The organism is Sphaerochaeta sp. UBA5849, assembly GCA_002432715.1.
Taxonomy (GTDB): Bacteria; Spirochaetota; Spirochaetia; order Sphaerochaetales; family Sphaerochaetaceae; genus Sphaerochaeta.
In genome coordinates this window covers 40,706-97,656 of the sequence record DJGJ01000018.1, presented here as the reverse complement: position 1 = coordinate 97,656, position 56,951 = coordinate 40,706, and the positions used below count along the sequence as shown (strand labels likewise).

The window sequence follows — 56,951 nt, the reverse complement described above, 5'->3', positions numbered from 1 at the left end:
GAAACCTTACCGTAAATCAGAAAAAAGGTAAAGATGCCTTGTTGAGAAACGTATTGGAACAGATACAATGGTGTTCCATTATATTTATACTTGCCTAATGGGAGAATAGTGAGTATACTCTATTTACCTAGTAAACAACTAGGAATAACAGTACTTGTTAGGAGGTACTCTCATGTTTACACAAGTTGCACTTCCCTATGGATATGCCGATCTTGAGCCCCATATCGATGAACTGACCATGGTGACACACTATACAAAACACCATGCAGCCTACACCAATAATCTGAATGCAGCCCTGGAAAAGGATGCAAGCCTGAAAGACCGCTCGATTGAGGATATCCTTTCCAACCTTGACTCTATCAAGGACGAGGCCCTGAGGACGACCGTACGAAACAACGGCGGCGGATATGCCAACCATAATCTGTATTTTGCCACGCTTTCACCGAAGGCCAGCAAGAGTCCCACAGGAATTCTCGAGAAGCGGATAGCAGAAGAATTTGGAAGCTTTGATGCCTTGAAGGACGAGCTCGGAAAGCAGGCAGCCGGGAGATTTGGCTCCGGTTGGGCTTTCTTGGTTGCTCATGCCGACGGCAGGCTCGCAGTGGTAAATACCCCGAACCAAGACTCTCCCTTGATGCAGAAGAATGGGGGAATACCGATTCTTGGAATTGATGTTTGGGAGCATGCCTACTATCTGAAGTACAAGAATCTGAGAGCCGACTACATAAAGGCTCTCTGGTCGGTGCTCGATTGGGCGGAAGTACAGAAGCGGTACGAACAGGTAATCAAATACCAGTAAGTACTCATGAGATGGATAGTCCCTCCTGCTGACATTCGGGGAGGGATTTTTTATGCATCAAAACTGTGTGAGGAATATACAAACTGTGGTTTTATATCAAAGAGAGGACAGAATAATCCAAATAGTGAGCGGAACAGTACAAATATATTAGTCTTTTAGTGCTTGCCTAAGCAGGCTATAACTTCTTACTATATCAGTGTAAACAGAAGAAAACGAAAAGGAGCAAATCATGCAGAACAATGATTTACACAAGAAAGAAAGTATTGAATTCCTGATCAAGAACACCGATATGTTCCTTGATTCGGACTATGATAAACTCGCCGCTCAGATTGAGGGCCATCGTTACTTTTTAGGAAAGAACCTGAATATGCCCATAACCTGGGATGAGGCAGTCTATTCCTGGATGAGCAACCTGTATGAACCCATCAGTCAGGTGATGGAAACCTGGACTACGCAGATGAGCTTCCCCGGCAAGAGGAAAGCAGACCTGTTCTTTGAGGTGTGCGACCACCTCTACTACATGAGTGTAGAGAAACAGACAGAAGTGAACGCATATGATGCAGTGCTTGATTACAATGCACAGTATGGAAAGGCCATCGGAAGGATCCTTGCCAAACTGCTGACGATCAAGGGTGCAGCGTAATTCGTTATATCTCCAGTTTATTCGTAACTCATAGGGTGGCATTGCCACCTTATGTTGATTAGAGACACCAAAGGCCGCGTTTTGCGGCCTTTCGGTAAGTTTGAAGTACTTTAGGCTTTTCGCTTTTTCTTGATTGCATCTCCAACAACCGGCCCAAGCAAGGTAATCAAGGTCAAGACAAGGAAGACCCAGGCAATCGGAGAGGCGATGAAGATTGAGTAGGAGCCTTCGCTCATCAGCAATGCCCTGCGGAAATTGGATTCAGCCATCGGTCCAAGAATCAAGCCAAGTACAGCCGGGGAGACGGAAACATCAGCTTTCTGCAGGAAGTACCCGAGAATTCCAAAAGGCTGTTTTTAACAGATGGTGACTACACGCCGTCTGTCCTGCTTCCCATCTCAATTCCTGTTGGCTGTACAACTATTCTTGTTTGGGCCTTTCAATTGTTACGAAGCTGTTGCCCTTGATTGGATCCATCCTGCCAACCTGGAACCTGACATTGAACAATGCCGCATACCTGTTGATGTACTTGGAGGTAACCACCGCCCAACTTCTTGTACCATCGCTCAATCAGGGAATGAAAACTGTTGACGTTGTTGAGATGATTGACCCTGTCGTAGTCCTTGTGGGTCGAGACCACCTTGCTGTCGCTTCCATGAACCACACATTCCAGGCTTGGTGCCCTGGTAGGAATAGAATATAATCCTCGGATGGATTGCTCTACATTTTGGGCAACACTCGAACAGGAATCCTTCAGAAACGGTGGTTTCCTTGTCATAGCAGTCGAGTATTTCGGCAATCTTGCTGAGTATGAACTCAGGAATCCCTTTCATCCGCTCGACAAGTGCATCTGCTGTCATGTATGGCATATTTGCTGCCTCCTGATGACAGTCTATTGCATCAGGTGTGACACAGAGTGTCATAATCAACAATTCTTACATACGCCTAATCATAATGGTTGCATTTGTCGATTTGTAACCAATTTGAGGTGAAAGCAGGTGCAAATAAAATTCGGCAACCTGTTTGTAATTATTACCCTACAAACAAATTGCCAAGTATTCAAAAAAAGTTGTCAAGAAAAAAAATACATCGGGGCGAAAGGACTCGAACCTTCGATATCCTGCTCCCAAAGCAGGTGCCCTAGCCACTGGGCTACGCCCCGAAACTTTCTGGAGTATACGCACTTGAGAAGCAAAGCGTCAAGGGGTACCATGGAAGGCCTATGGACAAGAAACAACGCATGCAAGAGATATATACCATCCTGGACACCCTGCTTCCCAAAGACATCCAGTTCTTGGACCAACGTGATCCCTTCCGCTTTTTGATCAGTGTCATCCTCTCGGCCCAGACGACCGACAGGATTGTGAATGTGGTGGTGAAGGACCTGTTTGCCAAGTACCCGGACAAGCAGGCCCTCTCCAATGCCGCCTTGGAGGATGTTGAAGCCATCATCCACCCAACCGGTTATTACCGCAATAAAGCCAAGAACATCGTTGCTTGTGCAAAGGCATTGCGTGATCGCGAGCTTTCCGACACCATGGAAGAGCTGATCAAGCTGCCCGGGGTGGGGCGCAAAACAGCCAGTTGCGTATTGGGGGATATCTATAAAAAGAGTGCCATCATCGTCGATACTCACTTCTCACGGGTTGTCAACCGATTGAATTTGGTTGACACCAAGGATCCTGAGAAAGTAGAGCGGGAAGTTGCATCGCTCTTGGAAGAGAGCAAGCACTACCGCTTCTCCATGACGGCAAACCTGTTTGGAAGAACCGTCTGCCACGCTAGGAAGCCTGAGTGTGAGGACTGCCCGCTCAGCTCTCTCTGTCCGAGTCGAGATGCCTTTCTGAAAACACGTTCCAAAGGGTGAGGTCCTGCTTTCGTTCGACTGAGAGGATTGCCAGGCTCACGCTCTTGATCACAAAGTTTTCTTCAGGCACAGAAACCTGCTGCGTCCCGAGGTAGATGCCTGAAATCGGGTAGTCGGTGGCTAGAGCGAGCCTTAGGGGTTTGAGGATCTCAGCCTCGATCGGGAGGAAAAGCTGGCCGTGTTCGTACTTGAGCCTCCCATCGACTGAAATCGGAAGCCTAGGGCAGGGCACGTAGGGGATTTCGGATGTCGGGTCGCAAGGACCGAGGATGATGCATGGCTCGAGACAGCAAAAACTGCTTTGGCCGCTTTTCTCGAACAACTGCGTCCTCATTTTCATTACCTTGGTTCTTAGATCCTTGCCCAATCGAAGGATGTAATAGCTATCCATACCATAAGGATAGTCAAGCAAGCAAAGCTCGACAAGGGAAAAAGTATAAAAGATGAAGCCTTTCTCTTTACACAAAAGCCGTTATCTGGTAATTTGGCTAAGGTTGAAGTCTCCAATGCGATAACCTTGTGGAACTGCTCACGGACAAGACGTTGCCCGTACAAGGATAGCCGTGACTTTAACAGGCCTCGGTTCGGCCAACTAATGAATTATTTGACAAGGTGGATATAGCTATGGCTCGTAGATGTGAGATTTGCGGAAAAGGAACGGTAGCCGGGAACAGTGTTCCGAGAAAAGGTCAGGCCAAGAAGCATGGTGGTGTCGGTCAGCACATCGGCGTAACCACGAAGCGCGTATTCCGCCCCAATCTCGTAACGATCAAGACTTTGGTCAACGGAGCTCCGCGCACCATTAAGATTTGCACTCGTTGCTTGAGGAGCGGAAAGGTCGAGAAGCTCGTATAACAGCACTTGTTACACCATCTCGATCGACAGAGAGCCCACTTTTGGGCTCTTTTTGTATATTCAGACAACACATTTGTTCAGTGAGTTGTTCATTATCTTGAAATGGGGGTCGTTGCAATGGGCAGTATTCGAGTACATGCGGTAGAGAGTTCCAACCTGGTATCGAAAGAGGGCTGTGAGAAGCTTGTTCGGATTTTCCGCCATGCCAAGGAAACGCATCAGGTTTTTGTGTTGGCGCCCCTTCGCGATACAGAGTTCGAACTTGCAAGCCTCCTGGCCTGTGCAAAGGAACATGATGAACGACTGTGGTCGATGCAGGAGCAACGCTTCTCCAGTTGGACGGAGCTGGTGGAAACCATCCTGACGGTCCCCGCTGGAAGAAACGTGCTGGAACGCATCAAGCATGGCTTTGCCGATATTGAGGATATCCTGCGCTCCGTATGGTTGGTGGAGGAGGTATCCTCGGGTGTGCAACGCTACCTTGAGAAACTCTGCGACAGCTGGATAGCTGACCTTCTCTGTCATTATGCAACCACACAAGGCATTGCTGCCGACTTGGTGGAATATTCGGCGCTTGTTGTCGGATCCGCACCATCGAAGCGGTTGCTTGTTGTATACGGCCAGCTCCCCCAGCCTGAAGGCAGCATGCAACGGGACGGCAGAAGCGAATATGCAGCATCGCAACTTGCCGGCATTCTCAAAGCAGAAGGGGTGACGTTCTGGAACAACACATCCCTGTTGAAAAATGCAGACAGCAACGAAGTTCCTTCGGCATTGGTGATTCGTTCACTGTCCTATTCCGAAGCGACCGAGCTCTCCTTCTTCGGTGCCCCGGTCATTCATCCACAGGCACTTCTGCCTGCCATCAATGAATCCATCAATGTACAGCTGCGTTGGTGGGGTGATGAAAACGATGAGGGAACCATCATCAGCAAGGATGGGAATGGTGAACAACTCAATAAGGTGAAAGGGTTTTCCATCATTCACGACATCGCCCTGATAAACGTGGAGGGGGCGGGCATGAGCGGAGTCATCGGCATCGCAAGCCGGTTGTTCACCGCCATGCGTGAAGCCTCCATCTCCGTTATCCTCATCAGCCAGGCGAGCAGTGAGTACTCCATCTGTTTTGCAGTACCTGCAAGCCAGATGGAAAGAGCCTGTACAGTTGCAAGAGAAGCCTTCTCCCACGAGCTGGACGAACATCTGATCCAAAGCATTGAAGGCGAGTCGGGCTTGGCCATCCTTGCCGCCGTCGGCAAGCAGATGACCGGCCAGGCAGGAATCGCCGGCAAGTTTTTCTCTTCTTTGGGAAGGGTATCCGTCAATGTGATAGCAATCGCACAAGGATCGAGCGAAACCAATATCAGTGCAGTAATCAAGGGAAGTGACTCCAAGAAAGCCCTGAGGGCCTTGCATGCACGTTTCTTCCTCTCCAAGCAGGCTCTCTCTGTTGGCTTGATCGGTCCCGGCAACATCGGCAGCACCCTGCTGGAGCAGATTGAATCTGAAAGCCAGCGGTTGAAAGAGCAATTCGGAGTCGACATCCATATCCGCGGGATTGCCAACTCCAAGAAAATGGTGCTCGATCAGGATGGAATCGATCCCGGTGAGTGGAAAACACGATTTGAGCAGGAAGCCGTGCCCTTGGATCTGGATCTCTTCGTCCGCCACATCGGGGCAACGTATTTCCCGCACTCCTTGATCATCGACTGCACAACCAGCAGCCAGCTTGCCCAGCAGTACGACAATTGGCTTGAGATGGGGATTCATGTCATCACACCCAACAAGAAAGCCGGCACAGCCCCCATGGCATATTACAACAAGCTCTTCGACACCTGCCTCAGGACAGGACGTCGTTTCTTGTACGAAACCACCGTCGGTGCAGGGCTTCCGGTAATCTGCACCCTCAAGGACCTTGTCCAGACAGGAGACAGGATTCACCGCATCGAAGGAATCGTCAGCGGAACCCTGGCTTGGTTGTTCTCAACCTATGACGGAACGGTCCCCTTCAGTACGCTGGTCCGGAAAGCCAAGGAGATGGGGTACACCGAACCCGATCCCCGTGACGACCTCTCGGGCATGGATGTCGGGCGGAAGACGGTCATTCTTGCCCGTGAGATGGGCTACGAGGTTGAGGTTCAGGACATCCCGATCCAAAGCCTGGTTCCCGCCGGTATGGATTCACTCTCCATCGAGGCTTTCATGCAGAACCTGGAAGTGCTGGATCCCCATATCGAACAGGCTTACCGCGACGCAGAGCGAAAAGGTGAGAAGTTGCGCTACGTAGGAATCGTCGATGAGAAGGGAGCCTGCAGTGCATCACTGGCCAGCTTCGGATCGGATCATCCCTTCGCCCAGGCCAGGGGAACCGATAATGTAATCTGCTTCACGACAGACCGGTATTTGAACCAGCCTTTGGTGATCAAGGGACCGGGAGCCGGCAGGGAAGTGACTGCCGGCGGTGTATTTTCAGATATGCTTCGTCTTGCAGCGTATCTCGGAGCAAGGATTTAGGAGGTAGGAACATGAAATTTGTATCAACTCGCGGCAAAGCGCCGGCAGTCAGTGCCAGCCAGGCGATTATGCAGGGGCTGGCTCCCGATGGTGGACTCTATGTTCCCGAGTCGTTTCCTTCCTTGGAAAACCTCGCAATACATGAGATCTCCAGCTACCCCGAACTTGCCTTCGAGGTTCTCGCACCCTTTTTCGAGGATGATCCCCTGAAGGAAGACCTTGCAGAAATCTGTATGGATGCTTTCAACTTTCCAGTCCCCTTGGTCACCCTCAAGGACCAGGATGCAGTACTTGAGCTTTTTCACGGACCTACTGCTGCGTTCAAGGACTTCGGTGCAAGATTTCTTGCAGCATGCATGGAACGCATGCTGGCCAAAGAGCAGCGCAAACTGACCATTTTGGTAGCAACCAGCGGTGATACCGGAGGTGCTGTGGCCGCAGCATTCGCCAACCGCAAAGGCATCGAAGTAAAAGTATTGTACCCCAAGGGGAGAGTGAGCGGCCGTCAACAGCAGCAGCTCACCTGCTGGGGGGCCAACATCCAAGCCTATGAAGTTGATGGATCTTTTGATGATTGCCAGAAAATGGTCAAGGATGCTTTCATGGACCAGACCGTTTCCCGGCAATGGGGACTGTCCAGTGCAAACTCCATCAACCTGGGACGGCTGCTGCCCCAAAGCGTGTACTACGTCTTTGCCTCCCATCTCTACACCCAAGCCTTCGGCAAGCGGCCGATCTTCATTATTCCCAGCGGGAATGTCGGCAACAGCTGCGCCGCCTTCTGGGCGCTTACAATGGGCTCTCCCATCGAGCGGATAGTACTTTCGGTGAATGAGAACAAGACAATTCCAGAATTCCTCACAAGTGGAATCTACCAAACCCGTCCTTCGGTGCAAACCCTTGCGAATGCCATGGATGTTGGGGCTCCCAGCAACATGGAACGGCTCTTCAACCTCTATCCCGATACGGATACTATTAAAAGCATGCTCAGTGCTTACTCTGTGGATGATCGGACCATACAGGCAACCATCAAGGAAGTATATGGGGAGCTTGGCTACATTCTCTGCCCCCATACCGCCACCGCAGAGCGGGTCAGACGCGACCACTTTGCCGGCCAGCCGACGATCGTGGTATCGACAGCCCACCCCGCCAAGTTTGAACAGGTGGTCGAACCATTGATAGGCACGACGGTGGAAGTTCCCCAAAACCTTGCAACGTTGCTCGATAAGCCATCAAGCTTCAAGGCGATTCCAAGCGATTATCGGCTCTTGTTCTCCTGAAAAAGAGCGAGGGCGGCTTTCGCTGCCCTGACTGCAATCCCCTCCATGCTACTTGTTGAACACCCCCTTGACCGTCAGGGTGGTGGCACGTGTATCATCTGCGTTGTCGACAAGCGAATCATAGAAACCGACATCGAGGTTTGCGGATGCCGTAATGAGGCCCAGTCGCTTCTCAAGGGCAAACAAACCCGTGACCTTATATGCCTCAAGTGAAGACCTGAACGCTTGATCGAACGAAGCAGTAAAGCTTATTGTGTCGAAGAACGTCTCTTTCATACCGAACTTGGCATCATATCCGAAGGAGGTGAGTGCATTGGATTCCGTACTCCATGCATGGTCGAACCCCAGGGAAACCCAAGGTTCGGTACTTTAACGTCAACACCGTAGCTGATACCCCAGAGGTCCTTGTCAACAATACCGGAAACCAATCCGTTTGAAGGAAGGAAGTAATCCAGAATCGGGAAGACCCCATGAACCGTGTCCAGATATCCAACATACGTACTCAAATCAGGGCAGGGCCGAAGAACGATATCTTGACCAGGAACTGGTTGTCGCTTTCTCTGTTACTCAGCAATGCAGCTGGAGGGTTTGCTCCTGACGGCAATGGGGGTGACGCTGCCCTTGCCGAAGACTGCCTCCATACCTTGGATGTAGTCTTCCAACTCGTTTTCCTGCACATAGGCTTGGATCGTACCTGCAAAACCCCCTCCATGGACTCGCACCGTTGCATCAGGGCCCAACATCGATTTCGTCATTGCAATGGCAAGGCTCAATCCCTGTTCTTCGGGAAAGAACGAGGGATAGAGATTCTGCAAAAAGCAGAAGGAGCTTTCACCGCTCTGCCTGACCAGTGACAGGTAGGCATTGATGTCATCGGCAGCGAGTGCTTTCAGCATGCTCTCCACTCTCGTATTCTCCTGGAAGAAGTGCATTGCACGTAGGATGCATCGATCGTTGTTCAACGTTTTTCTCAATTCAGGCAGGGCTTGCATGAATGTGTCCTGATCAACTTCCCTCAGGTGATTGGTACCAAAATATGCTGCTACCTTGCGCATTTCGGCAGGGACTGCGGCATACGCAGGAGTAAGGTCTGCATGGTTTCCGCCGGTATCGACGATGCACAGGTGATAGCCATGCTCCGAGAAGGAGTATTGGATCGGCTCGATGACCGGCTTTTGTTCATCGGCAAAGTCGATGCCGATGATCCCCCCGTAGGCGCAGGCCATCTGGTCCATCAAGCCTGAAGGCTTGCCGAAATATACGTTCTCACTGAACTTGCCGATGATGGCCAGCTCGACAGGGGAGAGGACATCGGTATTGTACAAGTGATTGAAAATTGTTCCGCACAACACCTCAACGGCAGCTGAAGAAGAGAGCCCCGAGCCTTTCAGCACCCGGCTGGTGGTGTTGGCCTGCCATCCTCCAATGTTCAGACCACGCTTGGAAAAGGCGCAGGCAATGCCACGGACCAATGCTTCGGTGGTGTTCTTTTCACTTTCAACCACTTTTAGAACATGCAAGTCAACCTCGACAGCCGGATATCCTTCACTGATGAGGACCACCTTGTCGTCAGTACGCTTTGTCACCGCTGCGATGGTATCGAGATTGATGGTTGCAGCGAGGACGCGGCCAAGGTTGTGGTCGGTATGGTTGCCCCCGAGTTCGGTCCTTCCAGCAGTGGAGAACACTGACGGGCTCATCTGGCCGAACAGGTTTTGATGGGTCTCGATGAGGTGCCCAAATCGTCGATCCATTTCCGATTCGTCATAGGTTTGACCATACAGAGAGGGGTAGTGCTGATGCAAAAGGCCTTGTTCAACAGCGTGTCTTGTAGCCATGGATATCTCCTAGTGTAGTGTGTTGCGATAGTGCACGTCGCTTTGAGAGCTGAGTTTTTGAGCAGCTTGCTCGGCCGTGATATCACGTTGGGGCATTGCCATCATCTCATATCCTACCATGAATTTCTTGACGGTGGCACTGCGAAGCAGGGGTGGAAAATAGTGCAGGTGCATGGTATGGGCGGGATAGGCCTGGCCATCGGTAGGCTTCTGATGCACACCCATGGAGTAGGGAAAGCTGGTTTGGAAGAGATTGTCGTAGCGAATGCCCAGCTGCTGCATCGTCCATGCCAAATCGGCTCTTTCTTCGCTTGCCAGATCGCTGAAGCTTTGAAGATTGCGCTTGTACCCTAGAATCATTGTCTCATACGGCCACACCGCCCAAAAGGGAACGACTGCGATGAAGTGCCTGCCCTTGATGACAACCCGCTCTCCTGTCTCCATTTCATACTGGGCATAATCGAGCAGCATATGGCTCTTGTGGGTTTGGAAGTACTTCTCTTCATTGGCAAGCTCTTTGGCCGGTATGTCGGGAATGATCTCTTCGCTCCAAATCTGTGCGTGGGGGTGTGGATTTGAACAACCCATGATCGCCCCGCGGTTCTCAAAGATTTGGACGTAGTTGATCATCTCGCTCTCTCCAAGCTTCTCGTACTCTTCGGTCCAAGCACTCAGAACCTTCTCAATATCGGCGGTGGACATGCGTGAGAGAGTGAGGTCGTGACGGGGTGAAAAACAGACCACCCTGCATCGTCCGCGTTCGCCGTAGGCTTTGAGGAGCCCGTTCGGCCCCGTTTGCATGCGGTCATTGGGGGTGGTCGGCAACAACGATGCGAAATCATTGTCAAACACATAGACATCCTTGTACTCAGGATTGCGTTCACCGCTTGAACGCTTGTTTCCCGGGCAGAGGTAGCAGGTGCTGTCATAGCGGCTCAGTTCTTCCAAATTTGGTTTTTCGACCTGCCCGTTCCATGGTCGCTTGGTTCGGTGTGGTGAGACTTTCACCCACTCGCCGAGTAACGGATTATAGCGGTTGTGCGTATCAAATTGAATGTCCATGTGGTTTTGAATCCCTCTTGCTTTCTGTAATGTACACGTGTACACTACACCTGTGCCAGCGCTTTGTCAATGAAAAATGGAGGTGCGGATGCGAAGTACCCGCGATAGTGTAGCGGCTCTAGCCAAGGTAAGCAGTGCAACGGTTTCCCGTGTCTACAACAATCCCGACGCCGTCTCAGAGGATTTGCGGCAACGAGTTTTTGAAGCTGCGAGAATCCTTGGGTATGCACCCAACCCGCTGGCAGCAAGCCTTCGACGAAAAGGGACCGGCACCCTTGCCTTTGTTGAATTCAATAAAACGGGCAGACCGTACTATTGGGGCAGCTTTTCCAGCTTTGATTGGTTTTTCGGCAGGGCTGTACGAGGAGTCCAGAAAGTCATCGGCCAAAGCTCCTGGCAACTGCGGTTTTACAGAGTAGGCAACCAGGAAGAGCTGAAGCTGCTTGAAAAGCAGTGTGATGGAATTCTTGCCTACGATGTCGATACACCCCAAGAGCTCTCCCTGTTCGATGGAATCACCATCCCCGCTGTGCTTTCTCACCACATCGGTGATGACGAGCAAGGCTGCATTGTACGAACAGACAACCTGTATGGAGGCGAGCTGCAAGGTCGGTATCTGAAGGAAATGGGGTGTGAAAAGCCGTTGTACATCACCGGATATGTGGAAAGTGTTGAGCCGCATGCCAAGCGACTGGAGGGCTTTTTACGTGTCTATCCACAAGCGAAGGTGATCAGCACAGCCATCGGCTCTCCTGCCGGCATTGCGTCGATACAGGACCAGGTGGAGCAGTTGCTTGCCGTCCGGAGCATCGATGCTCTTGCAGCGGTGAACGACCTCACCCTTTTCGATTTGTTGATGCGCTGTCCCATGGATCTTCCCGCGGTAGGATATGATGCCTCCCCATTTTCTTCCTTGCTTGGCAAGAGGGTGGCGAGTGTGGACATTCAAAGCGGCCGGCTCTACCAAAAGGCTACAGAGAAGCTGCTTTCCATGCTGGCAGGAAAGCAAGAAGCAAGTACCACCATCCTGCCACGGTTGGTTAGGGATGTTCAGTGAATGTGAGCAACAGCAGCAGCTTCTTCCATGATGGAACCGTCCTTTTTTCCACAGACTTGCCCTGCTCTTGCAGCGGTTTCACGGGAAGAAACTGGCGGGGAAGCGTAGGATAGAATTTCTGAGGTATCCTTTCCGGCTCTTTTCGTTCCATACTTCAGCATTTTGTACAAGTGAAGCGTTGTCAAGAGTTCACCATAGGTTTTCAGCCTGAGATATAAACGCCTGCGAGAGCTGAAGATTCCTACCTTGCCCTCGTCAAGCAGCAGGTGCAGAGCCGAGCGAATTTCCTTTTCACTCCAAGCAGACAAGACAGATGAGTAACTGTTGTACCCTTGCTTGGAGGAGAGCAACAATGCAAGCGAACTGGGACTGTAGCGAAACGGATGGCTTGCAATGCAGCCGAGCAGGGCCGCCTCTCCTTCGCGGCTTGCTTGGGCGGCATGGTTGCATACATCACAGCCGTTGCAAAAATCCACCTCCTCGCCGAGCTGTGCAAGCAGGTTCTGTCGATAACAGACGGTGGTGGAGGAGAAGAGCGAAACCAAGAACCCCGTTTGTGTGCCATCGAGCAGAACCACAGCCTTGCTCAGCCTGCCGTCACGACCGGCTCTTCCACTCTCCTGCAGGTAGGCAAGGGCATCGTCGGGCACCTCCCGATGAATGACCGTCCTGATGGTGCTTTTATCTACACCCATTCCGAATGCATTTGTCGAAAAAAGCACTCCTTCCTCCTGACTGTCGAACCACGCCTCCAAACTTTTTCTCTGCGTGGTATCCAAACCGGCATGATAATATCGGCAGGGAATGTCAGGGTGGGAACGAAGAAAGGCCTTGCAGGCGAAATAGGTACCCTCGCGGGTATTGCAAAAGACAATGGCAGGGCGTGCCGCCTTGTCGGCAAGCAGGGCGGAAACCGCATGGTCCTTGCTGAGGGTGCGAAAGACATGGTAGCTGATATTCGGTCGATTGCTGCTTCCCCGCACCAGGTGAGGCCTGCTTTTTATAAAGATACTCTTGTTGAGCCCTTCGATGACCGCCTGATCGGCTGTAGCGGTAAAGCAGAGGATCTGCTTGACCGGAAGGTAGGCCAAAAGCGGTCCGAGTGCGGCCAAAGCCGGCCTGAAGCCCTCTCCCCAACGTACGATGGTATGAGCTTCATCGATTACCAGCAGGCTGATTCGATGACGACAGAGCTCGCCGATCACCGAAGCCTGGCCCAGGCACTCTGCATTGGTGATGACCACCCTGCATGCATTTGCGCCGAGGGAGTCAAACAACGCTCTTCGCTGCTCTTTTGTCTGTCCGCCTTGGATCGCGACACAGGCGATGCCATTTCGGCTTAAGCGTCGTACCTGGTCGTTCATAAGTGAGAGAAGGGGATACACAATAACGGTGAGTCCTTCAACCAACAAGGAAGGGAGCATGAAGCACAAGCTCTTGCCGCTGCCTGTCGGCAAGGTAACCAACAATCCTTTGTGGTCGATTTTTCGGGCATCGAGTTCCAGGATCCGTTGTATGACAATCTGCTGAAACGGTCTGAGCATGTGGATGCCGAAGACCGTTTTGGCAAGTGTGTTGATGGTGTTTTCCAGCTCCATGCCCTATAAGACGAATCGCAGCCCGATCGCTTCAGCTTCTCTCCTCGGTGCGGTCGTGAGCAGGCGGCAAAGGAGGGCTGATCGTATCGAGGTGTTTCAGTACCTCCTCGCTCAAGCGATGAGCTGGTGCATCAAGGGCGGGCTTGAGCTGCTCTGGATCAGCAGCTCCCAGGATGGGGGCGGTGACAGCCTGGTTTGCCATCACCCAAGCGATGCCAAGTGTTGCCGGGTGCATGCCCAGCTGATCGGCATAGGCGGCGAAGGAGGAACCCACCTGGACATAGAAAGCACCCTCATACCGGGCCTTGTACTTTGGATTCTCGACCAGGCGCCCCGCTTTCTTGCCCTCCGCCTTGCTGTATCTGCCGGTGAGAAGCCCTCCTGCGAGGGGGCTGTAGGTGATTACCCCCATCCCTTCAGCACTCGCCATGGGGAAAAGCTCCACCTCTGCCATGCGTTTGGCAAGGTTGTACATCGGTTGGATGCACTGTACGCCCACCAGATGCTTCACATCGCTTACCCGCAAGAGGCGTTCCACCTGGAAGGCGGCATAGTTGCTCACCCCGACGCTCAAAACCTTGCCATCACGGACAAAGGAGTCAAGGGTCCTCAGGACCTCCTCCTCACTGGTGGCCGGATCATAGTGATGAAGAAAGAAGACATCAACATAGTCGGTGCCAAGACGCTTCAGGCTCTGATGCAGGGAGTTCTGCAGGTTTTTTGCCGAACAACCCTTTGCATTGACATCGTCTCCCATCGCTCCATACGCTTTGGTGGTGATCACCACTTTGTCGCGCTCAGCGGCTATGAAGGAGCCCAGGTACTCTTCAGCAACACCTTTCTGATAGACATTGGCACAGTCGAAAAAGTTGATGCCCTGCTCCCTGCACATGCTGTACATCCTCTGCGATTGTTCCTTATTCGCCCGTGAGCCGAACGACATGGTGCCGAAACAAAGCTCTGATACCTTGATGCCGGTTTTCCCCAAGGATTTGTAGTTCACTGTGTACTCCTTTTTCAGGCTACAACCAGAAGACCGGCAGTCAGCGAAACCGCCAGCTTCTCCATCCGTATCGTCTCTCGTTTGAAAAGCGTCTGTTTCTTGATCATCGCTTCCAGGGCGGGGGAGGGAAACACCTCCGCCGTCCAGCGTTCGGGAATGCTCTCCATCCCATACAGGGCTGCAGCGAAGCCTCCATACAGGGCACAGACAGTTCTTGCATTTCCTCCCCGCATGACCAATGCCTTCATCCCGTCTTCGTAGGAATCGAAGGCGATGAGGGAGTGCATCACAACCAAAAGCGTTGTGAGGACAAAGGAACTTTGCTTTGTGTCATACACGGCAAGTGGGTTTTGGTTGAGAGCGGTATGCAAAGCGGCAACAATGCGTTCATCCAAGCGATTGCGTTTTGCCAGACCTGCCAAGGCGCTTACAAACAGAAGGGGATCGTCATATTCCTCTTCCATGAGCAAACCGAAGCCAGAAGAAAGCAGGAGAACCGTCTGCAGGCAGAGGTCGCTGCTGCTGGTGATCTGGGTCTCAGCCTTGAGGAAATCGAGCCATTTCCTCTGGCTTTGCGTGGCTTTCAAGATTCCGTGAATGGGGCAGCGGATGAGAGCAAGGCTGTGATCGGCTTTGGATGTCTCCACTTGCAAAATTCGCCGGATATGCTCACCAGGACCATCCCCTTCCTGGATGTACTTGCGATAACTCGCTTTTACATGGTGCACATCAGCATCCTTGTTGGTGACAATGCTGAGGGCGAGCAACGTAAGCAGATCACTGACCTCGCTTGACATTCCACAGAGGGGCCGGCTTTCCTCCAGCGTGTAGATTTCCTCGATGCCGTCCGGGCACAGAGCCTCCACTTCGCTGCTTTGCATGCCGTCCGTCTGGCTGCCCATCCCGTCCCCTGTATACCATCCCGTAAGGATTGCTGTTGCGCTCTCTCTGCTGTCCATCACCTCGCTCCTGAACTCACGATATAGCAAGTTGGCAAAAAAGACGAGTGCTTTTACAACCGCTTGGCTTCAAGTTCGCTTTGAACCAGTTTGAGGTCTTCCGGTATATTGATATGTTGGGGACACAAGGGAACGCACTGACCGCACTCGGTGCAGGAAGAGGGCCGTTTGTCGCTCTCCTTCGGATTCTCCCACTGTGCACGGACCACCGCATACGAGTCGAACATACGAGCCTTGTTCCAGATGGAGAAGTTGCCAGGTATATCGACACCGAAGGGGCAGGGCATGCAGTATTTGCATCCGGTGCATCCATTTCCGACCCGGTTGCGCATCGTCTGTCCGATGAAGTCGAGGGTGGTGCGCTCTGTTTCCGTCAGCCTTCGGGGAGACTGGAAGGTCTTAAGGTTATCCCGTACCTGCTCCATGGTCGTCATCCCGCTGAGGATCACCTTCACATTCGGATGGTCGGCAACCCAGCGAAGAGCATAGGATGCACTGCTTGCGTTCTCATCCAGGTCTTTCAGTCTTGCTTCGAGGTCGGGCGGAAGGTTGGCAAGCAATCCCCCTTTGATGGGCTCCATGACAATGACAGGAATACCGAGCTTGGTGCACAGCTCGTACCCCCTGTCTCCGGCCTGTTCCTCGGTATCCAGATAGTTGTACTGCAGCTGACAGAAATCCCAGGTGCGGGAGGTGGCGATGTACTCGAAATCCTCATAGATGGAGTGGAACGAAAAGCCCAGTTGCTTGATCCTGCCGGCTTTTTGTTCCTGCTCGAGGTATGCGACCACCCCAAGGTCGACCATGCGTACATAAGCTGCCTTGTCGATGGAGTGAATGAGGTAGAAGTCAACATACTCATGCTCAAGACGCCCAAGCTGTTCATTGAACAGGCGCTTTGCATCATCGAGGGTATTTACCAGCCACTGTGGAAGCTTTGTTGCCAGAAAGTATGAATCCCTCGGGTACTGCTTGAGAAACGAGCCCAGGAAGGGCTCGCTCTCACCGTTGTGGTAGGTATATGCCGTATCATAATAGGTGACGCCGTGCTTGTACGCTTCACTGAGCATTGCGCTAGAGGCTGCCCTGTCGATGCTCCCCGTTTTTGTCAATGGCAGACGCATCGCTCCAAACCCCAGCAGGGAGATGGTGCAGCCGTTGTGTTCCCATGTTCTCGTTTCCATCGTTGACTCCTTCATTGCAAATCTCTTTCAGCATACCATAAAACTCTCCAAAAATGCGCATGGGGTGAAAGGATTTCTTGCCGGGAATGCTTTCCAAGCGTATGATGGTCAAGGTTAGCCGACAAAAAAGGGGGGGGTATGCGCTATCGACGGAATGTAGGCTTGGCCTATGCATTCTCACTTTCACTCAGTCTCTCCTTTACGCACGGCATCTGGATGATTTTTCTTGCCAGCCAAGGCTTTTCCCTTGTGCAACTGGGCTTGCTTGAGGCGATTTTTCACGTTACCTCGTTTCTCATGGAAGTTCCCACCGGCTCGGTTGCCGATATTTGGGGAAGGAAGGCCAGTCGGATTGCTGGAAGATTGTGCTATGCCCTGAGCCTGATTTTCATGTTCCACAGCACCACGTTCCTTTTGCAGGTGGTCGCCTTCATCCTGAGTGCGTTGGGGTATAACTTGGAGTCGGGGGCGGGGGATGCCCTGCTCTATGATTCGCTTCTGCTTGACGGGGAGGAAGGGCGGTACATCAAGGTAAAGGGAAACGATGAGCTGATCAACCAGATTGGTTCGATTCTCTCCTTCCTGTTGGGAGGGTATCTGGCTTCGCTGGATTTCGGCATTGCCTTCTATGCAACAGCAGGCTCGGCGCTCGCGGGGTTTTGTATCGCACTCTTTTTTATTGAGCCGGAACTTGAGAAAGGAGAGAAGAGAAAGAAAACCTCCGTATTCAACAATGTGCTTATCTCCCTGAAGAGCCAGATTCTTGACAGCGGCAAGGTATTCAAGAAAAAGCCGCGCATCGGCTTCTTCATTCTTTTCAGTGAGTCGTTGTTTGCCTTCATGGTCTGCTTGTTCTTCTATTTGCAGAACCACTGGACCAACTTGGGGTTCAGTCCTGCTACGATCGGTGTCGTATTCTCCCTGCATGCCGCAATTGCAGCTCTTTTTTCGGTGAAAGCCCATGCCATCGAGAAGCGAATCGGCCAGAGGGGCCTGTTGGTAGGCTGTCCTCTCATGCTTCTTGTCACCTTGTGGGGAGTGGCTCTCACCCCCTATTCGATGGTGTTCTACGTGCTTTGTGCCTCCATTGAAGGCTTGTTGATCCCGACTATTTCCACGTACCTGAATCAACTCATTCCCTCCAAGTTCAGGGCGACCATACTCAGCTTCCAGAGCATGGCGTACAGCCTGTTCATGATTGCCATCTTCCCCTTGGTGGGTTTTGTTGGAAACGTTGCCTCGCTCAATCACGCCTTCGTTCTGCTCTCCGCTCTTGCCACGCTGTTGGTCATACCCTACCTGGTGATGCTTTCCAAGCAGAAAAGGTAATCGTGTACTTCTTGGCAGGAGCAGGGCGCTCTGGTATGATGGGGCAATGAAACTGTCAGAACGTGTGATCAACAGCCTGCTCAGGACCTTCTTCAGGCTCTTTTTCCGTATCGACCGAAGTGAACTTGCAAAGGTTCCCCAAACCGGCCCTCTTTTGATGATGGTGAACCACACCTCGAACCTGGAGGGCCCGATGCTCTATGCCTTCCTCCACCCTCGGCCGCTGCACGCGCTTGCCAAGCAGGAACTCTGGGACCACAAGTTCATGGCATATCTGATGAACATGTGGAAGAGTATTCCCGTTGATCGGCAAAATATGGGCCGAAGTACGATGGATGCGTGTTTCAAGGTCTTGGACGACCAGCACATCCTGGCCATCGCCCCCGAAGGGACGCGGAGCAAGGATGGAAAGCTGCAAGAGGGGAAAGGTGGTGTCGCCTTCATCGCCCATAAGAAGGACATTCCGATGATTCCTGTGGTCGTGATGGGATTTACCTCGTTCTCCAGGAACATCAGGCGTCTGAGGCGAACCGTGATAACGATAAAAGTGGGAGAGGTGTTTGAGATCGTCCAAAAGGGAGGACGCATCGATGCCAATGCACGCCAAGCTCTTGCCGATGAGATAATGATGCGGCTGGCTGTTCTGATGCCCAATGAGATGCGCGGCCATTACAAGGACAAGGATATCGTCTTCAACCTGACTCGAACGGTCAAAGCCTAAGGTTTCAAGTCTCTGCTGACTTGCTGCAGTCCTCGATGCACAGCTGCATGAATGAGCGTCAATCGTTTTCTGCGCCCCTCTTTGTCTGTTGATTGCCCCCCAAAGAGCCTGTTGTTGATATCCAGCAGATTGAGGGCGGCATCACCAAAGCCGCTCCTACTAATGTCCCGGCACAGCAAAGCTCATGCGGTATCCGGAAAGAGTTGTGCGTTGGTTGTAATCCCCGGTCAATTCAGGCAGCAATGCGGCATAGGGTATGTTGACCAGATTGTATGCTGTATAGAGGGTGCAGTAGAGGAAGGTGCCATAGATGAACAGTCTCATCTGGCTGGAAAGCTGCACCTCATCGATAATGCCGTCGATTGCGCCCTTTGTGGCGTCCTTGACACCGAGTATTTCCTGTTGCGTTCGACAGGAAGTAAAGTTCTCTCTTCCTGAACCGGCATGGCCATCAGGCACGCTGTGATGAGAAGCAGCAGGAAAGTAACGTGTACATCCGCATAGGCCCCTCGTGGATGAAGCAAAGTGTAGCATACTCTGCAGCTTTTACCGAGACTGAAGCAATGCTCCATGGAATTCACACACTTGCGTCATAGTCTGAAATTCATAGGAGCAGAAACAACGTGAAAACTCTCAACAGGAAGCGTATTCGGATTCGTACGATTGTGCAGTTGGTGTTCTTTGTCTGGGTGGTGGTGGTGATTTCCCTTGGGGCGGCTGCAGAACGGGGTGTTGTGTTTCCGTTTACCCCGAGTACAGTCTCCTTGCATGCAATCTGTCCTTTCGGCGGGGTGGTGAGTGCATGGAATTTAATCACCGAAGGTACGTTGGTCAGAAAAATCCATGACTCCTCGGTTGTTTTGGCTGTACTGGGCATACTGCTTGCCATCCTGTTCGGTCCGGTCATCTGTGGATGGGTCTGTCCCTTCGGAACCTTCCAGGAGTGGGTGGGACGCATTGGAAAGAAGATTTTCAAACGTCGCTACAATACCTTCGTCCCCCAAAAAATTGACCGCTGGCTGAGGCTTCTGCGCTATGTCGTGCTGGTCTGGGTGGTGGTCATGACCAGTGTATCTGCAACCTTGGTGTTTCAGGCATACGACCCGTATTACGCACTCTTTTCTTTTTTGCGCAGTGAATTCTCACTTGGTGGGACCATCATATTGGGAGTTGTAGTCCTGCTCTCCCTCTTTGTTGAACGTCCATTCTGCAAGTATGCCTGTCCGTATGGAGCTTTTCTGGGGCTGTTCAACAAATTCCGAATTTTTAAAATTCGTCGCAACAAGTCAACATGCATAAGCTGCTCGAAGTGCAACCGTGCATGTCCGATGAATATTGATGTACAGGGTGGCGAGGCTGTAACTTCCCTACAGTGCATCTCCTGCATGGAGTGTACAAGCGACCGAGCTTGTCCGGTTCCAAAAACCGTGGTAACCAGTCTGAAACTCGACAAGGTTGTAGTGTCAACGAACAAGGTTGGCCTGTTGACTGCCGGTATTCTGGTTGCAGGCATCCTGTTGTCGGTGGCCCTCGGCCTTTGGAATACGAGTTCGAGCAAACAGCCGGCCCTGATCAAGAGTGGTGATTTTGCAGGGCTTGCAAACCCCGCAGACATCCGTGGTTCGTATACCTATCGTGATGTTCTCAAAAGCTTTACGATTCCAGAAACGGTTATTTTACAGGCGTTCCAAAGTTCATCGCTTGACGAAAGGTTGGGAGATTTGGAAACTCTGTGGGCATCGGTGATTCCCGAGGGGATGGAGGTTGGCACCGACTCGATCAGGCTCTTTGTCTCACTGTATACGGGAATCCCGTATGAAGCGGAAGAGACCACCTTGTTGCCCAAGAGTGCCATCGATGTGTTGATCAGCGAAGGCAGGAACACCGATCCGAATTTTGAACGATACACACGCGATGCCGTCTCCCTTCCTGCAGGGCTTGCAACCCAACCGGTTCCAGTCCAGTCCAAGGAGCAGACCACCGCCTTTGCCTTCACCGGCAAGACTACGCTGGGAGAGTTGTTGGATGCAGGATACGCACAAGAGGATATCGAGGCGATTCTAGGGCCGATGAAGAAGACCGATGCCATCAAGACAATTGCAGAAGGTCAAGGGTTGAACTTCTCAGACGTCAAAGCAAGAATTCTTGAACTTTAGCCCGCCAAGGCGAAGGAAAGGGGGATGGTCAGAATGCCCAACAGTGTGGATGTCAGCACCATGGTGCTGGCAAACTGGTTGGGCAGGCCGTAGCGAAGCGGCAGGATGCTGGTGAACATGGCCGAGGGCAGGGCGGTGGAGACAAGAACCACTGTTCGAGCCAAACCGGTCAGGCCGAAGGCCATCACTGCAAGATAGCCGATAAGATACCCTCCTGCAAAACGCAGGATAAGAGCTGTGATGAGATTCCAAGAGAACGTGAACTTGATGGACCTGATGGACACGCCAAGAGCAAACGCCGCCAAGGGAGAAGCAGCCTCCCCTGCAAACGTAAACGATTCGACCAGGCTCTGCGGCATGGAAAGAGGAGTGAGGCGAAACAAAAAGCCCAGCACTACAGACCAAAGAACGGGGGAGTGAAGCATCGAGAAGATGCTCTTTTTGCTGAAACCGCCGGTAATGACCAAAATACCCAGGGTGAACATGAATATGCCTTGCACCTGGTCGTAGATGAGGATGAGGTTCATGGCTTCCATGCCGCCCCAGAGTTTCATCAAGGGGATGCCCAAAAAACCGGAATTCATGAATACCAGGGGAGGGACTGTGCTGCGGATGTCCTCTTTGGCGAGCTTGGCCCAAAGAATTGCCGCACCGAAGAGGAGCACGCACACCAAGGCGGAGGCCTTGGCCATATCGGCGATGGCTTGGCCGGTGAGGTTGCTTTCTGTCAGGGAGATGAAGATGAGAGCGGGCAAAAAGAAGTCGGAGGCCACCTTCACCAAATCCTGTACATCCAGGGAGTACAGCGCACTCAATAGATATCCACCCAGAACAACCAACAGGATAGGGAGCATCTGCAAGAATGATGTGAGCAGCATGAGAGGAACTATAGGAGAAAGTCCCATTGCTTGCAAGCACTTTGAAAGCCGCTTCCCTCATCGGTGGATGAAGGGCTGTAGGGAAAGCTCCCTCTTGGCAAAAAAACCTTCCTCTTGCAAACACTGTTCTTGATTCTCGTTCCTCTTCGGATATACTGAAACCACCCCAGTGGTGTAAGGAGCATCATGCATAGCACCCGCTCGAATCGCAATTGGAAGAAATTGCCGAACAAGGTTGTTCATATACAACGTAAAACCCATGTTGCCTTGCGGCTCCTGCTTCTCGGTCTTCCTATCGTTCTGATAATCATCCTGGCCTTTTCCCATTTCTATAGCCGTCTCAACTTGCTGTTGGATGCTGAAAAGCAGAGCCAATATGAAAACCGTGCCCGAGGCTGTGCACAGCTTGTCGTCCATCAAATTGAATCGGACCAGAAACGGCTGCTGTCGCTTGCACAATCACTTTCGGGTTTTACCCTGGAGCAAGGCCTTCGGTTGGTTGCAGGCCTCGGTGAGAACGATTTATCACTTGTTGTCGTCGATGCAATCGCGGATGCGGCTCCGTTCTCGGTCGATGCCGCATCTGTCGTGCACCGCACCCCTGTTCAGACGATTGATGGCAAACAAGCGGTGTTGCAACTGAAGATCAGTCCTGTGGCATACCGGAGCATGCTCTCTTGCCCACAGCACGCAAAAAGCTCCCGCATGATTTGGGCAGGAGAAGACGGTTCAATCATTTGGCAGTTCAAAGCCGATGAACAGCTGTTTGGAACTGAATCACTGGCCGCTTTGTTTCCTGCTTGGGAACAAGGAAATCAGCAAAGTTACCTGTTGAAGGACAACTCTTCCTTTACAACAATACACCCTCTGGGAAACGGATATGGGTACTTCGTCCTTGAGAGCCATGACAAGTTGCTGGAACAAGCGTATCTGACCATCCTCCAGGCTTCGCTTTCCATGGCGGTTTTGGTATCGCTTTTAATGCTTTCCCTGCTGTTCTACCTGCTTTTGAAAGACCATGTGTACGAGCAGTCACTGATGCACCTTGCGTTTCAGGATGAGCTGACAGGACTGCCGAACAAGAACCACTTTGTCCAGGAAGCTTCGCAGTTGCTCGAGCGTGCGCGCAGTCCGTACGCGGTCATCATTCTTGACATCGGAAAGTTCAAGCTCATCAACGACCACTTCGGGTATGCATTCGGTGATTCCCTGCTGCTGTATTTTTCCAAAGTCCTTCCACGCTATACCACCAAGGATGGTGTTTGCGCACGGCTGAGCGGGGACAAGTTCATCCTTTTATGCAGCTATCGTGAAAAAGAGTCTTTGGATCGCAGGATAAGCGTCATCACCGAAGAGCTGAAGCGCTTTTCTTTTCCTGGAGCCTCTCCTTTCCAGTTGGATATGTTTATCGGAATTTCCTTGATCGAAGACAACGCGATTTCAATCTCTGCAGCAATCGACAAAGCGCTTTTTGCGCTTTCCGCCTTGAAGGAACGGCAGGCAAGCGGATATTTGTACTATGATGAAGTATTGCGTTCCCAACTGCTTGAGGAGAGTGAGTTGGATAAGGTTTTTGCCAAGGCCTTGAAAGCCGGTGAGTTCCATATTGTTCTCCAGCCCAAATACTCGCTGCAGACCCGTCATTTGGTCGGTTGCGAGGCGTTGGTACGGTGGGACCATCCCACCAAAGGCCTCTTGGCCCCCTCCCTATTCATACCTCTTCTTGAAAAACACAACCTGTTGGTCACCTTGGATATGTTTGTTCTTGAGCAGGTATGCAAGCTGATCAAGCAATGGCAGCTCAAGGTACTGCCGCTGTTGCCGATATCGGTCAACCAATCGCGCTCTTACCTGTTCAATGCCCATTACGAGCAGACATTGGTTGAATTGATCGACCGCTACGAGGTAGCGCATCATCTCATTGAATTCGAGCTGACCGAGAGCCTGTTCCTCAACGATGTAAAGCACCTCTCGCAAGTCTTGTCCTCGCTTCGCAAGCAATCCTTCCTGGTTTCCCTCGATGATTTCGGCAGTGGATACTCCTCATTGACCATGCTCAAGGATATCGCAATCGATAAGATCAAACTCGACCAAGGCTTCCTCAAGGGGACGGATGAACATCATAGGGGCAAGGTGGTTGTGCAGCATGTCATCTCCATGGCCAAGCAGCTTGGCATCACGACTGTAGCCGAGGGTGTGGAGACCCATGAGCAGGTCCATATGCTCCAGATGCTGGGTTGTGATGTGGTGCAGGGCTACTTCTTCAGTCATCCCTTGCAGGTTGCAGAGTATGAAGCGCTGCTCATCGATGACCGTCTCCCTTCTTTCTGAACAAGGAAAGGGTTCCACCCCCCCCCCCAACACGATTGCAAGGTGGAAGCCCAATTCATACCGCGCAACAGGACCAACCCAAGAGAGAGCACGATTACCAACAGTGATTTCTTCCTCATCGTCCTTTTATGATGGCAGCGATTCTTGATTGTACACGGCGTGCTTCAGGGATGGGGAAGAGAGGATAGTCATGATTCATCCGCTTGCCCTCATGGTATTCGAGCATGGCCATCTCCTGCTTTGCCTTCCTCCTGAGAGCTCGGGCATCGGCGAGAAAGAGCTCATGCGTCCCTACAAAGAGAACAATCGGCGGCAGGTTCGCCAGAGAGCCGAAGAGCGGGCTCACCCGCCAATCCGTTGGCTCGACGTTTCCTCTCCAAGCCGTGCCGAAGAGCCGCAGTTCTTCTTTGGAGAGCATCGGATCCTGTCCTTGGAGAAAGTCAATGGATGGATTGGTCAGCTCGATGTCCAGCCAGGGAGAGATCAGGATGAGGTGATCGAGCCGGCTTCTGATCCGTTCATCCATGCTCTGGGCGAGGGCTAGGGCGAGTCCCCCGCCCGCTGAATCCCCCATGAGGGTGATTTGCTCACCTTCCTGTTTCGTGAACAGCCGCAACAGGGAGGGCAGCACCTCGCTGACTTGGTGGTCGGGAGCCTTGGGATAGATGGGGACCATCATGCGACAACCGCTCATTCGTATCAGCCTCTCCAGAAAAATCCAATGTGCAAAGGTAGGTTGCTGAACATATGCCCCTCCATGCAGAAAGAAAACCAGGTTCTTGGCACGCTTGTCGCCCAGGGTGAACACCTGCATGTTCTCAAAGGTGGACTCCTCCACGTTGACAAGCAGCCCCAATCCCGGTGGGAGGCTGTAGCGTTGGCGGCTGATTTGTGCCAATTCGTCAAGGCTCTTATGGATCACAACCAAGCTTTGGCGTATTCTCAGATAGAGCAGTTGCTCGCTCATGAAGCTGGACGCACTGCGTTTTTCCCGGATTCTGATGACTGTTGAGAAGACTGTCAGGATCAGCAGAAACAGCAGCAGTGCACGAATGTCCATAGGCTAGAGGATGATGAAGCGGAAGATTGCCTGATTGAACAGGTGGGTGAGTGCATGGGCGAGCATCGCGTACTGCAATCCCTTTTTCCAATACAAGAGACCGAAGACAAAACCCAACACCCCGTTGAGCAGCAAGGTGCGAACAAGCAAAAGGGAAGTGATCTCACCGAATGCCATCTTGGTTGCAGGAAGGTGGCCGAGGGCGAAGATCAGCGCGGCGATGAAGTTTGCAAGAAGGTGGAACCAAGCAGGTATTGGTTTGTTGCCGCGATTTCCTCCCCTCGTCATGTCGAGGATGAGAACCAACAGGGAGAGGAAGAAGAAACGCAACATGATCTCTTCGATGATACCGCCGTAGAGCATGGAGAAGAGCAGGGATATGAGGGTGAAGGATTCCTTGGTATAGGCAGCCTGGACTTGGGCTATCCGGGGAGCGAAGAGATAGTAGTCGCTGATCATCACCAATGCACAGCCAAAACCGACCAATACGGTAATCAGCGTCTCTTGTTTCGTAAAAACGAAAGGTTTGAGCAGGCCGGTTCTTTCTGCAAGCAGGTACCCAAGATAGGAGAGTACCAGCGTATAGATGAAGGCAATCTGGATGATGGAAGAGAATATCATAAGGAGCGCAGGAGCCTGCATCCCTGCTTGCTTCATTGCATTGACATTGGTCATGGCCAGATAGAGGCTGCACAGTATGCCTACAGGCAAGAGTTTTAATCCGAAGTGCAAGGCTTTCTTCTGTACGTTCATGATTCACTCCTGATTTCTGACTGTACCCCACCTGCTCTTCGATGACAAGAGAAGAGGCCTGCAACGCAGGGCCCGCCTTCCGGATGGCGAGATTGCTCAGCGAACGAAGGTATCCACATCGTTTGGTGCGCCTACTCAAGGAATCCGAACCCATACCTCCTTCTCAGTCCCGCCGGAAGGAAGCCGATGAGCAAGAGAACACTCATCGCCATGCTGTGCAAATGAAAATTCCGTAAGAGTGACGACCGTGCAATTGTTGAAATTGGTCTTGATAGATGGCAGCTCTTGCATCACACTGGTCTGGGGAGTGAATTACATGGAACTGATACATACCAGCGACGAGCGTATTGAGCAACTGACTCAGTACTTGAACCTTCTTCGCAGCGGGACAACCGACAAGCAGACCTATGCACTCTATGCCCCGGTATTGGAAACCGCCACTGCCTTTGAAGCCAACAGCGCCTTGGAATCACTGCTTTCCCACCCTGGGGATGTGACAGTGCATACAGCGGCGGTGGCCCGATTCATCCGCTCCATAGGCAAAGGGTTGGAAAGCCAGAGCCTGCCTGAGTATCCCAAGGGTTCCTTGTTCGCTTCCCTTGATCAGGAGAATCGAAAAATCGTGCTTGGTATGGAAAAGCTGCAGAGGTCGGCCAAGAAGTTGCAGAAGCAACAGAGCGAAGACCTCTCCCCGCTGATTGAAGAGGTCGCATCCTTTTCCCTGATCAAGGACCATTATGAACGGTTGCAGAATGAGTTGTTTCCGCTTTTTGAGAAAGCGAGCACCGAACACAGCTGTGTCAAGCTGATGTGGTCGATCCAGGATACCGCCCTTGGCCTTCAGAAAGCCGTACTTTCAGGTGATGGAAGAGACATGAAGCGATCATGGAAGGTGTTCGGGCAGTTTTATGTACATGTTGGTATTTTGAGCTACCGGGAACAGTATATTTTGCTTCCGGTTGCATACCGGGCTCTTGGGACACAAGAGCAGGTTCAGCCGGAGATTTCATCTTTGCATGGCTTTGTGAGCAGGACCGGTTCCTTGTCGCAGCAGGAGTTGGAACGAATATTCTCGGTATTGCCGTTCGATATCGCTTTCATCGGCAGCGATGACCGCCTGAAGTTCTATTCAGATCCTCCCCATCGCATATTTGTACGCACTCCACAAGTAATAGGACGTTTGGTGCAAAACTGCCATCCGCCCAAAAGCGTACATACCGTCCAAGCCATCCTCGACTCCTTCAAGGAAGGAAGGGAGGATTCGGCTGAATTCCATCTGGTTATGAAAGGGAGATTCATCCACATCCAGTACTACGCAGTGCGTAGTACTGATGGTGAGTACCTGGGGTGTATGGAGGTAACCCAGGACGCAACACATCTCAGATCCCTTACGGGCGAGAAACGGTTGCTTTAGCATCAAGATACTCTGAAAGCAGGGAGTAGCAGGAATTTTCCTCGGCCTTGAGGACACCCATTTCTCGTTTTGCATTCTCGGTTGAGTCGCTGGCGTGTGCTGCATTGACACGGATGTTGGAGCCGAACTCGCGTCTGATCGTGCCTGCGGCAGCCTTGTTCGGATCGGTTGCACCCAAAATGGTTCGAATCTTCTGAACTGCATCCTTGCCTTCATAGATGAGAACCATGCACTTGACCAAACCGGGCTTGTCATAGTCCTCAATCTTGCAATCACTGGGCTTGATACCTGCCATGAACTCAACGATGCGTTCGAACTGCTCTTCGGAATACTTGTCCCCGAAGCTGGTGGTCAATATGTCCTGCATCTGTGCATCCAGATGCACGTTGAACTCATGTTCGAGCAGTTCACGCGCCTGCATGCCGTAAATGGGGGCAAGCTTTGCTTTCAGGCCTTCCTTTGTCGGGCCGTAGAACTGAAGAGCCTGGTTGACGGACATTTTCAGCACCTTGATCCCAACGATTCTCAAACCGCTGCGGCTGAACATGTCAATGATCATACCCGGTCTGCTGGATGCATATTTCCAGTTGTCCGGCTTGATGATGACAAGCGTACGCTCGACATCGGCGTAGTACTCAGCAGGCCTGTTGACAACGATGTTGCTCTCTTTCTCAAGCCAAGGCCTGAAGAGGGCGAGGGTGTCATCGGCTTCCCCCTGGGTCTGTGCGGTGATTACTGCAGGTTCGAAATACTTGACTTTTTCCTGGCTCTCATCGGTGAAAATCAAGTCGGCATAGGTATCGCGGATCGACTCGCCGATGACGGTCTCCACGCTTCCGGTCTCTTTCTGGAAGAACCCGACCACCGCCGAAAGCTGTTCACAGGGATTCTCCCCGCGCAGCAGCAAGAGCAGCGAGCGGTGTCTCACCCCTGATGAAGGGCCCATGTTCTGTTCGATATAGTCAGAGAGCAAATCGGATATCTTGAAACCTTCAACTTTCTTTCTATGCTTGATGATGGATGCAAATTCCTTGGCAATTTCTTGATCCATCGCGACCATTTGGGCCCCGACGAGTTCCAGGGATATACGGGAAAGGAGTCTGGATAATACCCCGCCGGTTCTACTTTTCGCTACCGTGTAGGGTGTCACCAGAACATACGATAAGGACTGTTCCATGAGCAGCCTCCTTCTATGGATGTCTGTACGACGTATCCTACAAGGCCTCTGGTGGTTTTGTCCATCGGGTTATAGGCAAAGCACCTAAAATACTTCGATTTGGCAGGACCTCATCGTCTGAAGTGCGGCTTGATGAGCCTGGATGCTGGTTCCGGCGCAGCATGACCCATCCACCAGAACCTGAAGCTCGGGACGGAAAGCCTTGATGAGCAAGGCGTTGGAGACAACACAGATATCGGTGCATACTCCGACCAGCTCCACCTGGGAGATATCAGGATTCCCGGCTATCCAGGATGCAAGTTCAACCGAACCGAAGCTGGGTTTTTCAAAACAGCGTGCACTCTCAAGCAGTGGTTTGAGATTCGGAACAAGCGCATGTCCCGCACTGCCCTTGATGCAATGCTCAATCGGCAGGTGCCTGCCTTCACTGGTTTGCAAATAGTCGCTTTGATGGGTATCCAGGGTGTAGGCAAGCAGGCCGGCATGGCTTTGGATTTTTCGGGCGATCCGATCGACAACCCGTTGTGCTTCCTCGCTTCCGAGGCTGCCGGTTACGAAATCCTGTTGCATGTCGATGACGACAAGCAGGGGTTTAGAATGAGACTTTGTAGAGTCCGTGGACATTGCAGTAGGCATATACATCTCCATGATCCTTATCGGTGAATACCGTTGCCGCAGACCGGTTGCTCTTGATGTCGCTTCTCCTGACAGTCTGCTTGGTTACCAAGACAATGCAGGTGATTTGATGGTCCTCGCTCTGCGGGTGGGGCTTCTTGCCGACCTCGACATACAAAAGACCGGAGCGCCGCGTTATGACAGGCAGGTGGTATTCATCCGCTTGGTCTTCAGTCTTTGCCGTCACCGGTTGCATGCTCTGTCCGCAACAGGTCAAGGAATGCCCGCCGTTATCGATGAGCTCCACCAGGGTGTGACAAACTGGACAACGGTAAAAAAGAAGTTTCTTTGCCATACCTATAAGGTACTGTGATTGGACAAAAGAGGAAAGAGGGCTGTGGTGTTTTGTCAATCAATGATTTATTCATGGTCTTTGCATACTTTTCTCACATTTGCTCCGTAGTCTCTGATTATCACAGTTCCCAATATGGAGGAAACCATGAAAAAAGTAATTGTAGCGATGCTCGTATCCGTTGTTCTTATGTCGCTTCCAGTTTTTGCTGCTGGAACAAAGGAAAGCGCTGATCAGAAAAGTGGCCCCATGTCCTGGATTGAAGACGGCGGTGTAGCAGGTCTGCCGGGAGTCAACCCGCTGAAAGTCAGCGGCAATATCATCACTGCCGGTAGTTCCACTGTGTATCCCTTGTCGGAGCGCATGGCTGAGCGCTTCAAGCAGGAAGGGTACAGCGGAGTGATCACCATCGACTCTATCGGAAGCGGTGCAGGATTCGAACGTTTTACCGTAGCCGGTGAAACCGACATCGCCAATGCCAGCCGCGCCATCAAGGCAAAGGAAGTTGAAGCTGCCAAGCAGATCGGTCGCAACCCGATTGAGTTCCGTGTCGGCACCGACGCCCTTGCCGTAGTGGTTAGCAAGGAGAACACCTTTGCCAAGAATCTGACAAAGAGTGAGCTTGCCAAGCTGTTCAGCACAGCTTCGACCTGGTCGGAAATCAACCCCGCCTGGCCGAATCAGAAAATTCAGCGCTTCATTCCTGGAACCGACAGCGGTACGTTCGACTACTTCAGTGAAGAAATATTCAAGAACAATCCCGAGCCGATGCTTTCAGCGAAGAACCTGCAGCTCAGCGAGGATGACAACATCCTGGTACAGGGCATCAAGGGATCTCCGTATGCAGTCGGATTCTTCGGATATGCCTACTATGCAGAGAATAAGGACAGCCTTTCAATCCTTGCAATCGACGGTGTGGAAGCAAGCAAGGCCAACGTGGACAACGGGACCTACCCCTTGGCAAGACCGCTCTTCATCTACAGCGATGAGCAGATCATGCGAACCAAACCCCAGGTTGCTGCATTCATCAACTTCTACCTCAGCTATGTAAACGAAGAGATTGTAGGAGTGGGATACTTCCCGGCCAACGACGAAGAACTTGCAAAAGGCAGGCAGGCTTGGCTCGATGCAATGAACGGTACCTACTAAGTGTTTCAGGTGATCCTGGTCATAGGTCGCATCCATGCGGCCTATGGCCTTCTTTGAAAGGATGTTCCATCTATGGCAATTGACAACCCCCACTTTAGGAAAAAAAGTCGTTTTCATGAACGAATCATCGAAACCGTCATGTTTCTTTTCGCCCTGTTCTCCATGTTGATCACCGTCGGAATCGTCGTGATTTTAGTCAGGGAGTCCTATCTCTTTTTCTCCGACCCTCAGGTAGACCTCATAGGATTCTTGACTGGGAAGAATTGGCAGCCGATGATTCATCAGTTCGGCTTCCTTCCCTTGCTCAACGCAACCTTCACCACAAGCATCATTGCGATGCTGCTTGGAATTCCCATAGGCCTCTTTGTAGCCATCTACCTGGCCGAATATGCCAGTGATCGGATGCGGGGCATCCTCAAGCCGGTTCTCGAGATCCTCGCCGGCATCCCCACCATTGTCTACGGATACTTCGCCTTGACATTCATGACCCCGCTTCTCAGGTCGTTGTTCGGCCAGGATGTGGTGGAAATCTACAATACAGCTTCGGCAGGGCTGGTCATCGGCATTCTCGTCCTTCCCTTGATAGCCACCATGGCCGAGGATGCAATCAGTTCGGTACCGAAGGAACTGCGTCTTGCAGCCTATGCCCTTGGCGGAACGAAAATTGAAACCACGTTCAAGGTCGTCATCCCGGCTGCACTGAGCGGACTGTCCGCCACCTTCCTGCTGGCTTTTTCGCGGGCTATCGGAGAGACCATGGTAGTAGCTCTCGCTGCGGGGGCGGGACCGAAGCTGACCGCCAACCCGTTCAAGGCTGCTGAAACAATCACCGGCTACATCGTACGTATCAGCGGAGGAGATGTCAGTTACAACTCTGTTGATTACAACAGCATTTTCGCACTAGGCTTGGTGCTCTTCATCATCACCTTCATCTTGAATCTGGTGTCCAGGAAGATATCCACCATCTTCCATCAGGAGTATGAATAATATGCAAAGTTCCATAACTTTTGGAAGTGAAGAGACCCGTCTCTCCATGATGGAGAGACGAAGAAAAGTCGGGGTGGTCTGGCAGGCGGTTTTCCTGTTCTCCACCTCCCTGGCAATCCTGTTTCTCGTTCTCTTGTTGTTCTCGGTCATCGACTCAACATTCGGGTTTGCTGCCATACGCTATGAAATGAAACCGTCGGAACTGATGGATGGAAAATCACAGCTTTCAGAGTTCTCCCGCCAACAACTGGAGGAGACTGCGAAAACCCATCTTTCGAGCGGCATCCTCAGGAGGGTCGAATATGAAAAGCCTATTGCCGACCGAACCGACAAGGATTTGATCGCTCTTATTGAACAGTATGTGTTGCAACCCAGCGTACTGAGGACATGGGGCCTCTGGGCCTCCTTGACGAAGCAGGGGGAAATCAATGAATACATGTTCGACCAAGGTGACGCGGTATTGACCTTCAAGAGTTGGCTGACCATCGACTTTCTTTTCGCCGACCAGAGTGCCAACCCTCTCTATGCCGGTATTCGTACCGCCTTGCTCGGATCGCTTTGGATCATTCTCATTACCTTCGTGTTTGCGTTCCCCATCGGAGTGGGTTCGGCCATCTACCTCGAGGAGTATGCAAAGCCGAACAGGCTGACCAGACTCCTTCAGCTGAATATCTTCAATCTCAGTGCAGTCCCCTCCATCATTTACGGACTTTTGGGCTTGGCTGTCTTTGTTCGGGCAATGGAAGCTTTTACCAGCGGTTCCCTGTTTACCGGGGTTTCTGATACAACCGCCAACGGGCGGACCATCCTCAGTGGAGGGTTGACGTTGGGTTTGTTGGTGCTGCCGATCATCATCATCAACACCCAGGAAGCACTGAAGGCGGTCCCGGACTCGCTGCGCATGTCCAGCTACGGCATTGGCGCAACCAAGTGGCAGACCATATGGGGCCAGGTGTTGCCGGTATCCATCGATAGGATTCTTACCGGGACCATTCTTGCATTGTCCAGGGCGCTGGGCGAGACCGCACCATTGGTTGTCATCGGTGCTTCAACCTTCATCAGTGTCGATCCCTCGGGGATTTTCTCCAAGTTCACGACCTTGCCGATCCAGATTTATCAGTGGTCGGCCAGACCCCAGGGAGCGTATCGCAACGTGGCAGGTGCTGCGATCATAGCCCTTTTGATCCTGCTGATGGTCCTCAACAGCAGCGCCATCATCCTACGAGACAAACTATCCAAAAAGAAGAGGATGGAAGCATGAATAAAACCAATTTGGCTGAGAGCCTGCCACCGGTATTCCAAGAAAAGAGCAAATTGGAACCCAAAAAAACAATCATCCAGTTGGATGATGTCAATATCCATTACGGATCCTTTCTTGCAGTCAAGCACGCGAGCATGGAAATCTATGAGCACGAGGTGACAGCCTTCATTGGACCATCGGGATGCGGTAAAAGTACGGTGCTTCGAAGCATCAACCGCATGAACGACCTGATTCGGGGGGCAACACTCGATGGCCGGGTTCTGTTCAATGGGGAGGATCTTTATGCAAAGGATGTCGATCCTGTTCTGATCCGAAGGCGCATCGGCATGGTGTTCCAGAAACCCAATCCTTTTCCCAAGTCCATTTATGAGAATATTGCCTGGGGGGCAAGGGTGAATGGCTACAAAGGGGATTATGATGAGTTGGTGGAGACCAGTCTTCGTTCCGCAGCCTTATGGGATGAGGTAAAGGACAAGCTCAAGCAGAATGCCTTGCGCCTCAGTGGAGGCCAGCAGCAGCGTCTCTGCATTGCGAGGACCATTGCAGTGCAACCGGAAGTGATCCTGATGGATGAACCGGCTTCGGCCCTGGATCCGATAGCCACTTCCAGGATTGAGGAGTTGATTCTGGAGCTGAAAAAGGACTATACGATTGTCATCGTCACCCATAATATGGGACAGGCGAGCAGGGTATCCGACTATACTGCCTTCTTCATGGTGGATGAGAACAGGACCGGGTATCTGCAGGAGTATGAAAAGACGGAGCAGTTGTTCCTCAATCCCGTACATAAGAAAACGGAAGAGTATATATCGGGAAAATTCGGTTGACCCAGGAGATTTGAAATGGATGAAAAACATACTACCATGCTGGATGAGAAAATGCGGTTTTTTCAAGAACTGCTGATCCAGATGGTCAACAGGGTGGAGGAGTCGATCCTTCTTGCCCATGCCGCGTTCAGCAATCATGATGAGGAGCTGGCCAAGAAGGTTGTCGCCAACGATTGGTTCATCGACCAGCTACAGGAGATGGTGGAGAACGATGGGGTGCGCCTGCTTATCAGTGAAGCTCCCTACGGGCACTACATGCGTCACATTATCGCCGGCATGAAAATTGTTTCCAGCCTGGAGCGGATGGGAGACCATGCCGCCCATATGGCGAAAATGACGCGGTGGGAGGAGTCTCCCCAGTTCACCCCGTTTGTTCAACGCATCAGCGAAATGGCCTTGCTCGGAGCAACCATGACCCGTCGTGCTGTAGAGGCATTCATTGATGTAAAAGCTGAAAAAGCCATTGAAGTGGCCGCCATGGACGATCGGATGGATCTTTTACGTGATGAGTTGAATAAGGATCTCTATGCATTGAAACCGGAAAACGAAAAGGAGATGGAACGCATCCTCAATCTCCATTACCTTACCAAGGAGATGGAGCGCCTCGGCGATCATGTGACAACCATCTGCCGCTGGATTGTGTACATGGAAAAAGGGCAGAGGCCGAAACTCAACGGACCGAAGTTGCAGAATCCAGCCATTCCCCGCGTCTGAACCCTATTGAGAGTTTTTCCGATACAATGAATTGCTTCGCTCTTCCAGATCGGGAAGCTCAAAGCCGCTTCGAGGCAGTCTCATGATAAAGAGACTGCCTTTTCCTACTTCGCTCTGTACTTCTATGCTTCCATGATGCACACCGGTGATGTGCTTGACGATGGAAAGACCGAGTCCGGTGCCTCCTTGGCTGCGGCTCCGGGCGGTGTCGACACGGTAAAAACGCTCAAAAATGCGCTCTTGGTCCTCAACCGGTATCCCGATGCCTTCATCCTTTACCGAGAAGGTGGCGGTCAAGTCATCCACATGACATGCCAGCGTAACAGGTGAACGTTCGCTTGAGTAGGCCAATGCATTCATTACGAGGTTTGTCAGAGCCTGGGTGATCAGCATGCCGCTGCACAAGATTTCATAACCCAGAGGATTGTCGATCTGTGTTGTCAGTGTGCTTTGTTTCTCCTCGAACCGGTATTTGCAGTTCTGCACAGTCTCCTCAATGATTTGTTCGACTTGTGTCCAAGTCATGGTGGGATGAGTATTTGACTGCTCGAGGCTGGAGAGCAGCAACAAATCATCGACAATGCGTTTCATATTGCTTGCCTGACGATGGATGACTTGGCCGAACTGCCTCAATTGTTGTTCGGTCCGTGCTTCCAGCAAGGCCTCGGAAAACCCGGTGATCGAAGTGATCGGCGTTTTCAATTCATGGCTGACATTTGCCACAAAATCCTTTCGAATCTGTTCCAACCTCGTCAGTTCAGTCATATCCTGGATCGATACCACCATCGATTTGTTCAACCCTTTGGACTGGGTCAGCGGAGAACAGAGAAAGCGAAGGGTTCTTGCTTTGCGCTTTCCTACCAGTATGGCGCTCTCCCCGTAGAGATGATTGTACTTGGCAACGGTAAGCGACGTTGCAGTACCGTCCTTGGAGCATGTGTTGCAGGCCGAAAGCACCTCGGTCGAAGAGATTACCTCGCCCAGCCTGCGTCCGGTTGGATCACCGCCAAGCAGTTTGACCGCCTCGAGGTTGGCCACCTCTATGACAAGGTTGGAATCCAGCAGCAGGATTCCCTCGTGCAGGTTGTCCATGATGGCCTGCAAACGGTTGTGCGAGGTTTCCAAACGATCACGGTTTGTTTTCAGCAATGAGGCCATATGCTGCATTGAAGAGGCAAGGTCGGCCATCTCCTTTGGGCTCTGGATCGAAAGTCGTTCATTCAGGTTCCCTTGGGCATAGTGTTTTGCCAAGGTCTGGATTTTCTTCAGGGGTTTGGTGAGCAGCATGATCGAAACGGTGGTAATACCAAGAAGAAGCAGCACAAGAATGGCAAGATTGCCCAAAAACATCTGCTGATACGTTTCTTTGTACCCGCTGAGCTGATTCAATGTTTTCGAGACTCGAATGACTGCAATGGTGGGATGGTTTTCCACCGAGCGTGCATAGTAAAGCACCGGAAGATTCTCGGTTGCACTTGTCCGCTCACTGGATGCACTTCCCTTGTCCAGAGCCTCTTGTACTTCCTGCCTCCAAAGGTGATTGTTCAACTGTGAGATGTCGAATTCCGAATCGAAGAGCACTTGGCCGTCGTGGGCGATCAAGGTGATTCTGGTTGCCGTCGACTCTGCATATGCATCAAAGTGACCCTCCTGCCAGGGTTGTGAGTATCGAGAGACAATATCGTACAGGTATTCGGCATTTCCTTTCAGCTCGGCATAGGTGGACTGCCGAAGGGCTGCACTGAAAGCCCTGTTGGAAAGACTGTAACTGAGTGTAAGGCTCAACATGAGGAGAATGAGGGAGGAAACGAGTAAATTGGAACGGATGCTTGAGAATTTCATGGTACCAACTCCCTGGCAGGTAAGAATCGTGCATGAAAATACTGTAGCAAGGAAGGATGGGCCAAACAAGGACGCCAGCCGTATTTCACAGTTTTCTCATATCTTATACATACCTTTCTTCTTTGTATGTTTTGTGATAAAATTTTTTCACCATTATTTCAGGGAGCATGCGATGAACGTCAGTGTGCAGGAAAAAGAACCTGCGTACCTCTATGATACTCCGCTGTTGCATCAATCGTCCTTTTGGTCACAAGTAAAGCAAAAACAGGGTTACGAAACGAAAGCTTTTGATATCAAGGTCCGTTCGGAAGACTTGCAAGGGTCTCCCGCCTCATCCTATATACTGGACGACGTGCTTGTCCAGCTGGTTCCCGTCAATCGGGAGCAGAGCATCGGCTATGTCCCGTATGGTCCGGTTCTCAGTCCCCAGGAGGATCGAATGGGGCTTTTTTTGGAAGAACTGTCCATGAATCTGCAGGAAAAGCTTCCCCGGCACTGCATCCTGCTGCGCTATGACCTTCCTTGGAAAACCATCTGGGAGGATGAGGATCTTCCTCTCACTCTCCAAAATCTCAGGTTGAACTGGGGAACGAGCAAGCGAAGTCTGCACAAGTCGGTTTCCAACCAGCTGCCCAGTGATACCATGCTCATCGACCTCAGGCCGGGCGAAGAGGAAATCCTGTCACGGATGCATCACAAAACCCGGTACAACATCAATTTGGCCTTACGTAAAGGCGTTCTGGTGCGTCAAGTCGGACACGACCATCTCGATACCTTCTACGACCTGTACCGCCAGACCTGCGCACGCAATCGCATCAATTTGCATGACCGCTGTTTCTTTGATTCGCTCTATGGACCTGTCGATGAGAGTGCCACAGTTGTCTTGCTGATGGCCTTCTATGAGGGAATTCCGCTCAGTGCAATGTTCCTCAGCCGTTCAAAGAACCGGGCGACCTACCTCTATGGCGCCTCTTCCTCGCTTATGCGAAACACCATGAGCACCTATGCACTGCAATGGGGTGCCATCAAGCTGGCAAAAAGCTGGAACTGCAGCGAATACGATCTGTTCGGCGTCTCGCCAACGAAGGAGAAGGAGCATCCGATGAGCGGACTCTACTCCTTCAAGAAAGGGTTTGGAGGGAGCATGCTGCATCGCATGGGGTGTTGGGATTTCGCCTACAACAGCGAGGATGCCCAAACGCTCTTTGCCTATGAGATGGTCGGTGAGGGCTATCACCAAAGCTGAAAGAGCAGGCGCACATTGCCACCGCAAATCATCCCCAGCTCCGAGGCTTTTGCATTGGAAAGGTCGTAGGCTCTTACTTGATTGCTGGTCGTCTGCCTCGCATCCTCGATTGCCTTTGCTTCGACTGAGCCGCCTCCAACGGTTCCCTCAACCGTCCCATCCTCGAACACTGCCATCTGAAATCCGACATCGCAGGGAGCAGAGCCATGCTTTTCAATGACACGCACCAGGCAGAATTTCTGTTCAGTCCGAGCCAGGCGTTCCAGCAGGTTCCTGTCCAGTTGCACCACATGCTTCTCTGTGCGTACTGTTTGGATGATTTGAGCCAGAATGGAAACGGCAATCTCGCCGGCGGTCACCGCCCCGATGTCCAGGCCGATCGGAGAGTGGACTTGATCAAGCTGCGCTTGGGAGAATCCAAGATTTCTCAGATTTTCGAAGGTAGCAGCTACTTTCGACTTGCTGCCTATCATGCCGATATAGCGGTGATTGAGTCCCAGGATTTTCTGAAGACAGAGTTGGTCGTAGCTGTGGCCGCGTGTTGCGATGACAAAGTAGGGCCTGATCCAACCATGCTCCCCATCCAATGCCTGATCAAAGGGAGCACACACACACTGTGCACCACAAAAGCGCGTATTGTTGCAATACTGCTCCCTCTCATCGATGACGGTTATCCTGTATCCGAGACGGGATGCAAAAGCAACCAGCTCAAGGGCGATGTGCCCACCACCACAGACAACCAATTCGACATCGGTCTGCAATCTTTCTTCCAAAACCTCGCCGCCGGCTGCATCGCAGCTGCCCCAAAGCAATGCTGCATTGCTGTAGAGTGCTTCATCTCCTACATGAGGGCCGCTTATCACGGTCTTTCGAGTGACATCCCCGTTTTTCAGGGCATTGAGCAACAAGTTGTGGTATTTCATCAGCAAAGCAACTCCTTCATGGCTTGGATGGTATAATCGATTTCTTCGTGTGTCGTTGCAGGGCCGCAACTGAAGCGAAGTGTTCCTGTTTGAAGTGTTCCCAGACTTTGATGGGCCAGTGGTGCACAGTGCAGGCCGTAGCGGGTTTGGATGCCGTACTCTGCATCGAGGCGGTAGGCAAGCTCGGCAAGGCCGAATCCCTCGACGATGATGCTGATCACGCTGGTACGCTCTTCCATGGTCTTTGGACCGATGACTCGGATACGGCTGTCACCGAGAAAATAGGAGAGCAGTCGATTGCAGCTGGTTCGGTCCTGATCGCCCCTCTTTCCAAGGCTTGCCAATGCAGCACCAAGCCCTACGATGCCCACAATGTTTTGGGTTCCCGCCTCGAGTCGGTCAGGCAGCAGCTCAGGCATCGAAAAGCTTTCGCTCCTGCTGCCTGTTCCTCCTCCTACCGAAGGAGTGATCCTCTTGGCAAGATGGGGGGAAAGGACCAAGCCGCCGACTCCCTGCGGCCCTGCAATTCCCTTGTGTCCTGTGAAAGCAATTGCATCAATGACTCCTTCCTCGAGCCGGCATTCGACGGCAGGTGTTCCTTGGGCTGTGTCTATGCAGGTCCAGAGGCCCAACTGGTGGGCTATTGTTCCCGCCTCCCTGATCGGTTGGATGGTGCCTGCAACATTGGACGCGCTGGTAAGGATGAGGGCCTTGGTTTGGGGTTTGACCAAGGAAGGGATTGTTTCCAAGATGATTCGGCCTTGCTTGTCGCAGGGAATCACCGAATAGGGGATGCGGTGCAGATGCACTGTTCGCATCACTGCATTGTGCTCCACACCGCTTACCAGCACATGATCGTCTGGTGTGAGCAAGCCTGCCACCAAGGTGTTGAGGGCGGTGGTGACATTGAGCGAGAACACCACATTCCTGCTTTCCCTGCATCCAAACAGTAATTCCAGTTTCTGGCGACAGTCCATCACCTGCTCCATCGCTTGGACGGCATGCTCATAACTTCCCCTTCCGGGATTGGAAGCATTTTCTGCAAGATAGGTGCTCATGGCTTGTATTACACCCGGAGCTTTTGGAAAAGAGGTCGATGCATTATCCAAATAGATTCGCCGCATGGGATGAGTTTACTGCAATACAGTGAAATAATCCATTAAAGTTTTAAAAAATCAATGGCTTATGCCCGATTCAGAAACCCATCCAGCGCTTCCAGCACGGCTCCCCCAATGGCATAGGCTTTCTCACTGACCGTGGTATGGTCGGCCTGTTCCCCCCTGGGATCGATATCCGCAACCTTGAAGTGGGCGGTGACATGCAAGCCTGAATTGAGCAGGCCCCTGAGCTTGCCGTCGATGGGAGCGAAAATCGGCTCACCATCAACGGTTGCAATGACCTGGCCTGTGTGAACCAAGTCACCGATGGTGCACTGTGATCTGAAAATTCCAGCCTTGGGGGAGTGGAGCACCCGCTCTTCTCCGAATCCGTTCACAAGGCCGGGAATGCCGGTGTTGGGGATTGCACAACCCGATCTGAGGATGCGTCCAAGGCTGTGTCCTCGTTTGGTTTCAATGACGATGTCTGCATCCACTCCAGCCTCAAACCCAGGACCAAGGGCGATGACCAGTGGAGCATCATCGATATGGGTGCCCAGATTCCGTTTGGCCATGATGGCATCCACCAGGCAAACGGGCTGGACCTCATCAAGGCACTCCATGGCCGGGTCTGCCAGAACGGGGATGATGTCTTCATCGAGCAGGTTGAACGCTTCTTTCACCGTAGCACACCTCTGCGCTGTGATTCCTTCAACCTCGACTCTTCCTTGAAACATAGCCTGGGCGAGGCTGACGGTGGTACGGATGACCGAGGGTTGCTCCGTTTCCAGGACAATGACACGGTAACCGCTGCGATGGAGCCTGAGAATGACTCCGGTCGCCAAATCACCGCCACCTCGCACCAATACCACCCTCCTCCCCAGGTTTCTCAAGCTGCTTCCGGTTGTTTGGTTGATCACTTTCATGACCTCGGCGATTACCGAGACAGCTATTTCCTGGGGTGTCTCACTTCCCAGGTCCAGACCGATGGGGCAGTAAAACTTTTGTATGGCTTGAGTCCGGCATTTCAAGGATGCAGCCAGCCTCTTGGCCTTATGCCGAGACCCGAGGACACCCAGATAGGCGATATCGCGGTCCAGAAGCAGCTTGGCAGACTCCTCGTCGAAGGCATGGCTGGCAATGACGCAGACGGTACGAGCATTGATGCTTGCCTCCTCAAGGGCTTTTTGCATCGTCTCTGCGACGATTCGCTTCTTTGCAAAGGGAAACAGGTCCTCGGTTGCAAACTCCGCCCGGGTTTCCACGACCTGGGTGGGTAGGCCCACCGCATGAGCTAGTTGTGCAACCGCCTGGTTGACGTGTCCTCCCCCTATGAGCAGCAGGTTGTGCGCCTTGACCGGGAGGCTCAAATAACAAGTCCAATTGTTGGTCTCGATGTAGCGGGGAACATTGTTCTCAAGGACCTGATGCGCCTGTTCGAGGAATTGTGGATGCACTTCACCGATGGTGGCCCCTCCTTCACAAAGCCCCATCAGGGCAATTGAAGGCTGGAGTTGCAAGCCCATTACATGGTGCAATTGATGGGCCTCCCAAGCCCTGAATTGGCTGAACGCTTTCTGCATGCTTTCGGTGGTGCAGGCCAGCAGCAGCAGGTGCACCGTCCCTGCATCGCTGACTTCCCCCTGCCGGACAGTGAACGCGAGATGGCGTGATTGCTCTTGTGAGGACAGAAGATCGAGGGCTTGGCGCTGTGCGTAGGCCTCGGTTTCCCCGCCGCCGATTGTTCCGGTGACGATTCCCGCTTGATCGACCACCATGGCACCCTGGCTCCGGCTTGCCGATCCTTCGGTTTTCAGGATGATGACAAACACAAAGGCTTGATTGTGTTCGCCCAGGTATGAGGCTTGTTGCAGTACTGTGGTATTCATGGTTCCTTCCTGAAGAGTAGTGTATTGGTTTGCAAAGAACCAAAATAGATGGGGATTGCATCCAACGAGCGAGCGAGGGTTGTCATCGTCTCAGATCCTGTGTTCTCAGCTTGGTTGCAAAGCACCAGGGTCCTTCCGGCTGCACCCTTGAGGACCCCGTCTTGATGATGCAACAAATACAGATATGCTTCATCGTCGGCCACCCTGTGCCCGTCCTGGTTCCAGCCGAAGCAACACCGGCCAAGTTCCTGCCCCCACCCTGACATGCCCATGACAGCAAGCGTTGAGGTGGTGAAGTCCGGGACAACGGGATCGCAGTCGCTGTGGAGTTTCAAGGGTTTGTGGCGGGCTCCGTCGGCTTCGAGCACAAGAACATCATAGAAATCCATCAGTGTCTCCAGATGAGAGAGAGGAGGAGCGAGTGCCTTATCCTTCCCCTCGCATGCATAGAAGACGCGCTCACCCTGCTTCGGTGTATGCCTGAAAACCCGCTCGTCGCTATAGTAGATGTCGCAGCCATAGTCGCGAAGTCGGGGAAGCTCCAGCTTTGTGGTGGTGGAGACCAGGACGCGTTTGCCGAATTTGGCGTAGTGGAGGGCAAGTGCCGTCAAGGCGGTGGTTTTTCCCCCGCTGCCGGTGATGCTGATGCATCCGCATTCTCCGTTGATGAAAGCGCACAGCGCTTCAAGAAGTGTAGCCATGGGGAAAACTGTACCACTGTCGATTCTGTGTTGCAAGGGAAACGGATTTCTTTCATCACTGGTTGGAATTCGGTTGGCTTGTATACTTATGGCATGGAAACACAACAAAGACAGGCTGTCGGTGTCGATATCGTAGGCAACCGATTTACACTCTGCATTCTGGATGAGGATGGCAAGCATCCCAGCTATTATTCAGGAAGAGTCGACACCCCGCTTGGGCAGGCGCACTTTTTCAACAAGGTGGGAAAAAGGAGGCTGTTGATGCCTTCGTCAGACCTTGCCGTATTGGCTTTGAAGCTGTTGGAAAGCTCACAGGTGGTGATCAAGGATGAACAGGAACATTATGCGGTATGGGCTGCTGCCGGTGTTGAACGAGGCCGGCACATGGCACGCTTTGCAGCACTGCAGCTCCACCAAGGAAGCGACTCCTCCATTCCGATCACCGCGAAGCAGGAACAACAGCTTTTGCTGTTGCAGGATGCAGAGCTCGCTTCGCTTCTCTCGGTGGTCGGCACCAGCCAACAGATAGCAGAGGATGTTCTGCAGGGGAGAGCCGATGGCAAAACCTATACCAAGGCATTGGGAAATGAGGTGAGAAGCCGTCAGGATCCTGTCATCGGGGCTGTCAGGGAAAAGGAGCCGGAAGCTTCACCGTTTGCAGAAGAGGACACTGGTTTTCTTGCAAGAGTGTACAGGGAGCTTGAAAATCTGAAATGAGTCAACTTTCCTTATAGGTGTATCCGATACCCCAAACGGTCTTGATCCTGCTGCCGTACGCTCCGAGTTTTTTTCTGATGGTGGCAACCTGGACATCGATGGATCGGTCGGTGACAGGGTAGTCGCTTCCCTTGATCCGGGTGATCATCTGGTTGCGGGTGAAAACCTGTTCGGCATTGCCGGCCAACAGATAGAGCAATGAGAATTCAGTTGCCGTAAGGTCGATTTCTTGGTTGTCCACCAGGCACACATGCCGACCCTGATCCATGACCAGGCCTGCATGATGTACCACTTGAGGGCTCTGAAGCTGTTCCGAGCGTCTTAAGACAGCCCGGATTTTGCTGGTAAGCACATTCATGCTGAAAGGTTTTGTCAGGTAGTCATCGGCTCCCAGTTCCAAGGCGGTGATGATGTCGCTCTCCTCTCCCTTTGCCGATACCACAATGATGGGTGTTGTGTTGTTCAAACCGTATCGAAGCGTCTTGATGAGCGTAAGCCCATCCATGACCGGCATCATGATGTCGAGGATGATCAAATCGACGCTTTGCGATGAGAGAACTTCCAAAGCTTGTTTGCCGTGTTCCGCCTGGAGTACGGCATATCCGTTGCTGGCCAAGGTATAGCGTTCCAATTCTCGAATGTCGATGTCGTCTTCAACTACCAGAATCGTATTCATGATCAAACCGTAGTACACAATCCTTTATGAATGCAAGGGTGGATGTGGTTTTTTCATAGATTATTCACACCTTATGAATCAGGACGCCCGAAGGCGTCCTGTTCCGATGAGGTATTTCAGCGCGGGATGGCCAGGATTGTGGCCAACTCGGGATTCTTCTCAATGTTCTTCTTCAAATCCCGTTCACGACCCTTGTTCACATAGTCCTTCTCTTCAAAGGTATAATGGAAGTTGGTATGTACATCGTAGGTTCCGTTCATCAATGCATAGGCATCTTCGGTCATGACCAGCTCTTCATCGGTGGGGATCACCAGAATCTTGACCGGAGAGTCATCGGTGCTGATCACAAACTCACCATTTCTGCTGAAACATACTTCGTTCTTGTGTTCATCGAGCTTGGCCCCGATGGCTTCGAGTCCTTTGCAGGCTCCAAGGCGGATGTGGCGGGCCATTTCCCCCACACCGGCGGTGAATACGATGGCATCGAGCTTGCCGTCAAGCAGGGTGGCATAGCCGCCGATGTATTTCTTCAGCCTTCTGCACTCCATATCGATGGCAAGTTTCGCACGAAGGTCTCCTTCCTGGCTGGCCTTCAGCACATCGCGTCGGTCGCTCTTGCCGCACAGACCGATCAAGCCGCTCTTCTTGTTGAGGGTGGTATCCATCTCCTTGGCGCTCATGCCGGTGTTGTCCATCATGTAGGGGATGATGGCCGGATCGATGTCGCCGCTGCGAGAACCCATCACCAGGCCCTCAAGCGGGGTGAGACCCATGGAGGTGTCGATACAGATGCCATTCTTCACAGCACAGACTGATGCGCCGTTGCCGATGTGGCAGATGATGACATTGGTATCCTTGTTTTCCTTGCCCAACACAACTGCGGCACGCTTTGCACAATAGAGATGGCTGGTTCCATGGAAGCCGTAGCGCCGTACATTGTACTTGGTGTACCATTCGTACGGAACTGCATACATGAAGGCTTCATCGGGCATGGTCTGGTGCCAGGCGGTGTCGAGGACGATGGCCTGGGGAACATCGGGCATGGCCTTTCGGGCTGCCTCGATACCCATGATATTGGCAGGCATGTGCAACGGGCCGAGGGGAACGACCTTCTTCAACTGCTCGATGACCTCATCCGTTACCAGTGCGGACTTCTTGAATACCTCGCCTCCATGCAGGACCCTGTGACCGACTGCACCGATTTCCTTGAGGTCCTTGATGACGCCATACTCATCATCCATCAGCATGCGGATGATCAACTCGATGGCTTCCTTGTGGGTGGGGGAAGAGAATTCTGCGTGGTACTCCTCCTTGCCGTTGGCTTTATGCTCAATGGTGGAATACTCCAGTCCGATTCGCTCTACGACTCCTACAGCAAGAATATCCTTGTTCGCCCAGTCGTAGACTTGGTACTTGGCAGATGAGCTGCCACAATTCAGGGTCAGAATTACCATGAAAGACTCCTATAGTTCATATGGTTTACCGATAATTGGAATGTTGATTGGTTCCAAGTCATTAAATCACTATTACGCAGAATAATCAACCTGAAGCAAAACAGGAAGTACTAGTTCTTTTCCTATCATGAAGGTAGCTCTGCTCTGTCTGTTTCTTTTGCCCTTTGCCGATCTTGTGGGGCAATCGACACTCAATCTGACGTTCCATCCCGACACCGGATATTACAAAGGTAGGTATACCTATGCACAAAAGGCGTTTCAACTTGACGTTGAATCCAACATCAATCTCAAAAGGATGCAGATGCAGGCGAAGGTGAACAAGCTCTCATCCCCATATTTTTCCTACACCGACAGCCGATACATTGGCCTGTACACCTTCCTGCCGGCACAGTCCTGGCGAAGCCTTTCCTTTCAACAACCGGCCTATTCGGTATCACTGCTGCGCGGTGGGGGAGAGCAGACCGCAATCGAGGTCCAGGCAGGCTCTTTTTCAGCCCTCTATCAGCTGGGACCGAACGATGTGCATGCTGAGGATTTGGCCTTGGCGTGGGACAATCACCTCCTTGGGCGAAACCTGATCGTCCGATACCGGTTTGATTCAGATCAGGCCTTTTGGAGTGTTGAGGGTGTATGGGGGGAGTTCCGTAGTCTTGCAATCTCAACGACGGCGGGCATCAGAGTGGGGCCCGTCAGTTTTCAGAGCAGCAGCAACAGCCCTTTTTTTGTGCGGAACCTGGAGGCCGGCATTCATGTTCAAAAGAAGGGCTTCAGCCTGCATCACAGCTACAGCTCCACCCTTGGCCTTCCCCCCATCCATGGCGGGCACTCCCAGACGATGCAGACTGTTCTTGAGACACGCTTTGCGTATAAGGGCCTGTCAGTAGAGTACCAACAAGAATTTTTGGTTGATGCACTGAGTGCAAGGAGCCGGGAGATGGAGCTGCAGGTGCTGTATGCAGGTTCCAAGCTGCAAACCGGCGTGGTGTTCTCCTCCGATTCCCCGCCAAAGCTGCTGATGGAAGACAAGATGGCAAGGCTGTCCTTCCAGTCTTCAAAAATCTCTGCAGTGTTTGTATTCCAACGAAGCAACGGCTCGGTCTCCCTTCGCTTCCACCCGCAAAAAGGCCTGACAATCTCCTATTCCTTCCATATCACCACCGACCAACATAATGAATCTCCTCCTCGAGCATGACATGAGTCTTCTCAAACACGTGCTGTCTGATATGCTCGATGAGTGCTTTCACATCACTGCTAGTGGCATGCTTGTTGGGATTGATGATGAAATTGGCGTGACGCAGAGACACTTTCGCCCCCCCGATGGAGTATCCCTTCAAGCCGCACTCATCGATCAGCTGTCCTGCATGCAGGGCTTCGGGATTCTTGAAAATACATCCTATGCTGGGGTGGTCGTACTGGCCATTCAGTTTTCGCTTTGCTTTCACCTCATCCTTGCGCTTGCGGGCTTCACTTGTCTGGGTAATCGGGGTGAGCCTGAAACCAGCTTCATAGATGATGATGTCTTTTCGGTTCGAGAACGGGGTGTTGCGGTAGGTGAAATCGTCACGGTGAATCTGTTTTCGATGCATCTTCCCGTCCATTGTCAGGTAATCGACATAGTACAGCAGATCCGAGATATGCATGCCATGTGCTCCGCTGTTGCCGGCAATGGCTCCCCCCACCGTCCCAGGAAGTCCTCCAAGCAGTTCCAGCCCGCCCAAACCATCCTCGAGGGCGTAGTCAATCGCACGGTCGAGCAAAAGGCCGCTGCGGACACAGAACATCTCACCTTGGACATGCCTTCGCCTGAGGTGGCATGTGAAGATCGTCAGCCCTTCGATACCGTCGTCGCTTATCAGGCAGTTGGTGGCGCTGCCGAGAATGGTGATCGGCAGTTTGTGCGTTTGCGCATAGTCGAGGAGGAGGCGCAACTCATCAAAATCAGAAGGGTAAGCTGCCAAGTCGGCCTTGCCGCCGGTATGGATGCCGCTGAGCCCAGCCAGTTCAACCTGCTCGATGAGCAGGTGGTCAAGGTTGATTTTTTCATCGCTATTGCGTACATTGGTATGCATGGAGTCATCTTACCCCCTTTTTTCGGGGTGGGCAACCTAAAGGAGCTCTGCATGTCTGTCCTTCTCTACAATACGATGAGCCGTCAGCTGGAACCATTCCAGCCCATCAAGGAGTCTGATGTAGGACTCTATACCTGCGGCCCGACTGTATACAACTATGCACATATCGGAAATTTGCGGACATATTTGTTTGAAGACCTGTTAAAGCGCACCCTCCTCATTTCGGGTTTCAAGGTGAATCATGTGATGAACATCACCGACGTCGGTCATTTGACCGGTGATGGGGACGACGGGGAAGACAAGCTTGAAAAGATGGCAAGCAAGACCAACCGGACGGTATGGGAAATCGCATCCTACTACACCGAGGCGTTTTTCAAGGATTATGATGAACTGAATATGATCCGGCCGACCACGGTCTGCAAAGCCACCGATCATATAGAGCAGATGATTGCATTGATCAAGCGGCTTGAAGAGAGAGGGCACACCTATATCAGTGGGGGAAATGTCTACTTCAGCATCGACTCCATAGATGATTACGGAAAGCTTGCCCGCCTTGACCTACAAGCCTTGAGGACTGCAGTACGTGACGATGTCGAGGTGGATGGGAACAAGAAGAACAGCAAGGACTTCGTTCTTTGGTTCACCAAGAGCAAGCACGGAGAGCAGGCGATGATGTGGGACTCTCCTTGGGGCAGGGGCTTTCCCGGTTGGCACATCGAGTGCTCTGCAATGAGCATGCACTATTTGGGTGAGTCGTTCGACATTCATTGCGGCGGCATCGATGCCATTCCGGTGCACCATACCAATGAAATCGCGCAAAGCGAGGCGGCCACCGGCAAGCCTTGGGTCAAATACTGGCTGCATGGTGAGTTCTTGCTTGATGAGACAGGCAAGATGAGCAAGAGCAAAGGTGAATTCCTCACCTTGGGCCTGCTTGAGAGCAAGGGCTTCGATCCGATGGATTACCGGTATTTCTGCCTGGGCGGGCACTATCGCAGTCAGCTGAAGTTCAGCTTTGAGTCGTTGGAAACCGCTCGCACGGCCCGCCGCAACGTATATGACCGAATTCAGAATCTTTTGAATCAGGGTGCAAAAAAGATTGCGTTGCAACGAAGTGAGGCCTTGGCCTACCAATCGGCATTTCTTGAGCATGTCCAAAATGACCTGAATACTCCCCGCTCCCTGGCCGACCTGTGGGGCGTGCTGAAGGATGAAGGTCTCTCAATCGATGAAAAATACACACTCTGCCTGTACTTCGACCAAGTGTTTGGCTTGAGGTTCGACACCATCACCAAGGCTGAGGAGCAAACCTTTCCACCTGAAGCGATGGCGCTGCTGCAACAGCGAATTGAGGCGAAGAAGGTGAAGGACTGGGCTCTAGCGGATTCTCTGCGTTCAGAATTGGATGCGATGGGCTATGTTGTCAAAGATACACCTTCGGGAAGCTCTTTGGAAAAAAAGATGTAACTTGGTTACTGGTGAGTTGTTAACGTTATGGAAATACAGAGCAACGATGAGCGAGCGTTCAAGCGAGTTTATGAAGAGGTTTTCCCGATATTGATGCGCGTGGTCTATCACGTCACCAACAATCAGGACCTTGCTGAAGAGATTTGCCAGGAAGCTTTCATCAGGTTCTTTGACAAGGGGATGGAGTTTGCCACCCTTGATGATGCCAAGTATTGGCTGATCAGGGTGTCGAAAAACCTTGCCATCAACCAAGTGAAACGGAAAGCCCGGGAGATGGGGATGGTGGAGAAGCTGAAAAAGGTTCCTGCCATGCATGCCAACACTTCCGACGGTGCCCAGGTGTTGGAGGATAAGGAGACCCGCAAACTCGTACAGGAGGCCATAGACCAGCTTCCTGAGAAGTTCAGGCTTGTCATTGTGATGAAAGAGTATACCGACATGGATTACAAGCAAATCGCGAGTGTGCTCCATATTTCTGAAAGTAATGTGAAGGTACGAGTCTATCGGGCACGTAAAATGCTCGAGTCGATTCTCAGCCAGGAGTAGTGTATGTGTGTGGACGACGAACTGTTGAATACCTATCTTGACGATGAGCTGCAGGAACCTTGGAAGACCCAGGTCCAGGAGCATCTTTCCTATTGCAACGCCTGTCGCCAACGTTTGGAGCAACTTCGCTCATTGCATCAGACTTTGTATGATGCAAGGTTGCGTGACTCTGACATCAAGGCTCGCCAGGATCGGGTATACGCGTACTTTGAGAAGACGCGGTTTCCCTCCGCAAACAAGAAGATGCACATTTTTCGCAAAAAAATTCAAATCAAGCTGGTTCCAGCTTTGATCACCAGCGCAGCTGCGTTCGTGGTGGTATTCATCGGTGCGTTCATGTTGTTCGGTACACAACCCCAGATGGGACAGGAAATCCTTCCTGGGGTTGTCGAGCCCATTAACAGTGCTCACATTCGGCAGGTGACCGATGTTCAGAAACCTTCTCTCGATATGTTCAGTCTGGAGCAGATCGTTCAGCATCTTGACGCTATGGGGTATGCAGTCAAGTTGGAATTGAAGGCGGTGACTCCTCTCGAATAAGAGATAAATCCTCTCGCTCTCATGTCGAAGGCTCTACATTCACTTGTAGAGCCTTCCCTATTTTGCTACTATGAACAGACTCTTTTTCCGAGTAGGAGGCAGTTTGTGAAGGCAATTGAATTGGCCAAAGCCTATGATCCAAAAACGTTTGAGGATCGAATTTATCAAGCATGGACCCAAGAGGGTTTGTTCAAGCCGGTAGCAGGGCAGCAAACTCCATTCACCATTGTAATGCCTCCTCCCAACGTCACCGGAATCCTGCATATGGGTCATGCCCTGAACAACTCCCTGCAGGACATCCTCACCCGGTACTACCGCATGACCGGCAGGCCCACCCTGTGGGTGCCCGGAACCGACCATGCAGGGATCGCCACCCAGAACGTGGTGGAACGCCAGCTTGCCAAGGAAGGCCTTCGAAGACAGGACCTCGGACGCGACCGGTTCCTTGAACGTACCTGGCAGGTGAAAGAGAAGCATCACAGCATCATCAAGGAACAACTGCAGAAAATCGGCTGCAGTTGCGACTGGGAGCATGAAAGATTCACCATGGATGAAGGCCTCAGCCAAGCGGTACGGGAAAGCTTTGTCACCCTGTATGAGCGCGGACTCATCTACAAGGGCGAGTATCTGGTGAACTATTGCCCGAAGTGCGGAACCGCACTTGCCGATGATGAGGTTGAATACCAGCCGGTGCATGCCTTCCTGTACGATGTGCGGTATCCATACAGTGATGGAAGCGGGTTCATCACCGTTGCCACAACCAGACCCGAGACGATGTTCGGCGACGTTGCCGTTGCCGTCAATCCCGAGGATGAACGATATACCCACTTGGTGGGCAAGCTGTTGGACCTTCCCTTGACCGGCCGAAAAATCCCCATCATTGCCGACAGTTTCGTTGATATGACGTTCGGCACCGGCATGGTGAAGATTACTCCGGCTCACGATCCCAACGACTGGCAGTGCGGCAAGCGCCACAACCTTGAAAAAGTGAATGTACTGAATGCCGATGGGACGCTCAATGAGAACTGCCCGGAAAAATACCGAAACATCAATGCCATTGAGGCCCGGTCACTGGTTGTACAAGACTTGAAGGAACAGGGGTTCCTGATCAAGGAAGTGGAACACAACCACGATGTAGGTCATTGCTACCGTTGCAATACCGTTATTGAGCCGTATCTGTCCAATCAATGGTTTGTCAGCATGAAAGGTATGGCCGACAAAGCCCTCAAGGCTTGGAAGGATGAGAAAATTGTCTTCTATCCGAAGCGTTGGGAGAATACCTACAGCCATTGGCTGGAAAACATCCATGACTGGTGCATCAGCCGTCAGCTGTGGTGGGGGCACCGAATTCCTGTGTGGGAGTGCCGGCAGTGCAACGAAATCATCGTAGCCAGACAGGATCCCTCCGAGTGTCCGAAGTGCCATAGTACCGATCTTGTGCAGGAAACGGATGTTCTCGATACCTGGTTCAGTTCATGGTTGTGGCCGTTCAGTACGTTGGGATGGCCGCAAAAGACAGCAGATCTTGCCACGTATTTCCCGACCACCACGTTGGTCACCGCATACGATATCATCTTCTTCTGGGTTTCCCGAATGATCATGGCTTCCTTGGAGCTGATGGGGGACGTCCCGTTCCGCGATATCTACATTACCGGTTTGGTTCGTGACAAGCAGGGAAGAAAGATGAGCAAGAGCCTGGGAAACGGAATCGACCCCTTGGATGTTGTACAGCAGTACGGCGCTGATGCGATGAAGTTCACCCTCTGCTACATGGCCACCCAGGGTCAGGACATCCTCATCGATATGGACTCCTTCAAACTTGGTTCCCGTTTTGCAAACAAGGTATGGAATGCCGCCCGGTTCCTTCTGATGAACCTGGAGGGTGTGGATGCTATCGATGTTTCCTCGGTTGATTTGTCAACCATGGACAAGTGGATCTACCACCAGCTCAATGAGGCAACGCGGAAGGTGAAGTTGGCGCTCGAGAGCTATAAGTTCAGTGATGGCGCCCAGGCTGTGTATGATTTCTTCTGGAACGATTTTTGCGACTGGTATATCGAAAGCGCCAAACAAGGTTTGTACAGCGAGGATTCAGGGCTCAAGGAGCGGCAGGTGGCCCTGCTTCTGGACCTTCTTGCAGAGTCGATGCGCCTGATGCATCCCTTTGCTTCCTTCATCAGTGAGGAGATCTACCAAAAGCTGCCAAACGTGGAAGGTCCGCTGATCACCAGCTCGTATCCCGCTTACCGCAATGACCGGATTCATGATGAGGATGCAATGAAGGTGGCAAGACTGCAGGAAGCGGTTACATCCCTGAGGGCATTGCGTTCCGACTTGGGCATTCCTGTCGAACGAAAAATCCGCGTGGTGGTCAAGTGCGACCCGTCATTCTTTGCAGCTTCCTTCTTTGAGGAACAAAAGAGCCTGATGGCCGGCTTTGTAGGAGCTTCTTCGCTTGAAGTGGATGAGAGTGCAGACACCGCCAAGGCGGTTCCCGTTGCCGGTACCGGCTATGAGATGTTCGTCTTCGTTCGTGAGGCCATCGATGTAGAGAAAGAGGTCGCCAAGCTGGAAGCCGACATCGAGAAGAGCCGCAAGAGCCTGGAAGGTGTTCTCGCCAAACTCTCAAACGAGAAGTTCATTTCCAACGCGAAAGCTGAGGCCATAGAGAAGGAACAAGGCAAGAAGGCCGAGTTCGAAGAAAAGATAGAGAAGGGTGAAAAGCACCTGACATTGCTTAAAACGTTCCTGTAATGCATTCGGTGCTCCTTCGTCATCCCGCCTCATCACACGAGGCAGGATGAGACGTGGTATGGTTGCAAAAAGGTTTTCGAGCACCGGGAGGCCAAAGAAATGGCGTCCAGCAAAGGACGCCATACTCAAGCGATTGTTATTCGCCTTTTTCTTCCTGAATCTCTTTTCTGCGATCTTTGCAAAGTTTTGCGATTTCTGCCAAAGCCTTTCTGGCTCGTGCTGCCGAGACCTTTACTCCTTTCTCAGTGAACTTTTGGTTCTCTGCGAGGTACGTTTCATACTGCATGACAATCTGTTCGTGAATGGTCATTGATTCCTCCATGTGTCTAGGTTATCTAATTCTATCACGCTTTTTTGGCTGTGCAAGGGAAAAACCTGCATATAACACGTTAATTTAAGGTTATTTATGTGATAACGCGTCCTTTCCACAGAAAACCCCGTCCACTCAGACGAAGAAACAGGCCATTGAGGTACATGAGCACCACCAGCAGGATGGTCAACGGCCCGAACCGGCCCGATTGCGGCGAGAATCCGAAGTATGTTGCACATCGTTTCCAGGTGGTGAACAAGAGCAAACTGCCGGCCAGTGAGAAAATACAGGGAAGCATATAGCTTTGGTTTGAAAAAGCCAGAACCCCAAAAACCACGCTCAGAATCGGAGCAAAGCTGAGCAGGAGCAGGACCAATACAATGAGGAGAATCAAGAGGAAGCCCAGCAGGCCTTGCTTGACCACTCCGATGATGGACCGTTCCAAGCTTTTCCAACCTTGGGAGAAGGTCGTGAACATTTCGCACTGCAGGGCTGTCTGCATCGGCGCGAAGAGTTGCTTGTGTCCTTTTTTTGCGCATAAGCGAGCAAGGGCGACATCGTCGCAGATCTGGCCTTTTATCGGTATAAATCCTCCCAAGGAGATGAGTGCTTCCCGCTTGATCATCAGGTACTGCCCGATGGCCATGGAAAAAAGCGGCCACTGCAAGGAAGCTTGGATACGGAAAGGAACGAAGAGTGCGGGATTGAAAAGCATGACACTGACCAGCACTTCCAGGGCCAGGGATCGGGTAATCTGCTTGGGATATCCGCTGATCATCTCCCCTTTCTGTGAAGCAAGCAGAAAGAGGCCGTAGGAAATCGAATCAGGAGTATGGCGAGTATCGGCATCAGTGAAGAGAATGTATGAACCTTTGCCGGCTTCGTACAACTGTTGCATCGCAAAAAGCTTGCCCGTCCATCCATCCTCAAGGGGTTTTCCTGTAATGAGACGGATGCGGCTGTCCTGCTTCTGCAGCTCGAGGACCAAGGAAGCGGTGGCATCGGTGGAGTTGTCGTCCAAGACTAAAATTTCCAGATTCTGATGTTTCTGATGCTGCAAGGATCGAACGCATTCTTCGATATGCAATTCCTCATTGCGGGCGGGAATGGCAACAGTGACCAAGTCCTCGGACTCAAACGCCTCCCAATGCTTGGTTATCCGATCGAAGTATCGTCGGTTGCTTGTGTAAAGAAAAAACGACCAGATGCCCACGATCAGGATAATGGTCGAGACCAGCAGATTCATAACTTGTCTTGCACCTCTTTCAAATATGCATCGAGGGTGGGGTCGAAACGATAGAGAGCTTTTGCTGCATCCAAGTATCCCTTTGCAGTACTCCACTCGTTTCGCTTCATGCTTGCCACACCGATATTGCTGTACAGGCTGGCCGTATCCCATCGGGAGAGAATCGGCAACCCTTCACGAAGAAGCTCCAAATATATCTGCAGTGCCTTGTTCACATCCCCTCCGGCAATCGAGGGTGCATAGAGCAGACTGCTGGCCTTCATCAGACGCGCATACACCTGGTCGGGGTAATGCTTGTACGCCTTGTTGATCTTGGCGTTGCTGCTGATGCCCTTTCCCAGACTTCTCGGGTTGAGGAGATAGTGGATGGAATCGATTTCGGCTTCAAGGATAAGCTTGAAAAATGAATCTTCCTCCAGTCCCTCCAGTTCCTGTTCCGCTTCCTTGAGCAGTTCAAGGGAACGACTTGGGTTTTTTGGTTCTCCTTCCGTATACAGGCGGGCAAGCAGGGTGGCCGTACGAATATCGAGCACAATCTGTTGCTCCTCTTCAAGTCCTGTCTTCTGCAGCTTCACCCGCAGCTCCTCTGCTTTGTCGCAATCACCGGCATCCCTCACCACTTGGACATACTGCACAAAGGCTGGTATTTCCTTGAGAAAGGAAAAATCATCCACCAAGGCGGCACTTGCAAGGGTGCTGAGCATGCAAAGACTCATAGCCAATGAAAGGAGGATTCGTTTCATATGTGCTATTTAACCACAGTTTCCCGGCGGATGATATAGCCTGTCTGTATCGATTTGTCTGTTTTCAGATACTGTACCTTGCCGTGGTCGGCTTGTTCGATTGGCTGCAAATGCTCATCCAGCAAACAAAAGCAATCGTCTTCAATGTGATGGACATCGCTTGAGATGTATTCGATGGTCATCCCCTTGCGGATTTGATTCTTCAATTCGAGGGCGAATATCCCCGGTTCGACCTGCGTGCCGATGAAACCGCAGAAAAGGTAGTCCCTGAGGTATCCCTGTTCGGTGCTCTTGTCGATTCCTTGCCCCATGGCGGGGTCGACCGGCCCATGACCGAAGAAGAAGCCGGTGGAGTACTCCCTGTGGCTTATGTCGAAGAGGTCCTGACGGAACGTCTTCCAATTTTCATCGCCGGTTTGAAGGGCGTCGAGGGCTTTTCGATAGGCTCTCGTAACTACTGCCACATAGTAACTGCTTTTCATCCGGCCCTCGATCTTCAAGGAATCAACGCCACAGTCGACCAACTGCTGCAGATGATCGATCATGCACAGGTCCTTGGATGAGAGAATGGTGGTGTATCCATCCTGCTCGATCACCGGGTAGTACACACCCTTTCGCTGTTCTTCCTCCAAAGCCAACTCCCCGCTTTGGAGCAGTTGATAGTTCCATCGGCAGGTATGGCTGCAATCACCTTGGTTGGCGCTGCGGCCGGTCAAGTGGCTGGAAAGCAGGCAGCGACCCGAATAGGCCATGCACATCGCCCCGTGGACAAATACCTCAAGCTCTAAATCTGGATTGGCGTCCTTGATGCGTCTGATATCCTCCAGTGGAGTCTCCCTACCCAGGATGACTCGTCTGAATCCCATCTTTTGGTACATCGAAGCACTGCTGGAGTTGGTGCAGCTTGCCTGGGTCGAGAGATGCAGCTCCACCGATGGTCCAAGTGCATCCTGCAGCAGGGGAACAAGACCGATATCGCTGATGATGAAGGCATCGAACGGCCAAGTCTTGATCACTGGCAATTGCTCCTTGAGCAAGGCAAGGTTTGCCTCGTCAAAGAGCATATTCAATGTGCAGTAGAGACGTTTGCCGCTTCCGGCTTTGAGTGCTCTCACCTGCTCAAGATCGTCTGTCGTGAAATTCTTCGCATTGGAACGAAGAGAAAAATCTGAAAGGCCGAGATATGCTGCGTCCGCGCCATAAGCGAAGGCGAGACGCAGCTTCTCAAGATTGCCTGCCGGACTGAGCAGCTCAACGCCCACCCAACGCCTCCCTGACCGCTTGTGCGACCGCAGCACTGATGGCGGCGATTTCGCTTGTGTTCGGCTGAGGGGCGGTTGCCGCGACGGGCTGCATCGCCGGTCGTTTCGCATCGTCAGGGAAGGCGATTGCAAGCACCTCTTCGACCGAACCCACCAAATGGAAGGTGATGCCTTTTTTCAGCCCCTCGTCAAGCTTGTCCAGATCGCGCTTGTTGAACTGGGGAATGATGATTGCTTCGATCTTGTTCCTTCTTGCTGCAAGCACCTTCTCCTTCAAGCCGCCGATGGGCATGACCTTTCCCTTGAGGGTCAGTTCCCCCGTCATGGCCAGGTTGGGGGCCATGACTTGGCCGGTGACCAAGCTGTATAGGGCAACGGCCATGGTCACCCCTGCGGAAGGTCCGTCCTTCGGAGTCGCCCCTTCAGGCACGTGAAGGTGGATGGCGTTGTGCTCAAACCAACTCGGGTCGATCTTATGTTCGGTTGCATGCGCCTTGATGTAGGTATAGGCGATGCTTGCCGACTCCTGCATTACCTCCCCAAGCTGACCGGTGAGTTTGATCTCACCCTTGCCGGGAGTGTTCTGCGCTTCGATGATCAAGGTATCGCCACCCATGCTGGTCCATGCAAGACCGATGGCCATACCGGGCCTGTCGGCTTTCAAGATCTCATCCTCGACAAAGATCGGCTGGCCGAGATACTCGAGAAGCAGCTTCTCGTCGATGACCACAGGCAGGGATTCCATCTTGTTTTCGACCAAGGAGAGGGCGACCTTGCGGTTGATCTTGTGCAGGGATTTCTCGAAGTTTCTCACTCCTGCCTCCCTGGCATACTCATCGGCAATTTTTCTCAGGATTGCCGGGGTATACTTGATTTCGTTCTTGGTCAGGCCATGCTTTTCCATCGATTTGGGGACCAGGTACTTCCTGCCGATGGCAAGCTTCTCGTCACTGGTGTACCCCGAGAGCTGAATGATCTCCATTCGATCCAGCAAAGGCCTGGGGATGGAATCCAGCGTATTTGCCGTACAGATAAACAGCACCTCGCTCACATCGAAGGGGATATCCAGATAGGTGTCGCGGAAGG

At 52.1% G+C, this 56,951-nt stretch carries 54 protein-coding genes and 1 tRNA gene; 24 read left to right on the top strand and 31 right to left on the bottom strand.

What is annotated here, in order from left to right:
• The first annotated feature begins 172 nt into the window (after positions 1-172).
• Together B3K89_RS02605 and B3K89_RS02600 are read left to right on the top strand one after the other, a co-directional pair.
• Complete coding sequence (locus tag B3K89_RS02605) at positions 173-799, top strand: superoxide dismutase (protein WP_345907016.1); 627 nt, start codon at positions 173-175, stop codon at positions 797-799.
• A gap of 229 nt (positions 800-1,028) precedes the next feature.
• Positions 1,029-1,442 carry a DUF4032 domain-containing protein gene (locus B3K89_RS02600; protein ID WP_298504253.1) on the top strand — a complete coding sequence of 138 codons (414 nt, stop codon included), beginning with the start codon at positions 1,029-1,031 and terminating at the stop codon, positions 1,440-1,442.
• A 110-nt stretch (positions 1,443-1,552) separates the two neighbouring features.
• On the opposite strand, the gene B3K89_RS02595 is transcribed toward B3K89_RS02600, so the two are convergent.
• The 3 genes from B3K89_RS02595 to B3K89_RS02585 form a co-directional block, all read right to left on the bottom strand.
• Positions 1,553-1,711 carry a hypothetical protein gene (locus B3K89_RS02595; RefSeq protein WP_298504250.1) on the bottom strand — a complete coding sequence of 53 codons (159 nt, stop codon included), beginning with the start codon at positions 1,709-1,711 and terminating at the stop codon, positions 1,553-1,555.
• Between the two features lie 297 nt (positions 1,712-2,008).
• On the bottom strand, positions 2,009-2,311 hold the full coding sequence (locus tag B3K89_RS02590) for a hypothetical protein (RefSeq protein WP_320351230.1): 303 nt from the start codon (positions 2,309-2,311) through the stop codon (positions 2,009-2,011).
• 220 nt (positions 2,312-2,531) lie between these two features.
• Positions 2,532-2,604, bottom strand: a tRNA-Pro gene (locus B3K89_RS02585).
• Between the two features lie 60 nt (positions 2,605-2,664).
• Here B3K89_RS02585 and B3K89_RS02580 point away from each other — a divergent pair.
• Complete coding sequence (locus B3K89_RS02580; RefSeq protein ID WP_293894696.1) at positions 2,665-3,309, top strand: endonuclease III domain-containing protein; 645 nt, start codon at positions 2,665-2,667, stop codon at positions 3,307-3,309.
• Here the strand turns inward: B3K89_RS02580 and B3K89_RS02575 are convergent.
• Positions 3,254-3,700: a hypothetical protein gene (locus B3K89_RS02575; protein ID WP_293894699.1), complete on the bottom strand. Its 447-nt coding sequence runs from the start codon at positions 3,698-3,700 to the stop codon at positions 3,254-3,256. The two genes, B3K89_RS02580 and B3K89_RS02575, sit on opposite strands and share 56 nt — an antisense overlap.
• Positions 3,701-3,933: 233 nt before the next feature.
• On the opposite strand from B3K89_RS02575, the gene rpmB reads away from it, so the two are divergent.
• From rpmB to thrC, 3 genes are all read left to right on the top strand, one after another.
• On the top strand, positions 3,934-4,164 hold the full coding sequence (gene rpmB / locus B3K89_RS02570) for a 50S ribosomal protein L28 (protein ID WP_244771200.1): 231 nt from the start codon (positions 3,934-3,936) through the stop codon (positions 4,162-4,164).
• A 117-nt stretch (positions 4,165-4,281) separates the two neighbouring features.
• On the top strand, positions 4,282-6,678 hold the full coding sequence (gene thrA, locus B3K89_RS02565) for a bifunctional aspartate kinase/homoserine dehydrogenase I (protein WP_293894704.1): 2,397 nt from the start codon (positions 4,282-4,284) through the stop codon (positions 6,676-6,678).
• Between the two features lie 11 nt (positions 6,679-6,689).
• Positions 6,690-7,958, top strand: a complete 1,269-nt coding sequence (thrC, locus tag B3K89_RS02560) for a threonine synthase (RefSeq protein WP_293894707.1) — start codon at positions 6,690-6,692, stop codon at positions 7,956-7,958.
• A gap of 48 nt (positions 7,959-8,006) precedes the next feature.
• On the opposite strand, the gene B3K89_RS02555 is transcribed toward thrC, so the two are convergent.
• From B3K89_RS02555 to B3K89_RS02545, 3 genes are all read right to left on the bottom strand, one after another.
• A complete protein-coding gene (locus tag B3K89_RS02555; RefSeq protein ID WP_293894710.1) occupies positions 8,007-8,234 on the bottom strand; it encodes a hypothetical protein in 228 nt (75 codons plus the stop codon).
• Positions 8,235-8,521: 287 nt separating this feature from the next.
• Positions 8,522-9,796, bottom strand: a complete 1,275-nt coding sequence (locus B3K89_RS02550; protein WP_345907015.1) for a galactokinase — start codon at positions 9,794-9,796, stop codon at positions 8,522-8,524.
• 9 nt (positions 9,797-9,805) lie between these two features.
• Positions 9,806-10,858 (bottom strand): UDP-glucose--hexose-1-phosphate uridylyltransferase, encoded by a 1,053-nt coding sequence (locus B3K89_RS02545; protein WP_293894716.1) that lies wholly within the window; start codon positions 10,856-10,858, stop codon positions 9,806-9,808.
• Between the two features lie 88 nt (positions 10,859-10,946).
• Here B3K89_RS02545 and B3K89_RS02540 point away from each other — a divergent pair, with 88 nt between their 5' ends.
• Positions 10,947-11,915: a LacI family DNA-binding transcriptional regulator gene (locus B3K89_RS02540; protein ID WP_293894719.1), complete on the top strand. Its 969-nt coding sequence runs from the start codon at positions 10,947-10,949 to the stop codon at positions 11,913-11,915.
• Here B3K89_RS02540 and B3K89_RS02535 read toward each other — a convergent pair.
• Genes B3K89_RS02535 through B3K89_RS02520 form a run of 4 tightly spaced genes read right to left on the bottom strand, consistent with a single transcriptional unit; the run spans position 11,909 to position 16,659 of the window.
• Complete coding sequence (locus tag B3K89_RS02535; protein WP_293894722.1) at positions 11,909-13,513, bottom strand: RecQ family ATP-dependent DNA helicase; 1,605 nt, start codon at positions 13,511-13,513, stop codon at positions 11,909-11,911. The genes B3K89_RS02540 and B3K89_RS02535 overlap by 7 nt on opposite strands.
• Before the next feature lie 31 nt (positions 13,514-13,544).
• Positions 13,545-14,516 (bottom strand): aldo/keto reductase, encoded by a 972-nt coding sequence (locus B3K89_RS02530; protein WP_293894725.1) that lies wholly within the window; start codon positions 14,514-14,516, stop codon positions 13,545-13,547.
• 14 nt (positions 14,517-14,530) lie between these two features.
• On the bottom strand, positions 14,531-15,475 hold the full coding sequence (locus B3K89_RS02525; protein WP_293894728.1) for an ADP-ribosylglycohydrolase family protein: 945 nt from the start codon (positions 15,473-15,475) through the stop codon (positions 14,531-14,533).
• A gap of 53 nt (positions 15,476-15,528) precedes the next feature.
• Positions 15,529-16,659, bottom strand: a complete 1,131-nt coding sequence (locus tag B3K89_RS02520) for an aldo/keto reductase (RefSeq protein WP_293894731.1) — start codon at positions 16,657-16,659, stop codon at positions 15,529-15,531.
• A gap of 138 nt (positions 16,660-16,797) precedes the next feature.
• On the opposite strand from B3K89_RS02520, the gene B3K89_RS02515 reads away from it, so the two are divergent.
• Complete coding sequence (locus tag B3K89_RS02515; RefSeq protein ID WP_293894734.1) at positions 16,798-17,988, top strand: MFS transporter; 1,191 nt, start codon at positions 16,798-16,800, stop codon at positions 17,986-17,988.
• A gap of 46 nt (positions 17,989-18,034) precedes the next feature.
• Positions 18,035-18,709 carry a lysophospholipid acyltransferase family protein gene (locus B3K89_RS02510; RefSeq protein WP_345907014.1) on the top strand — a complete coding sequence of 225 codons (675 nt, stop codon included), beginning with the start codon at positions 18,035-18,037 and terminating at the stop codon, positions 18,707-18,709.
• A 159-nt stretch (positions 18,710-18,868) separates the two neighbouring features.
• On the opposite strand, the gene B3K89_RS02505 is transcribed toward B3K89_RS02510, so the two are convergent.
• Positions 18,869-19,168, bottom strand: a complete 300-nt coding sequence (locus tag B3K89_RS02505) for an MFS transporter (RefSeq protein WP_293894740.1) — start codon at positions 19,166-19,168, stop codon at positions 18,869-18,871.
• Positions 19,169-19,332: 164 nt separating this feature from the next.
• Here B3K89_RS02505 and B3K89_RS02500 point away from each other — a divergent pair, with 164 nt between their 5' ends.
• Positions 19,333-20,865: a 4Fe-4S binding protein gene (locus tag B3K89_RS02500; RefSeq protein ID WP_293894743.1), complete on the top strand. Its 1,533-nt coding sequence runs from the start codon at positions 19,333-19,335 to the stop codon at positions 20,863-20,865.
• On the opposite strand, the gene B3K89_RS02495 is transcribed toward B3K89_RS02500, so the two are convergent.
• Entirely contained in the window at positions 20,862-21,743 is an 882-nt protein-coding gene (locus B3K89_RS02495) for an AEC family transporter (protein ID WP_293910109.1), read from the bottom strand. The genes B3K89_RS02500 and B3K89_RS02495 overlap by 4 nt on opposite strands.
• 186 nt (positions 21,744-21,929) lie before the next feature.
• Between B3K89_RS02495 and B3K89_RS02490 the strand changes: the two genes are divergently transcribed.
• Positions 21,930-24,074, top strand: coding sequence for a putative bifunctional diguanylate cyclase/phosphodiesterase (locus tag B3K89_RS02490; RefSeq protein WP_293894749.1), 2,145 nt, complete (start codon positions 21,930-21,932; stop codon positions 24,072-24,074).
• Positions 24,075-24,189: 115 nt separating this feature from the next.
• On the opposite strand, the gene B3K89_RS02485 is transcribed toward B3K89_RS02490, so the two are convergent.
• Positions 24,190-25,134 carry an alpha/beta hydrolase fold domain-containing protein gene (locus tag B3K89_RS02485; protein WP_293894752.1) on the bottom strand — a complete coding sequence of 315 codons (945 nt, stop codon included), beginning with the start codon at positions 25,132-25,134 and terminating at the stop codon, positions 24,190-24,192.
• Positions 25,135-25,137: 3 nt separating this feature from the next.
• On the bottom strand, positions 25,138-25,887 hold the full coding sequence (locus B3K89_RS02480; RefSeq protein WP_293894754.1) for a type II CAAX prenyl endopeptidase Rce1 family protein: 750 nt from the start codon (positions 25,885-25,887) through the stop codon (positions 25,138-25,140).
• A gap of 316 nt (positions 25,888-26,203) precedes the next feature.
• Here B3K89_RS02480 and B3K89_RS02475 point away from each other — a divergent pair, with 316 nt between their 5' ends.
• Positions 26,204-27,301, top strand: coding sequence for a PAS domain-containing protein (locus tag B3K89_RS02475; protein WP_293894757.1), 1,098 nt, complete (start codon positions 26,204-26,206; stop codon positions 27,299-27,301).
• Here the strand turns inward: B3K89_RS02475 and B3K89_RS02470 are convergent.
• The 3 genes from B3K89_RS02470 to B3K89_RS02460 all read right to left on the bottom strand — a co-directional run bounded on the left by B3K89_RS02470 (position 27,276) and on the right by B3K89_RS02460 (position 29,448).
• Positions 27,276-28,478 carry a nucleoside-diphosphate kinase gene (locus B3K89_RS02470; protein ID WP_293894760.1) on the bottom strand — a complete coding sequence of 401 codons (1,203 nt, stop codon included), beginning with the start codon at positions 28,476-28,478 and terminating at the stop codon, positions 27,276-27,278. The two genes, B3K89_RS02475 and B3K89_RS02470, sit on opposite strands and share 26 nt — an antisense overlap.
• Before the next feature lie 84 nt (positions 28,479-28,562).
• Positions 28,563-29,114 (bottom strand): cysteine hydrolase family protein, encoded by a 552-nt coding sequence (locus B3K89_RS02465; RefSeq protein ID WP_293894763.1) that lies wholly within the window; start codon positions 29,112-29,114, stop codon positions 28,563-28,565.
• Positions 29,071-29,448 (bottom strand): desulfoferrodoxin family protein, encoded by a 378-nt coding sequence (locus B3K89_RS02460; protein WP_293894766.1) that lies wholly within the window; start codon positions 29,446-29,448, stop codon positions 29,071-29,073. The genes B3K89_RS02465 and B3K89_RS02460 overlap by 44 nt, the downstream gene beginning before the upstream one ends.
• A 144-nt stretch (positions 29,449-29,592) precedes the next feature.
• Between B3K89_RS02460 and B3K89_RS02455 the strand changes: the two genes are divergently transcribed.
• From B3K89_RS02455 to phoU, 5 genes are all read left to right on the top strand, one after another.
• Positions 29,593-30,594, top strand: coding sequence for a PstS family phosphate ABC transporter substrate-binding protein (locus B3K89_RS02455; RefSeq protein WP_293894770.1), 1,002 nt, complete (start codon positions 29,593-29,595; stop codon positions 30,592-30,594).
• A 72-nt stretch (positions 30,595-30,666) separates the two neighbouring features.
• Positions 30,667-31,581 (top strand): phosphate ABC transporter permease subunit PstC, encoded by a 915-nt coding sequence (gene pstC, locus B3K89_RS02450; RefSeq protein ID WP_293894773.1) that lies wholly within the window; start codon positions 30,667-30,669, stop codon positions 31,579-31,581.
• A 1-nt stretch (position 31,582) separates the two neighbouring features.
• Positions 31,583-32,842, top strand: a complete 1,260-nt coding sequence (gene pstA / locus B3K89_RS02445) for a phosphate ABC transporter permease PstA (protein WP_293894776.1) — start codon at positions 31,583-31,585, stop codon at positions 32,840-32,842.
• Entirely contained in the window at positions 32,839-33,669 is an 831-nt protein-coding gene (gene pstB, locus B3K89_RS02440; RefSeq protein ID WP_293894779.1) for a phosphate ABC transporter ATP-binding protein PstB, read from the top strand. Before pstA ends, pstB begins: the two co-directional genes overlap by 4 nt.
• 15 nt (positions 33,670-33,684) lie before the next feature.
• Entirely contained in the window at positions 33,685-34,383 is a 699-nt protein-coding gene (gene phoU, locus B3K89_RS02435; protein WP_293894782.1) for a phosphate signaling complex protein PhoU, read from the top strand.
• 3 nt (positions 34,384-34,386) lie between these two features.
• On the opposite strand, the gene B3K89_RS02430 is transcribed toward phoU, so the two are convergent.
• Positions 34,387-36,225: an ATP-binding protein gene (locus B3K89_RS02430; protein ID WP_293894785.1), complete on the bottom strand. Its 1,839-nt coding sequence runs from the start codon at positions 36,223-36,225 to the stop codon at positions 34,387-34,389.
• A 172-nt stretch (positions 36,226-36,397) separates the two neighbouring features.
• Here B3K89_RS02430 and B3K89_RS02425 point away from each other — a divergent pair, with 172 nt between their 5' ends.
• Positions 36,398-37,471 (top strand): lipid II:glycine glycyltransferase FemX, encoded by a 1,074-nt coding sequence (locus tag B3K89_RS02425; RefSeq protein WP_293894788.1) that lies wholly within the window; start codon positions 36,398-36,400, stop codon positions 37,469-37,471.
• On the opposite strand, the gene B3K89_RS02420 is transcribed toward B3K89_RS02425, so the two are convergent.
• From B3K89_RS02420 to yqeC, 4 genes are read right to left on the bottom strand one after another with little or no spacing between them, the layout of a single operon-like run.
• On the bottom strand, positions 37,459-38,394 hold the full coding sequence (locus B3K89_RS02420) for an XdhC family protein (RefSeq protein ID WP_293894791.1): 936 nt from the start codon (positions 38,392-38,394) through the stop codon (positions 37,459-37,461). The two genes, B3K89_RS02425 and B3K89_RS02420, sit on opposite strands and share 13 nt — an antisense overlap.
• Complete coding sequence (locus B3K89_RS02415) at positions 38,394-39,518, bottom strand: aminotransferase class V-fold PLP-dependent enzyme (RefSeq protein ID WP_345907013.1); 1,125 nt, start codon at positions 39,516-39,518, stop codon at positions 38,394-38,396. Before B3K89_RS02415 ends, B3K89_RS02420 begins: the two co-directional genes overlap by 1 nt.
• Before the next feature lie 59 nt (positions 39,519-39,577).
• Positions 39,578-41,380, bottom strand: coding sequence for a selenium-dependent molybdenum cofactor biosynthesis protein YqeB (gene yqeB, locus B3K89_RS02410; protein ID WP_345907012.1), 1,803 nt, complete (start codon positions 41,378-41,380; stop codon positions 39,578-39,580).
• On the bottom strand, positions 41,377-42,081 hold the full coding sequence (yqeC, locus tag B3K89_RS02405) for a selenium cofactor biosynthesis protein YqeC (RefSeq protein ID WP_293894800.1): 705 nt from the start codon (positions 42,079-42,081) through the stop codon (positions 41,377-41,379). The genes yqeB and yqeC overlap by 4 nt, the downstream gene beginning before the upstream one ends.
• A gap of 93 nt (positions 42,082-42,174) precedes the next feature.
• Here yqeC and B3K89_RS02400 point away from each other — a divergent pair, with 93 nt between their 5' ends.
• The gene (locus B3K89_RS02400; RefSeq protein WP_293894803.1) at positions 42,175-42,798 is read left to right on the top strand and encodes a hypothetical protein; all 624 of its coding nucleotides are present in this window, start codon (positions 42,175-42,177) and stop codon (positions 42,796-42,798) included.
• Between the two features lies 1 nt (position 42,799).
• Here B3K89_RS02400 and B3K89_RS02395 read toward each other — a convergent pair whose 3' ends face one another.
• Entirely contained in the window at positions 42,800-43,474 is a 675-nt protein-coding gene (locus B3K89_RS02395) for a response regulator transcription factor (protein ID WP_293894806.1), read from the bottom strand.
• A gap of 116 nt (positions 43,475-43,590) precedes the next feature.
• Entirely contained in the window at positions 43,591-44,928 is a 1,338-nt protein-coding gene (locus B3K89_RS02390) for an acetate kinase (RefSeq protein ID WP_293894809.1), read from the bottom strand.
• A 127-nt stretch (positions 44,929-45,055) separates the two neighbouring features.
• Here B3K89_RS02390 and B3K89_RS02385 point away from each other — a divergent pair, with 127 nt between their 5' ends.
• Positions 45,056-46,120, top strand: coding sequence for a hypothetical protein (locus tag B3K89_RS02385; protein ID WP_293894812.1), 1,065 nt, complete (start codon positions 45,056-45,058; stop codon positions 46,118-46,120).
• Here B3K89_RS02385 and murB read toward each other — a convergent pair.
• Entirely contained in the window at positions 46,080-46,997 is a 918-nt protein-coding gene (gene murB, locus B3K89_RS02380; RefSeq protein ID WP_293894815.1) for a UDP-N-acetylmuramate dehydrogenase, read from the bottom strand. The two genes, B3K89_RS02385 and murB, sit on opposite strands and share 41 nt — an antisense overlap.
• 51 nt (positions 46,998-47,048) lie before the next feature.
• On the opposite strand from murB, the gene cysS reads away from it, so the two are divergent.
• The 4 genes from cysS to B3K89_RS02360 all read left to right on the top strand — a co-directional run bounded on the left by cysS (position 47,049) and on the right by B3K89_RS02360 (position 52,304).
• Positions 47,049-48,464, top strand: coding sequence for a cysteine--tRNA ligase (gene cysS, locus B3K89_RS02375; RefSeq protein WP_293894818.1), 1,416 nt, complete (start codon positions 47,049-47,051; stop codon positions 48,462-48,464).
• 27 nt (positions 48,465-48,491) lie between these two features.
• Positions 48,492-49,010 carry an RNA polymerase sigma factor gene (locus B3K89_RS02370; protein ID WP_293894821.1) on the top strand — a complete coding sequence of 173 codons (519 nt, stop codon included), beginning with the start codon at positions 48,492-48,494 and terminating at the stop codon, positions 49,008-49,010.
• A gap of 3 nt (positions 49,011-49,013) precedes the next feature.
• Positions 49,014-49,550: an anti-sigma factor family protein gene (locus B3K89_RS02365; RefSeq protein WP_293894824.1), complete on the top strand. Its 537-nt coding sequence runs from the start codon at positions 49,014-49,016 to the stop codon at positions 49,548-49,550.
• 105 nt (positions 49,551-49,655) lie between these two features.
• The gene (locus B3K89_RS02360; protein ID WP_293894827.1) at positions 49,656-52,304 is read left to right on the top strand and encodes a valine--tRNA ligase; all 2,649 of its coding nucleotides are present in this window, start codon (positions 49,656-49,658) and stop codon (positions 52,302-52,304) included.
• A 136-nt stretch (positions 52,305-52,440) separates the two neighbouring features.
• On the opposite strand, the gene B3K89_RS02355 is transcribed toward B3K89_RS02360, so the two are convergent.
• From B3K89_RS02355 to B3K89_RS02335, 5 genes are all read right to left on the bottom strand, one after another.
• Positions 52,441-52,614 carry a hypothetical protein gene (locus tag B3K89_RS02355; RefSeq protein WP_244771149.1) on the bottom strand — a complete coding sequence of 58 codons (174 nt, stop codon included), beginning with the start codon at positions 52,612-52,614 and terminating at the stop codon, positions 52,441-52,443.
• A 94-nt stretch (positions 52,615-52,708) separates the two neighbouring features.
• Positions 52,709-53,860: a glycosyltransferase gene (locus B3K89_RS02350; protein WP_293894834.1), complete on the bottom strand. Its 1,152-nt coding sequence runs from the start codon at positions 53,858-53,860 to the stop codon at positions 52,709-52,711.
• Complete coding sequence (locus B3K89_RS02345; protein WP_293894837.1) at positions 53,857-54,603, bottom strand: hypothetical protein; 747 nt, start codon at positions 54,601-54,603, stop codon at positions 53,857-53,859. Before B3K89_RS02345 ends, B3K89_RS02350 begins: the two co-directional genes overlap by 4 nt.
• Before the next feature lie 5 nt (positions 54,604-54,608).
• Positions 54,609-55,865, bottom strand: a complete 1,257-nt coding sequence (locus B3K89_RS02340; protein ID WP_293894840.1) for a peptidase U32 family protein — start codon at positions 55,863-55,865, stop codon at positions 54,609-54,611.
• Positions 55,855-56,951 (bottom strand): S16 family serine protease (locus B3K89_RS02335; protein WP_345907011.1); only part of this gene is annotated, 1,097 nt, incomplete at its 5' end. The genes B3K89_RS02335 and B3K89_RS02340, both read right to left, overlap by 11 nt.

Bases quoted from the DNA above. Each gene is read 5' to 3' on its own strand.
- B3K89_RS02605 (WP_345907016.1), top strand. From the start codon at position 173: ATGTTTACACAAGTTGCACTTCCCTATGGATATGCCGATCTTGAGCCC.
- B3K89_RS02600 (WP_298504253.1), top strand. From the start codon at position 1,029: ATGCAGAACAATGATTTACACAAGAAAGAAAGTATTGAATTCCTGATC.
- B3K89_RS02595 (WP_298504250.1), bottom strand. From the start codon at position 1,711: ATGGCTGAATCCAATTTCCGCAGGGCATTGCTGATGAGCGAAGGCTCC.
- B3K89_RS02590 (WP_320351230.1), bottom strand. From the start codon at position 2,311: ATGCCATACATGACAGCAGATGCACTTGTCGAGCGGATGAAAGGGATT.
- B3K89_RS02580 (WP_293894696.1), top strand. From the start codon at position 2,665: ATGGACAAGAAACAACGCATGCAAGAGATATATACCATCCTGGACACC.
- B3K89_RS02575 (WP_293894699.1), bottom strand. From the start codon at position 3,700: ATGGATAGCTATTACATCCTTCGATTGGGCAAGGATCTAAGAACCAAG.
- rpmB (WP_244771200.1), top strand. From the start codon at position 3,934: ATGGCTCGTAGATGTGAGATTTGCGGAAAAGGAACGGTAGCCGGGAAC.
- thrA (WP_293894704.1), top strand. From the start codon at position 4,282: ATGGGCAGTATTCGAGTACATGCGGTAGAGAGTTCCAACCTGGTATCG.
- thrC (WP_293894707.1), top strand. From the start codon at position 6,690: ATGAAATTTGTATCAACTCGCGGCAAAGCGCCGGCAGTCAGTGCCAGC.
- B3K89_RS02555 (WP_293894710.1), bottom strand. From the start codon at position 8,234: ATGAAAGAGACGTTCTTCGACACAATAAGCTTTACTGCTTCGTTCGAT.
- B3K89_RS02550 (WP_345907015.1), bottom strand. From the start codon at position 9,796: ATGGCTACAAGACACGCTGTTGAACAAGGCCTTTTGCATCAGCACTAC.
- B3K89_RS02545 (WP_293894716.1), bottom strand. From the start codon at position 10,858: ATGGACATTCAATTTGATACGCACAACCGCTATAATCCGTTACTCGGC.
- B3K89_RS02540 (WP_293894719.1), top strand. From the start codon at position 10,947: ATGCGAAGTACCCGCGATAGTGTAGCGGCTCTAGCCAAGGTAAGCAGT.
- B3K89_RS02535 (WP_293894722.1), bottom strand. From the start codon at position 13,513: ATGGAGCTGGAAAACACCATCAACACACTTGCCAAAACGGTCTTCGGC.
- B3K89_RS02525 (WP_293894728.1), bottom strand. From the start codon at position 15,475: ATGGACAGCAGAGAGAGCGCAACAGCAATCCTTACGGGATGGTATACA.
- B3K89_RS02520 (WP_293894731.1), bottom strand. From the start codon at position 16,659: ATGGAAACGAGAACATGGGAACACAACGGCTGCACCATCTCCCTGCTG.
- B3K89_RS02515 (WP_293894734.1), top strand. From the start codon at position 16,798: ATGCGCTATCGACGGAATGTAGGCTTGGCCTATGCATTCTCACTTTCA.
- B3K89_RS02510 (WP_345907014.1), top strand. From the start codon at position 18,035: ATGAAACTGTCAGAACGTGTGATCAACAGCCTGCTCAGGACCTTCTTC.
- B3K89_RS02495 (WP_293910109.1), bottom strand. From the start codon at position 21,743: ATGCTGCTCACATCATTCTTGCAGATGCTCCCTATCCTGTTGGTTGTT.
- B3K89_RS02490 (WP_293894749.1), top strand. From the start codon at position 21,930: ATGCATAGCACCCGCTCGAATCGCAATTGGAAGAAATTGCCGAACAAG.
- B3K89_RS02485 (WP_293894752.1), bottom strand. From the start codon at position 25,134: ATGGACATTCGTGCACTGCTGCTGTTTCTGCTGATCCTGACAGTCTTC.
- B3K89_RS02480 (WP_293894754.1), bottom strand. From the start codon at position 25,887: ATGAACGTACAGAAGAAAGCCTTGCACTTCGGATTAAAACTCTTGCCT.
- B3K89_RS02475 (WP_293894757.1), top strand. From the start codon at position 26,204: ATGGAACTGATACATACCAGCGACGAGCGTATTGAGCAACTGACTCAG.
- B3K89_RS02470 (WP_293894760.1), bottom strand. From the start codon at position 28,478: ATGGAACAGTCCTTATCGTATGTTCTGGTGACACCCTACACGGTAGCG.
- B3K89_RS02465 (WP_293894763.1), bottom strand. From the start codon at position 29,114: ATGCCTACTGCAATGTCCACGGACTCTACAAAGTCTCATTCTAAACCC.
- B3K89_RS02460 (WP_293894766.1), bottom strand. From the start codon at position 29,448: ATGGCAAAGAAACTTCTTTTTTACCGTTGTCCAGTTTGTCACACCCTG.
- B3K89_RS02455 (WP_293894770.1), top strand. From the start codon at position 29,593: ATGAAAAAAGTAATTGTAGCGATGCTCGTATCCGTTGTTCTTATGTCG.
- pstC (WP_293894773.1), top strand. From the start codon at position 30,667: ATGGCAATTGACAACCCCCACTTTAGGAAAAAAAGTCGTTTTCATGAA.
- pstA (WP_293894776.1), top strand. From the start codon at position 31,583: ATGCAAAGTTCCATAACTTTTGGAAGTGAAGAGACCCGTCTCTCCATG.
- pstB (WP_293894779.1), top strand. From the start codon at position 32,839: ATGAATAAAACCAATTTGGCTGAGAGCCTGCCACCGGTATTCCAAGAA.
- phoU (WP_293894782.1), top strand. From the start codon at position 33,685: ATGGATGAAAAACATACTACCATGCTGGATGAGAAAATGCGGTTTTTT.
- B3K89_RS02430 (WP_293894785.1), bottom strand. From the start codon at position 36,225: ATGAAATTCTCAAGCATCCGTTCCAATTTACTCGTTTCCTCCCTCATT.
- B3K89_RS02425 (WP_293894788.1), top strand. From the start codon at position 36,398: ATGAACGTCAGTGTGCAGGAAAAAGAACCTGCGTACCTCTATGATACT.
- B3K89_RS02420 (WP_293894791.1), bottom strand. From the start codon at position 38,394: ATGAAATACCACAACTTGTTGCTCAATGCCCTGAAAAACGGGGATGTC.
- B3K89_RS02415 (WP_345907013.1), bottom strand. From the start codon at position 39,518: ATGCGGCGAATCTATTTGGATAATGCATCGACCTCTTTTCCAAAAGCT.
- yqeB (WP_345907012.1), bottom strand. From the start codon at position 41,380: ATGAATACCACAGTACTGCAACAAGCCTCATACCTGGGCGAACACAAT.
- yqeC (WP_293894800.1), bottom strand. From the start codon at position 42,081: ATGGCTACACTTCTTGAAGCGCTGTGCGCTTTCATCAACGGAGAATGC.
- B3K89_RS02400 (WP_293894803.1), top strand. From the start codon at position 42,175: ATGGAAACACAACAAAGACAGGCTGTCGGTGTCGATATCGTAGGCAAC.
- B3K89_RS02395 (WP_293894806.1), bottom strand. From the start codon at position 43,474: ATGAATACGATTCTGGTAGTTGAAGACGACATCGACATTCGAGAATTG.
- B3K89_RS02390 (WP_293894809.1), bottom strand. From the start codon at position 44,928: ATGGTAATTCTGACCCTGAATTGTGGCAGCTCATCTGCCAAGTACCAA.
- B3K89_RS02385 (WP_293894812.1), top strand. From the start codon at position 45,056: ATGAAGGTAGCTCTGCTCTGTCTGTTTCTTTTGCCCTTTGCCGATCTT.
- murB (WP_293894815.1), bottom strand. From the start codon at position 46,997: ATGCATACCAATGTACGCAATAGCGATGAAAAAATCAACCTTGACCAC.
- cysS (WP_293894818.1), top strand. From the start codon at position 47,049: ATGTCTGTCCTTCTCTACAATACGATGAGCCGTCAGCTGGAACCATTC.
- B3K89_RS02370 (WP_293894821.1), top strand. From the start codon at position 48,492: ATGGAAATACAGAGCAACGATGAGCGAGCGTTCAAGCGAGTTTATGAA.
- B3K89_RS02365 (WP_293894824.1), top strand. From the start codon at position 49,014: ATGTGTGTGGACGACGAACTGTTGAATACCTATCTTGACGATGAGCTG.
- B3K89_RS02355 (WP_244771149.1), bottom strand. From the start codon at position 52,614: ATGACCATTCACGAACAGATTGTCATGCAGTATGAAACGTACCTCGCA.
- B3K89_RS02350 (WP_293894834.1), bottom strand. From the start codon at position 53,860: ATGAATCTGCTGGTCTCGACCATTATCCTGATCGTGGGCATCTGGTCG.
- B3K89_RS02345 (WP_293894837.1), bottom strand. From the start codon at position 54,603: ATGAAACGAATCCTCCTTTCATTGGCTATGAGTCTTTGCATGCTCAGC.